The 55,410-nt window shown below is 64.9% G+C and carries 53 protein-coding genes and 1 tRNA gene (2 of these 54 running past the window's edge); 21 read left to right on the forward strand and 33 right to left on the reverse strand.

Annotation, left to right across the window (positions count from 1 at the left end):
- Positions 1-678, forward strand: partial view of a ligase-associated DNA damage response DEXH box helicase gene (locus J2X67_RS04600; RefSeq protein WP_309950945.1) — the 3' portion only. 2,073 nt of this gene lie to the left of the window's left edge; only the last 678 of its 2,751 coding nucleotides appear in the window; its start codon lies beyond the left edge, outside the window; the stop codon is at positions 676-678.
- Positions 679-693: 15 nt separating this feature from the next.
- Here J2X67_RS04600 and trxC read toward each other — a convergent pair whose 3' ends face one another.
- Positions 694-1,143 (reverse strand): thioredoxin TrxC, encoded by a 450-nt coding sequence (trxC, locus tag J2X67_RS04605; RefSeq protein ID WP_281146733.1) that lies wholly within the window; start codon positions 1,141-1,143, stop codon positions 694-696.
- A gap of 80 nt (positions 1,144-1,223) precedes the next feature.
- On the opposite strand from trxC, the gene pdeM reads away from it, so the two are divergent.
- A complete protein-coding gene (gene pdeM / locus J2X67_RS04610) occupies positions 1,224-1,907 on the forward strand; it encodes a ligase-associated DNA damage response endonuclease PdeM (RefSeq protein WP_309950947.1) in 684 nt (227 codons plus the stop codon).
- A 121-nt stretch (positions 1,908-2,028) separates the two neighbouring features.
- Here pdeM and J2X67_RS04615 read toward each other — a convergent pair whose 3' ends face one another.
- From J2X67_RS04615 to J2X67_RS04625, 3 genes are read right to left on the reverse strand one after another with little or no spacing between them, the layout of a single operon-like run.
- A complete protein-coding gene (locus J2X67_RS04615; RefSeq protein ID WP_309950949.1) occupies positions 2,029-2,547 on the reverse strand; it encodes a TPM domain-containing protein in 519 nt (172 codons plus the stop codon).
- Positions 2,548-2,549: 2 nt separating this feature from the next.
- Positions 2,550-3,494, reverse strand: coding sequence for a TPM domain-containing protein (locus J2X67_RS04620; protein WP_309950951.1), 945 nt, complete (start codon positions 3,492-3,494; stop codon positions 2,550-2,552).
- 12 nt (positions 3,495-3,506) lie between these two features.
- Positions 3,507-4,106 carry a LemA family protein gene (locus tag J2X67_RS04625; RefSeq protein WP_409050461.1) on the reverse strand — a complete coding sequence of 200 codons (600 nt, stop codon included), beginning with the start codon at positions 4,104-4,106 and terminating at the stop codon, positions 3,507-3,509.
- 46 nt (positions 4,107-4,152) lie between these two features.
- Here J2X67_RS04625 and J2X67_RS04630 point away from each other — a divergent pair, with 46 nt between their 5' ends.
- On the forward strand, positions 4,153-4,911 hold the full coding sequence (locus J2X67_RS04630; RefSeq protein WP_309950952.1) for a hypothetical protein: 759 nt from the start codon (positions 4,153-4,155) through the stop codon (positions 4,909-4,911).
- On the opposite strand, the gene J2X67_RS04635 is transcribed toward J2X67_RS04630, so the two are convergent.
- The 7 genes from J2X67_RS04635 to J2X67_RS04665 all read right to left on the reverse strand — a co-directional run bounded on the left by J2X67_RS04635 (position 4,908) and on the right by J2X67_RS04665 (position 11,791).
- On the reverse strand, positions 4,908-5,594 hold the full coding sequence (locus J2X67_RS04635) for an isochorismatase family cysteine hydrolase (protein ID WP_309950954.1): 687 nt from the start codon (positions 5,592-5,594) through the stop codon (positions 4,908-4,910). The two genes, J2X67_RS04630 and J2X67_RS04635, sit on opposite strands and share 4 nt — an antisense overlap.
- Positions 5,591-6,523 (reverse strand): ABC transporter permease, encoded by a 933-nt coding sequence (locus tag J2X67_RS04640; RefSeq protein ID WP_309950956.1) that lies wholly within the window; start codon positions 6,521-6,523, stop codon positions 5,591-5,593. Before J2X67_RS04640 ends, J2X67_RS04635 begins: the two co-directional genes overlap by 4 nt.
- Positions 6,520-7,671, reverse strand: a complete 1,152-nt coding sequence (locus tag J2X67_RS04645; protein WP_309950958.1) for an ABC transporter permease — start codon at positions 7,669-7,671, stop codon at positions 6,520-6,522. Before J2X67_RS04645 ends, J2X67_RS04640 begins: the two co-directional genes overlap by 4 nt.
- A complete protein-coding gene (locus J2X67_RS04650) occupies positions 7,664-9,196 on the reverse strand; it encodes an ABC transporter ATP-binding protein (protein ID WP_309950961.1) in 1,533 nt (510 codons plus the stop codon). The genes J2X67_RS04645 and J2X67_RS04650 overlap by 8 nt, the downstream gene beginning before the upstream one ends.
- A 29-nt stretch (positions 9,197-9,225) precedes the next feature.
- Positions 9,226-10,332: a BMP family ABC transporter substrate-binding protein gene (locus J2X67_RS04655; RefSeq protein ID WP_309950962.1), complete on the reverse strand. Its 1,107-nt coding sequence runs from the start codon at positions 10,330-10,332 to the stop codon at positions 9,226-9,228.
- Between the two features lie 65 nt (positions 10,333-10,397).
- A complete protein-coding gene (locus tag J2X67_RS04660) occupies positions 10,398-10,784 on the reverse strand; it encodes a VOC family protein (RefSeq protein ID WP_281146744.1) in 387 nt (128 codons plus the stop codon).
- 2 nt (positions 10,785-10,786) lie between these two features.
- Entirely contained in the window at positions 10,787-11,791 is a 1,005-nt protein-coding gene (locus J2X67_RS04665) for an isopenicillin N synthase family oxygenase (protein WP_281146745.1), read from the reverse strand.
- 198 nt (positions 11,792-11,989) lie between these two features.
- Here J2X67_RS04665 and rutR point away from each other — a divergent pair, with 198 nt between their 5' ends.
- On the forward strand, positions 11,990-12,745 hold the full coding sequence (gene rutR / locus J2X67_RS04670; RefSeq protein ID WP_309950965.1) for an HTH-type transcriptional regulator RutR: 756 nt from the start codon (positions 11,990-11,992) through the stop codon (positions 12,743-12,745).
- A gap of 59 nt (positions 12,746-12,804) precedes the next feature.
- Here the strand turns inward: rutR and rutF are convergent, their stop codons facing one another.
- Genes rutF through rutA form a run of 6 tightly spaced genes read right to left on the reverse strand, consistent with a single transcriptional unit; the run spans position 12,805 to position 17,100 of the window.
- On the reverse strand, positions 12,805-13,347 hold the full coding sequence (gene rutF, locus J2X67_RS04675; protein ID WP_281146747.1) for an NADH-dependent FMN reductase RutF: 543 nt from the start codon (positions 13,345-13,347) through the stop codon (positions 12,805-12,807).
- A 22-nt stretch (positions 13,348-13,369) separates the two neighbouring features.
- Entirely contained in the window at positions 13,370-13,966 is a 597-nt protein-coding gene (locus J2X67_RS04680; protein ID WP_309950967.1) for a malonic semialdehyde reductase, read from the reverse strand.
- Positions 13,963-14,763, reverse strand: a complete 801-nt coding sequence (gene rutD, locus J2X67_RS04685) for a pyrimidine utilization protein D (RefSeq protein WP_309950969.1) — start codon at positions 14,761-14,763, stop codon at positions 13,963-13,965. Before rutD ends, J2X67_RS04680 begins: the two co-directional genes overlap by 4 nt.
- 2 nt (positions 14,764-14,765) lie before the next feature.
- Positions 14,766-15,158 (reverse strand): pyrimidine utilization protein C, encoded by a 393-nt coding sequence (gene rutC, locus J2X67_RS04690; RefSeq protein WP_309950971.1) that lies wholly within the window; start codon positions 15,156-15,158, stop codon positions 14,766-14,768.
- Between the two features lie 23 nt (positions 15,159-15,181).
- Positions 15,182-15,973 (reverse strand): pyrimidine utilization protein B, encoded by a 792-nt coding sequence (gene rutB / locus J2X67_RS04695; protein ID WP_281146751.1) that lies wholly within the window; start codon positions 15,971-15,973, stop codon positions 15,182-15,184.
- A 14-nt stretch (positions 15,974-15,987) separates the two neighbouring features.
- The gene (gene rutA, locus J2X67_RS04700) at positions 15,988-17,100 is read right to left on the reverse strand and encodes a pyrimidine utilization protein A (protein ID WP_309950973.1); all 1,113 of its coding nucleotides are present in this window, start codon (positions 17,098-17,100) and stop codon (positions 15,988-15,990) included.
- 218 nt (positions 17,101-17,318) lie between these two features.
- On the opposite strand from rutA, the gene J2X67_RS04705 reads away from it, so the two are divergent.
- From J2X67_RS04705 to J2X67_RS04715, 3 genes are read left to right on the forward strand one after another with little or no spacing between them, the layout of a single operon-like run.
- The gene (locus tag J2X67_RS04705) at positions 17,319-17,771 is read left to right on the forward strand and encodes a nuclear transport factor 2 family protein (protein WP_309950975.1); all 453 of its coding nucleotides are present in this window, start codon (positions 17,319-17,321) and stop codon (positions 17,769-17,771) included.
- Positions 17,772-17,807: 36 nt separating this feature from the next.
- Complete coding sequence (locus J2X67_RS04710; RefSeq protein ID WP_309950977.1) at positions 17,808-18,788, forward strand: alpha/beta fold hydrolase; 981 nt, start codon at positions 17,808-17,810, stop codon at positions 18,786-18,788.
- Between the two features lie 35 nt (positions 18,789-18,823).
- Positions 18,824-19,372, forward strand: a complete 549-nt coding sequence (locus J2X67_RS04715; RefSeq protein WP_309950979.1) for a DUF2946 family protein — start codon at positions 18,824-18,826, stop codon at positions 19,370-19,372.
- Positions 19,373-19,452: 80 nt separating this feature from the next.
- Here the strand turns inward: J2X67_RS04715 and J2X67_RS04720 are convergent, their stop codons facing one another.
- The 4 genes from J2X67_RS04720 to J2X67_RS04735 form a co-directional block, all read right to left on the reverse strand.
- Entirely contained in the window at positions 19,453-20,064 is a 612-nt protein-coding gene (locus J2X67_RS04720; protein WP_309950981.1) for a c-type cytochrome, read from the reverse strand.
- 114 nt (positions 20,065-20,178) lie between these two features.
- On the reverse strand, positions 20,179-21,603 hold the full coding sequence (locus tag J2X67_RS04725; protein ID WP_309950983.1) for an efflux transporter outer membrane subunit: 1,425 nt from the start codon (positions 21,601-21,603) through the stop codon (positions 20,179-20,181).
- Positions 21,600-24,761 carry an efflux RND transporter permease subunit gene (locus J2X67_RS04730; RefSeq protein WP_309950985.1) on the reverse strand — a complete coding sequence of 1,054 codons (3,162 nt, stop codon included), beginning with the start codon at positions 24,759-24,761 and terminating at the stop codon, positions 21,600-21,602. The genes J2X67_RS04725 and J2X67_RS04730 overlap by 4 nt, the downstream gene beginning before the upstream one ends.
- Positions 24,762-24,779: 18 nt before the next feature.
- Positions 24,780-26,069 carry an efflux RND transporter periplasmic adaptor subunit gene (locus J2X67_RS04735; protein ID WP_309950988.1) on the reverse strand — a complete coding sequence of 430 codons (1,290 nt, stop codon included), beginning with the start codon at positions 26,067-26,069 and terminating at the stop codon, positions 24,780-24,782.
- A gap of 176 nt (positions 26,070-26,245) precedes the next feature.
- On the opposite strand from J2X67_RS04735, the gene J2X67_RS04740 reads away from it, so the two are divergent.
- Both J2X67_RS04740 and J2X67_RS04745 read left to right on the forward strand, forming a co-directional pair.
- Positions 26,246-26,914 (forward strand): TetR family transcriptional regulator, encoded by a 669-nt coding sequence (locus J2X67_RS04740; protein ID WP_281146758.1) that lies wholly within the window; start codon positions 26,246-26,248, stop codon positions 26,912-26,914.
- A 43-nt stretch (positions 26,915-26,957) separates the two neighbouring features.
- Positions 26,958-27,032: transfer RNA gene (locus J2X67_RS04745), tRNA-Arg, on the forward strand.
- Positions 27,033-27,329: 297 nt separating this feature from the next.
- On the opposite strand, the gene J2X67_RS04750 is transcribed toward J2X67_RS04745, so the two are convergent.
- Positions 27,330-28,235, reverse strand: coding sequence for a hypothetical protein (locus tag J2X67_RS04750; protein WP_309950992.1), 906 nt, complete (start codon positions 28,233-28,235; stop codon positions 27,330-27,332).
- Between the two features lie 214 nt (positions 28,236-28,449).
- Between J2X67_RS04750 and J2X67_RS04755 the strand changes: the two genes are divergently transcribed.
- The 4 genes from J2X67_RS04755 (at position 28,450) to J2X67_RS04770 (ending at position 33,938) form a co-directional block, all read left to right on the forward strand.
- A complete protein-coding gene (locus tag J2X67_RS04755; RefSeq protein ID WP_309950994.1) occupies positions 28,450-29,472 on the forward strand; it encodes a hypothetical protein in 1,023 nt (340 codons plus the stop codon).
- Between the two features lie 5 nt (positions 29,473-29,477).
- On the forward strand, positions 29,478-32,810 hold the full coding sequence (locus tag J2X67_RS04760) for an ATP-dependent helicase (protein ID WP_309950995.1): 3,333 nt from the start codon (positions 29,478-29,480) through the stop codon (positions 32,808-32,810).
- 380 nt (positions 32,811-33,190) lie between these two features.
- Positions 33,191-33,451 (forward strand): helix-turn-helix transcriptional regulator, encoded by a 261-nt coding sequence (locus J2X67_RS04765; protein WP_309950997.1) that lies wholly within the window; start codon positions 33,191-33,193, stop codon positions 33,449-33,451.
- A gap of 58 nt (positions 33,452-33,509) precedes the next feature.
- A complete protein-coding gene (locus J2X67_RS04770; protein WP_309950999.1) occupies positions 33,510-33,938 on the forward strand; it encodes a hypothetical protein in 429 nt (142 codons plus the stop codon).
- A gap of 32 nt (positions 33,939-33,970) precedes the next feature.
- Here J2X67_RS04770 and J2X67_RS04775 read toward each other — a convergent pair whose 3' ends face one another.
- Complete coding sequence (locus J2X67_RS04775) at positions 33,971-34,858, reverse strand: LysR family transcriptional regulator (RefSeq protein WP_309951000.1); 888 nt, start codon at positions 34,856-34,858, stop codon at positions 33,971-33,973.
- A gap of 109 nt (positions 34,859-34,967) precedes the next feature.
- Here J2X67_RS04775 and J2X67_RS04780 point away from each other — a divergent pair, with 109 nt between their 5' ends.
- Positions 34,968-35,600, forward strand: coding sequence for an NAD(P)H-dependent oxidoreductase (locus J2X67_RS04780; protein WP_309951002.1), 633 nt, complete (start codon positions 34,968-34,970; stop codon positions 35,598-35,600).
- A gap of 54 nt (positions 35,601-35,654) precedes the next feature.
- A complete protein-coding gene (locus J2X67_RS04785) occupies positions 35,655-36,383 on the forward strand; it encodes a glutathione S-transferase (protein WP_309951005.1) in 729 nt (242 codons plus the stop codon).
- A 2-nt stretch (positions 36,384-36,385) separates the two neighbouring features.
- Here the strand turns inward: J2X67_RS04785 and rsmI are convergent, their stop codons facing one another.
- Positions 36,386-37,345 (reverse strand): 16S rRNA (cytidine(1402)-2'-O)-methyltransferase, encoded by a 960-nt coding sequence (gene rsmI, locus J2X67_RS04790; RefSeq protein ID WP_309951007.1) that lies wholly within the window; start codon positions 37,343-37,345, stop codon positions 36,386-36,388.
- A gap of 45 nt (positions 37,346-37,390) precedes the next feature.
- Here rsmI and J2X67_RS04795 point away from each other — a divergent pair, with 45 nt between their 5' ends.
- The 3 genes from J2X67_RS04795 to J2X67_RS04805 all read left to right on the forward strand — a co-directional run bounded on the left by J2X67_RS04795 (position 37,391) and on the right by J2X67_RS04805 (position 39,257).
- Complete coding sequence (locus tag J2X67_RS04795; protein ID WP_309951009.1) at positions 37,391-37,756, forward strand: YraN family protein; 366 nt, start codon at positions 37,391-37,393, stop codon at positions 37,754-37,756.
- A 92-nt stretch (positions 37,757-37,848) separates the two neighbouring features.
- Positions 37,849-38,493, forward strand: a complete 645-nt coding sequence (locus J2X67_RS04800) for an SIS domain-containing protein (protein ID WP_309951011.1) — start codon at positions 37,849-37,851, stop codon at positions 38,491-38,493.
- Positions 38,490-39,257 carry a BON domain-containing protein gene (locus tag J2X67_RS04805; protein WP_309951013.1) on the forward strand — a complete coding sequence of 256 codons (768 nt, stop codon included), beginning with the start codon at positions 38,490-38,492 and terminating at the stop codon, positions 39,255-39,257. Before J2X67_RS04800 ends, J2X67_RS04805 begins: the two co-directional genes overlap by 4 nt.
- Positions 39,258-39,311: 54 nt before the next feature.
- Here J2X67_RS04805 and J2X67_RS04810 read toward each other — a convergent pair whose 3' ends face one another.
- The 3 genes from J2X67_RS04810 to J2X67_RS04820 all read right to left on the reverse strand — a co-directional run bounded on the left by J2X67_RS04810 (position 39,312) and on the right by J2X67_RS04820 (position 42,563).
- Positions 39,312-40,220 carry an NAD(P)-dependent oxidoreductase gene (locus J2X67_RS04810; RefSeq protein WP_309951015.1) on the reverse strand — a complete coding sequence of 303 codons (909 nt, stop codon included), beginning with the start codon at positions 40,218-40,220 and terminating at the stop codon, positions 39,312-39,314.
- A gap of 135 nt (positions 40,221-40,355) precedes the next feature.
- Positions 40,356-41,492 (reverse strand): PilT/PilU family type 4a pilus ATPase, encoded by a 1,137-nt coding sequence (locus J2X67_RS04815; protein ID WP_309951017.1) that lies wholly within the window; start codon positions 41,490-41,492, stop codon positions 40,356-40,358.
- 27 nt (positions 41,493-41,519) lie between these two features.
- The gene (locus J2X67_RS04820) at positions 41,520-42,563 is read right to left on the reverse strand and encodes a type IV pilus twitching motility protein PilT (protein ID WP_309951019.1); all 1,044 of its coding nucleotides are present in this window, start codon (positions 42,561-42,563) and stop codon (positions 41,520-41,522) included.
- A 51-nt stretch (positions 42,564-42,614) separates the two neighbouring features.
- Here J2X67_RS04820 and J2X67_RS04825 point away from each other — a divergent pair, with 51 nt between their 5' ends.
- Positions 42,615-43,316 (forward strand): YggS family pyridoxal phosphate-dependent enzyme, encoded by a 702-nt coding sequence (locus J2X67_RS04825; RefSeq protein WP_309951021.1) that lies wholly within the window; start codon positions 42,615-42,617, stop codon positions 43,314-43,316.
- Between the two features lie 6 nt (positions 43,317-43,322).
- Here the strand turns inward: J2X67_RS04825 and J2X67_RS04830 are convergent, their stop codons facing one another.
- The 6 genes from J2X67_RS04830 to J2X67_RS04855 all read right to left on the reverse strand — a co-directional run bounded on the left by J2X67_RS04830 (position 43,323) and on the right by J2X67_RS04855 (position 51,259).
- On the reverse strand, positions 43,323-45,275 hold the full coding sequence (locus J2X67_RS04830) for a hypothetical protein (RefSeq protein WP_309951023.1): 1,953 nt from the start codon (positions 45,273-45,275) through the stop codon (positions 43,323-43,325).
- Entirely contained in the window at positions 45,260-45,973 is a 714-nt protein-coding gene (locus J2X67_RS04835) for a hypothetical protein (protein WP_309951025.1), read from the reverse strand. Before J2X67_RS04835 ends, J2X67_RS04830 begins: the two co-directional genes overlap by 16 nt.
- Before the next feature lie 16 nt (positions 45,974-45,989).
- Positions 45,990-47,357, reverse strand: a complete 1,368-nt coding sequence (locus tag J2X67_RS04840) for a WD40 repeat domain-containing protein (protein WP_309951027.1) — start codon at positions 47,355-47,357, stop codon at positions 45,990-45,992.
- Between the two features lie 23 nt (positions 47,358-47,380).
- Complete coding sequence (locus tag J2X67_RS04845) at positions 47,381-48,613, reverse strand: WD40 repeat domain-containing protein (protein ID WP_309951030.1); 1,233 nt, start codon at positions 48,611-48,613, stop codon at positions 47,381-47,383.
- Positions 48,614-48,826: 213 nt separating this feature from the next.
- On the reverse strand, positions 48,827-50,614 hold the full coding sequence (locus J2X67_RS04850; RefSeq protein ID WP_309951033.1) for a type IV secretory system conjugative DNA transfer family protein: 1,788 nt from the start codon (positions 50,612-50,614) through the stop codon (positions 48,827-48,829).
- Positions 50,615-50,785: 171 nt separating this feature from the next.
- Complete coding sequence (locus tag J2X67_RS04855) at positions 50,786-51,259, reverse strand: Lrp/AsnC ligand binding domain-containing protein (RefSeq protein ID WP_309951035.1); 474 nt, start codon at positions 51,257-51,259, stop codon at positions 50,786-50,788.
- Positions 51,260-51,347: 88 nt separating this feature from the next.
- On the opposite strand from J2X67_RS04855, the gene J2X67_RS04860 reads away from it, so the two are divergent.
- Together J2X67_RS04860 and J2X67_RS04865 are read left to right on the forward strand one after the other, a co-directional pair.
- Complete coding sequence (locus tag J2X67_RS04860; protein ID WP_309951037.1) at positions 51,348-54,326, forward strand: L-glutamate gamma-semialdehyde dehydrogenase; 2,979 nt, start codon at positions 51,348-51,350, stop codon at positions 54,324-54,326.
- 159 nt (positions 54,327-54,485) lie between these two features.
- Positions 54,486-55,410, forward strand: the 5' portion of a protein-coding gene (locus J2X67_RS04865; protein WP_309951039.1) for a Glu/Leu/Phe/Val dehydrogenase. Its footprint extends 347 nt past the window's final position; 925 of the gene's 1,272 nt are visible here — the first part of the coding sequence; the start codon lies at positions 54,486-54,488; the stop codon falls past the right edge of the window.

Below are 55,410 nucleotides of genomic sequence, written 5' to 3' on the forward strand. Positions count from 1 at the left end.
GCGCGCACCTTCTCCATTGCGGTGAACGACTACGGCTTCGAACTGCTGAGCGCAGTGCCGGTCGATTGGCCCGCGCTGCTGCCGCAGGTGCTGCGCTTGCCCCAGGGCGAAGATGCGCATGCCGAACTGCTGCACGAGGTGCTGGCTTCGCTCAATGCGGGCGAACTCGCGCAGCGCCGCTTCAGAGAAATCGCGCGCGTTTCTGGCCTCATCTTCCAGGGCTACCCCGGCGAGAAACGCAGCAACCGGCAGTTGCAGGCATCGTCGTCATTGTTCTGGGAGGTGTTTCGCAAATACGACCCGGCCAACAAGCTGCTGCTGCAGGCCGAGCAGGAGCTGCTCGCGCAAGAGCTTGAAATCGGCCGGCTGCGCGCCAGCCTCGCGCGCATGGCGACCCAGCAGCTGGTGCTGAAGCCGCTCGAACGGCCAACGCCGTTTTCGTTTCCGCTCATGGTCGAGCTGTTCCGCGAAAAGCTGTCGAACGAGAACGTGGCCGACCGCATCGCGCGAATGGTCGAGCAGCTCGAAAAGGCCGCGGGCGGCATCGTCACTGCGGGCGGCATCGAGCGCGTGAAAAGCACGCTCGCGTTCGGCCAGGAAGGGCCGGGCAAGCCACCCGCGCCGCAGCGCCAGCGCAGGCCGCCTTCGCGCCGCTCGCGGCCTTTGCCGCCGTTGTGAAGTGAGCCGTCCGGCTCAGCCCGCGCCGTGCGCCTTGACCCAGCGCACGATGTCCGCCGCACCCATGGCACCGGCCTGCCGCGCCACCTCGCGGCCGCCGCGAAACAGCGCCAGCGTCGGAATGCTGCGGATGTTGAAACGCGCGCCCAGGTTGGGCACGGCTTCAGTGTCCACCTTGGCGAGCCGCACCCGCGGCTCCAGCTGGGCGGCGGCCTGTTCGTAGGCCGGCGCCATCTGGCGGCACGGGCCGCACCATGGCGCCCAGAAGTCCACCAGCACCGGAATTTCATTGCGTGCAATGTGGCGGTCGAAGGTCTTTTCGTCCGGCAGCGCGGTCGAGTGGCCGGCGAACAGCGGGCGGTGGCAACTGCCGCAGTCGGGCGCGCTGCCCAGCTGTGCCGCGCGCACGCGGTTGGTCGTGTGGCAGTGCGGGCAGACGATGTGCAGCGATGGCGTTTCGGTCATGCCGAAGAACTGGGGTCCGCGGGGGTGAATTGCAAGTGACAGCCGCCAGCGTCCGTCGTCTTTTGCGACACTTGGTGCCAGTGACTTCCCCGCAACTTTCCTCGTCGGCCCTGCCGGTCCGGTGGGCTGGCGAACTGCTTCATCTGCTGCCCGAACGCGCCATCTGGTGGCCCGACGGCCGTGTGCTGTTCATAGCCGACTTGCATATTGGCAAGGCCGCAACCTACCGTGCGTTGGGGCAGCCGGTGCCAGGCGGTACCACGCAGCAGAACCTTGCGCGGCTCGATGGGTTGATTGCTGCCCATGTGCCGCAACGCATCGTGTTTCTCGGCGACTTTCTGCATGCGGCGCAGGCGCGCACGCCGCAGGTGCTGGCCGCGCTCGCCGACTGGCGGGCCACGCACGGGCCCATCGGCATGACGCTGGTGCGAGGCAACCACGACAGCCGCGCGGGTGACCCGCCTGCGGCCCTCGACATCGAAGTGGTCGACGAGCCCTATCTGCTCGGCCCCTTTGCCTGCTGCCACCATCCGCAATCGCATGCGACGCACTTCGTGCTCGCCGGGCACCTGCATCCGGTGTGCAGGCTTTACGGCCCGGGGCGCGACAGCGTGCGGTTGCCTTGCTTCGTGAGCGACGAACGGCAGGCGGTGTTGCCGGCCTTTGGCGAGTTCACAGGCGGGTGGCTGGTGGAGCGGGCGCCCGGGCGGCGCTTCTACGCGGTGGGCGGTGAAACGGTGTGGGCGCTACCCTCACTGGACTGAGGGTTCCGCCCCTTCCCCCTCCGGGGGAAGGCTGGGATGGGGGCAAGCAGAGCGCACCCATCGCCAACGTCGCTTGCCCCCACCCCGACCCTCCCCCGGGAGGGGAGGGAGAAAAGCAAAGTCAGAGAACGACGGGCGCGTCGGGCAGCTCGTTGGTGTCGGGCTGGTCGTCCGCCAGCGGAAAGTGCTCGACCAGCAAGGCCGACATTTCTTCGAGCGCCTGCGTGATCCCGTCTTCGAAGCGCCCCTCGCGAAACGCCGCGCCCATGCGCTGCGTCATCGCGGCCCATTCGGCGGCGCTGACACGCGCGCTGATGCCGCGGTCGGCCACGATCTCTATCGCGTGCTCGGCCAGCAGCAGGTAAATGAGCACGCCGTTGTTGTGCTCGGTGTCCCACACGCGCAGCTTGCCGAACATCGTGACGGCACGTTCGCGCGCCGATGCATCCCGCCGCAGGTAGGACCAGGGCAGGCCCGCCTCGACGCAAATGCGGATCTCGCCGCTGTGGCGCCGCTCGCTTGCCGCCACGCGCGCGGCAAGGCGCTCCATGGCGGCATCGGGCAGCACGCGGCGCACATCGGCCTCGTCCATCCACTGGTGGCGCCAGATACGGCCGAGCCTGGAGAAAAGCGTTGCCATGCCTACCAGTCCCCCGAGGCGCCGCCGCCTCCGAAATCGCCGCCGCCGCCGGAGCTGAAGCCGCCGCTGTCTCCGCTGCTGCTGCCGCTGCTCCAGCCGCCGCCACCGCCTCCGCTGCTCCAGCCTCCAAAGCCGCCGCTACTACCACCCCGGCCTCGGCGCGTGGGGGCCGAGGCAGCCGCCGCCGAGAACAGCGACACCATCAGCGCCACGAAGCCCGCCAGCACCGCGATGACGATGCTGGTGGTGATGAAGAATGCAATTGCGCCAATGCCGCCGCCCATGACCACCGAGCCGAGCTTCTTGCCGACGACCGAGCGCACGATGGGCGCCGCAACGAAGACGCCGACAAACAGGAAGATCGCAAGGTTCTCCCAGTCGATGCCGTTGCCGGAGCCGGAGCTTTCGTCGCTGCCGATGGAAGGCTCGGGCAGCGCCTCGCCGTCGACAAGGCCGATGAGCCGGGCCACCGCCGCGTTCAGCCCGCCCGCAAAGTCGTTGTTGCGAAAGCGCGGCTTCATCTCCTCGTCGATGATGCGAATGGCGGCCAGGTCGGGCACCGCGCCTTCGAGCGTCTTGGCCACTTCGATGCGCATCTTGCGATCGTTCTTGGCCACGATCACCAGAATGCCGTCGCCCACGTCCTTGCGCCCGATTTTCCAGGCGTTGCCCACGCGGTTGGCATAGCTTGCAATGTCTTCAGGCTGGGTGGTGGGCACCATCAGCACCACAATCTGCGAGCCCTTGCGCTGCTCGAAGGCGGCCAGCTTGGCCTCCAGGTCGGCGCGCTCGGGTTCGGCCAGCGTTTGCGTCTGGTCGATCACCCGCGCCGTGAGCGTGGGCACCGGCAGCAGGCCTTGCGCCCATGCGGTGGCTGCAAGCCCGGTCCACCCGGCCGCCACCAGCAGCACGGCGGCCAGCACACGGCGTATCAGGGCAAGAGCCATCGATCGGGTGTCTTACTTCTTGGGAGCAGAAAAGTCGACGGTGGGCGGCGTCGAGATCTGCGCTTCGTTCTGCACCGAGAAGTTGGGCTTCGGCTCATAGCTGAAGATCTTCGCCGTGATGTTCGTCGGAAAGCTGCGCGCCAGCACGTTGTACTCCTGCACCGTCTGGATGTAGCGGTTGCGCGCCACGGTAATGCGGTTCTCGGTGCCTTCCAGCGTCACGCGCAGGTCGCGGAAAGCCTGGTTGGCCTTCAGCTCCGGGTAACGCTCTGACACCACCATCAGCCGCGACAGCGCCGACGAGAGCTCGCCCTGCGCCTGCTGGAACTTGTTGAATGCCTCGGGGTTGTTCAGCGTCTCGGGCGTCACCTGGATCGACGTTGCCTTGGCCCGCGCCTCGATCACCTTGGTGAGCGTGTCCTGCTCGAAGCTGGCCTCACCCTTTACGGTGGCCACGATGTTCGGCACGAGATCGGCACGGCGCTGGTACTGGTTGAGCACCTCGCTCCAGGCCGATTTGCTCGTCTCGTCGAGCGACTGGAACTGGTTGTAGCCGCATCCGCTCAGGGACAGGACCGCAGCAAGAATCAAGAGCCAGCGTTTCATCATCATTTGCATTACCTCCGCAGAAGAGCCGGAAGTTAGCATAGATGCCTCCATGGCCCTCGATCCCCTTCAAGCACTGCAGGCTGCCAACCGCGCGGTATTGCCCCCTGCGGCCGCAAGCGCCGGAACGCTGCTGATTGCCGGCGCAACCGGCGCCCTGGGCCAGGAGCTGCTGCGCCGGCTCGCAAGCGGCCACCGGTTTGCCCATGTGCGGGTGCTGTCGCGCGAACCCATGCGCGACGGCATGCGCGGGGTCGAAACCTGCCTCTGCCCCGACCTGCCGATTGCGCAATGGGGGCTCACCTCGGCCGATACCGCGGTCATCGCCTTCGATCCGCCCCGGCTCTACCACGGCCGCGAACGTGCGCTGTGGGTGCCGCAGCCTTCCGACCTGCCCGAGCTCTCGCGCTGGCTGCGCGCCTGCGGCGTGCAGACGCTTGCCATCGTGCAGCCGCACGACCAGGGCCGCCTGCCCGAGGCGCTCAAGCGCGGGCTCGCGAGCCTGGACGAGCAGGCCGTGGTTGCCAGCGGCTTCGAGCGCGTGATTCTCTTGCGCTCGGCACGCAAGCCGCTCAACGCCAGGCTGGCAAATCCCGCCGAACGGCTGGCCGCGTGGATGCTGTCGATCATGCGTTTCATGGTGCCGGCGAGCGAGCAGCCGGTGCGCCCCTCCAAGGTGGCCGAACTGGTCGACATGGCCCTGCGCATCGCACCCGCCGGCGTGCACGTGGCCGCGCCGGAGCTTGTGTGGCAGGCGGCGCAGGGCGACATGCAGCCTGTGCTGCGGCGCTGGCTGGGTCTTGCTGGCTAGCTTTGGCCAGTGCCGCGCCACTGGCGCAGCAGTTCGGCCGAGTCGACCACCAGCCCCAGGTGCAGCGACACCATGCTGAGCGCGGCGCTTTCCAGGTGCGCATCGGTGCCGCGCACCAGGTCGCGCAGCACGATCACGCGGTAGTTGTGGTTGTTGGCGTCGAACGCGGTGTTGAGCACGCAGCAATCGGTAAACCCGCCGTTGAGCACCACCGTTTCAATGCGCTGGTTGCGCAGCAGAAAGTCGAGGTCGGTCGGATAGAAGGCCGACAGCCGGCGCTTGCTTTCCACGCGCATGTCGCCCGGCTCCACGCGCGTAACCCACTCGGTCCAGCGCGAGCCTTCGATGGCATGCGCATCGGCATTCGGTATGGCGCCCACGTGCAGCGGAAAGGTGCGCCGCCACGCAGCCGGAATGCCGTTGATGTCATCGGCGCCGTCGGGCCGCAGCACCGACTTGACGTGCACGATGCGCACGCCCAGCGCGCGGGCATCGTCGTGAAAGCTGTCGATGGGCGCCACCACGTCGCGTGCACGCGGCGCGGGGCAGGGGCAGTCGGGGCTGTCGTCCAGGTGGCCGCGGTGCATGTCGATGGAAACCACAGCCGTGGTGGCCGGATCGAGGTAGTCCGCAAACTGCGCCGCGCCGAGTTCGCGCTCTTCGCCGTACACCCAGGCCTTCATCGCCGCTCCTCCCGAACATAGGGTTGGCCGAGCGCGCCGGGCTCGTCGTCTCCGCCGCGCCGGGCCAATGCGACCCACACCATCACGCCCAGCGTTACCGCATAGGGCGTCATCATCACGAAGTACTGCGGCAGCTGCACCCCGGCCGCCGCAAGCTGGGGAATGAGCGCCTCGATGCAGCCGAACAGCAGCGCACCCACCAGCGCCTTCCACGGCGACCAGCGCGCAAAGATCACCAGCCCCACCGCAATCCAGCCGCGCCCGCCGGTCATGCCTGCGATCCACAGCTTGGTGCTCACCACCGAGATGTAGGCACCCGCAAGGCCCACCAGCGCCGAGCCTGCGAGCACCGCGGCCAGGCGCCATGTGGTGACGCGAATGCCGGCCGCATCCGCCGCCTGCGGGTTTTCGCCCACCGCACGCAGCCGCAGCCCGGCCGAGGTGCGCGAGAAAAACCACGCCACCGCAATGAAGATGGGCAACGTGAGCCACACCATCGCGTTCTGCTCGAACAGGCGGCCAACGCCGGGCAAGAGAGACAGCGGCCACAGCGCCATCGAGCCGATGCCTTCGGTGGCGTGGTTGGTCCATTCGGCCAGCGAGCCGACAAGCGCCGTGAAGCCCTGGCAGAAGAACACCAGCGCCAGCCCCGCAATTACCTGGTTCACGCGCAGCCAGATCACCATCACCGCGAACAGCAGCGACACCGCGCTGGCCGCGAGCATGGCAAGCACCAGCGACACGCCCGGCTGCCCCAGGACGATTTGCGCACCGATGCCCGCGAGCGCACCCACCAGCATCAGCCCTTCGGCGCCCAGCGAGAGCACACCCGCCCGCTCGCTCATGATCAGCCCCAGCGCCGCGAGCGCATAAGGCACCGCGAAGTCGGGCGTGCTCGCGAGCCAGTTCAGAACAATGCTTCCGCTCACTGCGCTTGCTCCCCACCCACGCGCCGCACCCGGTGGCGAATGAAGAAATCGCTCGACGCCACGCACACCACGATGATGGCCTGGATGAGCTGCACCATCGAGAACGGCACCTGGTAGAACACCTGCAGGCTGCGGCCCGTGACGAACAGCGCCGCCACCAGCAGCGCCACCACGGTGGCCGCCAGCGGGTTGTTGCGCGCGAGAAAGGCGATGAGGATGCCCGAGAAGCCATAGCCCTGGTAGAAGGCCTGCGTGAGCCGCCCCTCCTGCCCCGAGGCCACTGCAAAGCCCGCGAGCCCGGCCATCGCTCCCGACAGCAGCACGGCGCCATAGATGGTGCGGCGCACCGGCACGCCGTTGGCATGCGCCACGCGCGGGTTGGCATCGACAAAGCGCAGGTACAGCCCGGCCCGGCTCACGCCCACCAGCCACCACGCCAGCAGCGCCACCGCGGCCGCGAGCAAGATGGCGCTGCTCACGCCGGCGCCCAGTTCGGGCAGCCGCTCGAAGGCGCGGAACTGCGGCGAATAGGGAAAGTTGTCCTTCGGGTCCTTCCAGCTGCCGTACACCAGGTGCAGCAAGAAGTTGGCTGCCATGTAGTTGAGCATCAGCGTGGAGATGATCTCGTTCACGCCGAGCCTGATCTTCAGCCACGCCGGCCCCAGCACCCAGAGCAGCCCGCAGCCGATGGCGGCCGCGAACATCAGCGGCAGGCGCAGCGGCTCGGGGCCCACCTGCCACATCGAGACGGCCGTGGCGCCGATGGCGCCCCACACCATCTGGCCTTCGAGCCCCAGGTTCCAGAAGCGCGCGCGAAACGCCAGCGAGCCGGCCAGGCCCACGAGGATCATCGGCGCGGCCTGGAACAGCACGGCGCGAAAGTTCTGGCCGTCGAAAAAGGTCTGCATCACGAACTCGTTGGCGAGCTCGTCCGCGGGAACCCCGGCGGCCACAAGAATGGCGGCAGAAATTGCCAGGCCGGCCAGCAGCGCCGCCGCAAGAATCAGCGCCTGCCGCCGCCACCCCATGTGCTGGCGGATCTCCAGCGCATAGCGCCGGCGCGCCAGCGGCTGGCGCCGCGCGCGGTGCGCGGCCTCGGGGTCGGTTTGCGCGGGCTGCGCAATGGCCGCGAGCGTTGCGTCAACCATGGTCCACCATCGCCTGTCCAATTGCCTGCCGGTCGGCCGGCTGCGCGAATTCGCCGGCAATGCGTCCGCGCGTCATCACGCCCACGCGGTCGGCCAGCTGCAGCACCTCGTCGAGGTCTTCGCTGATCAGCAGCACCGCTGCGCCGCCGTCGCGCGCCGCGCGCAGCCGCGCATGCACCTCGGCGCTCGCGCGCACGTCGAGGCCCCGGCTAGGGCTGTGCGCCAGCACCAGCGAGGGCGACTTGCCGAACTCCCGCGCGAGCACCAGCTTCTGTGCGTTGCCGCCGGAGAGCAGCGCTGCCTTCTGCGCCACCGAGCGCACCCCCAGCACATCGAAGGCGCGAACCGCCTCTTGCGTATCGGCCTGAATGCGACCGCGCCGCAGGCGCCACGCCGGGCCGTAGCGGCCGGTGTGCACGCGGCCTATGGCGTAGTTCTCGGCCACCGAAAGGCCGCCGGCCAGCGCAAGGCCGTAGCGGTCGGCCGGAATCGCGGCAATGCCTACGTTGCGGCGCTCTGGTGCACTCATGGCCTTCAGGTCGCCGTGGCCGCTGAGGTGGATCTCGCCTTCGAGCGCACCGCCCGCATCGGGCAGGCCCATGATGGCGCCGGCCAGCTCGCCCTGTCCGTTGCCGCCGACACCGGCAAGGCCGTAGATTTCGCCCGCATGCAGTTCGAGGTCGACGCCGTCGAGCACGCGGCGGCCCTCGGGCGACGGCGCCGAGCGCAAGCCGCGCACCGCGAGCCGCACAGCGCCGCGCGGCGACTTCGCCGCCTGGAAACTTTGCGTGGCAATCGATTCGCCCACCGTGAGCTTCACCAGCTCGGCGACCGATGCGGTGTCCGGCGCCAGCGTGGCCACCGTGCGGCCGCCGCGCATCACCGTTACCCGGTCGGCATACGTTTTCACGTCGGCCATCTTGTGCGTGACCAGCACCACGGCGGAGCCGCTTCGCGCAAGGCCCCGCACGGTCTGCAGAAGGCGCGCAGCCTCCTGGTCGGTAAGCACCGCGGTGGGCTCGTCGAGTATCAGGATGCGGGCGCCCGCAAGCAGCACCTTGAGAATTTCCACCCGCTGCTGCTCGGCAATCGAGAGCGAATCGACGCGCCTTGCGGGGTCGATGTCGAAGCCCAGCTCCGAGGCCTTGTTGCGGATGTCACGCGAGATCTCGCGCAGGCGTTCTCCGTGGCTTTGAAACCCGGCCGGCGGCGGCGCGGTGAGCAGAATGTTCTCTGCCACCGTGAACGGCCGCACCAGCTTGAAATGCTGGTGAACCATGCCGATGCGTTGCCTTGCCGCGTCGGCCGGGCCGGCAAAGCGCACCACGTTGTCGTCGACCAAGAGCTGGCCGGCTTCAGGTGCATAAAGCCCGGCCGCAATGTTCATCAGCGACGACTTGCCCGCGCCGTTCTCGCCCAGGAGCGCATGCACCTCGCCCCAGCGCGCGGCAAAGTGCGCGTCGGTCAGCGCCGCAAAGCCGTCGAAGCTCTTGCGGATGCCGGTGAGTTCGAGCGCGTTGGGCATGCCGGGTCGCCTTGCTTTTTTCTCTTGGGTTACTTCTGCGTGATCACGCCCTTGACGAACCAGTCCATCTTCCACAGATCGGCATCCGAAAGCACCGCGCCCTTGGCAACGCGCTCCTTGCCGTCGCGGTCGGCAAGCGGGCCGGCATAGACCTGCTTGCCCTTCATGATCGCGTCTCGCTCGGCGGTAATGGCCGCGGCCTTGTCCTTGGGCACCGCGGGGCCGAAGCCCGCAATGTCGGTGCCGCCGTCCTTCATCTCGATGAAGGCGCCGTACTGGCCCGGCTTCCAGTCACCGGCCATGATCTTCTTGAGCTCGGGCGTCAAAAAGCGGTCCCACACCCACACCGACGAGCACAGCGTGGCCTTGGGTGCAAACTGGCGCAGGTCGCGGTGGTGGCCGGTGCCGTACACGCCGCGCTCCTGCGCCACGATCTGCGGCGTGGGCGAGTCCACGTGCTGCCCGATCACGTCGGCGCCCTGGTCGATCAGCGCGGCCGCGGCGGCGCGTTCCTTCACGGGGTCGTTCCAGGCGCCGGTGTAGATCACGTTGACGGTGGCGTTCGGGTTCATCTTCTGCGCACCGAGCGCGAAGGCGTTGATGGTCCAGTTCACCACGCCGAACGGATTGGCCGCAACGAAGCCGAGCTTGCCGGTCTTGGAGGCCGCGCCCGCGGCCATGCCGCAGAGGTACTGGCTCTCGTAGGTGCGGCCGTAGAACGATTCGAGGTTGCTGCCGTTGGTGGTGCCCGAGCCATTGAGAAAAGCCACCCCCGGGTACTTGGCGGCCAGGTCCTTGAAGCTGTCGGAGTAGCCGAAGGCGGTGCCGATCACGATGTTGGCACCGCGCTGGATGAACTTCTCGGCCGCAGGCTTGATGGCCGATGCGTCTTCGGGAACGTTCTCCACAAACTGGATCTTCTGACCGATTTCCTTCTCGATCTTCACGCGCGCTTCGTCGAAGGCCTGCGTCCAGCCGCCATCGTTCTTCGGGCCGAAGTAGAGCATCGCGATCTTCGGCTTGTCCTTCAGCGTAAAGCCGTCGGCGGCTGCCGCGGGCAGCGAGACGAACGCGCCGCCGGCTGCAAGCGCCAGGGCAAGGCCGGAGGTGAAGCCGTGGGTGGGAGTGCGCAGCATGGAGCGACCTTTCGTGAGAAGCAAGCCAGGAAAAAAAGCGTTTGAAGACGGAGGTGCTGCGCGCGTCACATCATGAAGTTGATGCGAAACACGTTGCCTTCGGGGTCGAGCAGCACCGACTGGTACCAGTTGTAGTAAGTGACGTAGGGCGGCTTTACCAGCGTGGCGCCGGCCTCGAGCGCAACGGGCACCATGCGGTCCACGTCGTCCTTGCTGTCGACGTCGATGTTCAGCAAGAACTTGACGCCGCGCGTGTCGGAAAATTCGGCCAGGTGCAGCAGCTCGTAAGCATCGAGCGCGTTGAAGCCGAGGCTCGACTTGCCGGTGTCGAGCCCGCGAAAGATCGGCGAGCGGATGGCCTCGATTTCGGCAAAGCCGAACACGCGCTGGTAGAAGCCGCTGAGCGCGACCACGTCCTTGGCGAAGACGTTGACGTAGGAGAGATGCGCCATGCTCAGGCCACGGCCTTGGTGCCGCCGAACGTCGTCTGCTTCACGAACTTGGAAGTCAGGTGGTCGCCCGATGAAATGGGCGCGTACTTCGGCTGCTCGCCCGGCGCAAGGCAGCTTGGCAGGCACTCCACCATCGCGTCGTAGTTGGGCTGGTGAAAAAACACCAGCGACTGCCGGCGGTTGGTGCTGGCCACTTCGAACGGCGGATTGACCACGCGGTGCAGCGTGGACACCCACTGGTCGTTGGTCCACTGCATCATCAGGTCGGCAATGTTGACCACCAGGCCGCCTTCCACCTGCGGCACGTCGACCCACTGGCCCGCCTTGTTGAACACCTGCAGGCCCTTGTCGTCGGGGAGCACGATGGTGAGGCTCCCGTAGTCGCTGTGCGCGCCTGCGCGCAACTGGCCCGGCAGCGGCGCTTCACGCTGCGGCGGATAGCTCAGCACGCGGAACATGCTGATGTGCTTGTCGATCTTGTCGTCGAAGAACATCTCGGGCAGCGCAAGCCCAAGCGCGAAGATGCGCATCAGCGAGCGCGAGAGATCGCTCATCGCCTCGAAGTAGGCTTCATACGCTTCGCGAAAGCCGTCTATCGGCGGCCAGCTGTTGGGCTCGAAGTGCGGGCCGGCAGCGGGGCCGCGGTGGTAGTCGTCGTCGGGCACGCCCGAGGGGCCGATCGAGAACGACTCCTTCAGGTCGCCGGGCGCGGCCTCTTCCAGGCTGTACGAAAGCCCTTCTTCGCCTACTGCGCTGTAGCCGCGCACCGCGTCTTCGCGCGGCCGGTCGACCTTGCGCTTCTCGGCGAGCGGCATGTCGAAGAACTCGCGCGAGAGCTTCGACACGCGCGCGATCAGTTCGGCCGGAATGCCGTGGTTGGTAATGACCAGAAAGCCGATGCTGCGGCAGGCCTCGTCGACTTTTCTGGCGACCTGCGCCTTGCCTTCGGCCGTGCCGCCGAAGTAGGGCGCGAGATCGATGATGGGTACGGACAGCAGGGTTGTCATGTGTCGGTCCTCGTGCTTGGCATGCCTTTCGCCATGCAACGTCTGTGCCAGTTGGACCAAATGGACAAAACGCATTTGTCGCGTCAGCATGGTGCGCGCCGCGCGTGCCGGAAGGCCCGGCCGGCGCAACGCGATGCACCGCGGCCTTACAGTGGTGCGCGTTCAATGAAGAGCCTGCAAACCGAGAAGCGAGGGAAGATGCCGAAGACCAAGGCGCTGGCCGCAGCCAGCAGCACGAAGAAGACCCCGGCGAAGAGCGCTGTGAAGGGAGCTGTGAAGGGCGCCGCGAAGGGCCTGGTGCGCAAGTCCGCGAAGCCCGCGGTGCGCAGCGCCTCGGCGGTGAGCCGCAGGCTGCGCCAGATCGAAGACAAGCGCAGCGCCATCCTCGGCGCGGCGCTGGGCCTGTTCTCGCGCTTTGGATTGCACGGCACCTCGATCGACCAGGTGGCGGCGCGGGCCGATGTGTCCAAGAGCAATCTGCTCTATTACTTTGCGAACAAGGAAGAGCTGTACGTGAACGTGCTGCGCGACCTGCTCGCGCTGTGGCTGGAGCCGCTGCGCGGCTTCAGCGCCGAGCAGGACCCGGGCGAGGCCATTGGCGGCTACATCCGCCGCAAGCTCGTGGTCTCGCGCGACCGGCCCGATGCGTCGCGCCTTTTCTGCCTTGAAATGATCCAGGGCGCGCCTTTGCTGCGCGACGAGCTCGACCGCGAACTGCGCACGCTGGTGGAGCGCAAGTCGGAGGTCATACGTTCATGGGTCGCGTCCGGCAAGCTCGCACCGGTCGATCCGCATCACCTGATTTTTGCGCTCTGGGCCGTCACGCAGCACTATGCGGATTTCGGCGTGCAGGTGCAGGCGCTGACGGGGCACACGCTGGAGGATCCGGTGTTCTTCGAGCAGACGGTGGAGAACGTGCAGCGGATCGTGCTGCAGGGGATTGCGCCGAGATAGCCAAGTAGGCGGCAGTTGGACTTGCTCCCTCTCCCCAAGGGAGAGGGGAGAAGACCAGGTCAGTGCGGCGGCGCTGCTATCTCGTGATAACGCCGGTCGAAATAGATCAGGCTCTGCGCTGCCCCGCCAATGGCAATCGCCAGCGCCTCGCAGAACAGCACGTCATGCGTGCCCGCACTCGTGGCCTGCACCACGCGGCAGTCGAATGACGCCGCGGCATCTTCCAGCACCGGCGATCCCGTCGCCTTGCGCCCCCAGCGGCCCGCGGCAAAGCGCTCGTCCATCGGCGTCTTGCCGCCGAACAGGCCCGACAGTGCCTGGTGGCCCGCCGCCAGCACGTTCACGCAGAGCACGCCGTTGGCCGTGAACGCGGGGTACACCGAGGCCGACCGGTTCAGGCACACCAGCAGCATCGGCGGTTCATCGGTCACGCTGCACACGGCGGACGCGGTGAAGCCGGCGCGGCCCGCGGGCCCGTCGGTGGTGATGATGTTGACCGCCGCGCCCAGCCGCGCCATGGCGTTGCGGTAGTCGGCCTTGGGCAGCGCATGCGGAGCACCGCTTGGCATGACGTGGTTGGTGGCCATTGCGTTCAGCAGCATGGGAGAGGTTTCCGGAATGGTTTCAGGCCAGGACGCAGGCTTCTTCGAAGCCGAGCCGCGGCAAGCGGCCGAACACCTTGGCCGCATCGCCATGGCCAAGATTGATCAGGAAGTTGGTCGTCCAGTCGGTGCCTTCGAAGAACGCGGCATCCACCTTCGCCTTGTCGAAGCCCGACATCGGACCTGCATCGAGCCCCACGGCGCGCGCGGCAAGCAGCAGGTAGCCCGCCTGCAGGCTGGCGTTGCGAAAGGCGGTTTCGTGCGCGGCCTCGGGGCTGCCGGTGAACCAGCTGCGCGCATCTGTATGCGGAAACAGCGTGGGCAGCTTGTCGTAGAACTTGCGGTCCCATGCCGCAATCACGGTGACCGGCGCCGCCATGGTCTTGTCCAGGTTGCCCTTGGAAAGCGCAGGCGCAAGGCGCTGCTTGCCCTCGGGCGTGCGAACGAACACGAAGCGTGCGGGCGAGCAGTTGGCCGATGTCGGGCCCATGCGGGCGAGCGCATAGACCTGACGGAGCTGCGCATCCGTCACGGGTTCCGCGGTCCAGCCGTTGTGGCTGCGTGCTTCGGTGAAGAGAAGTGCCAGTGCGGCGTTGTCTAGGGTTGAGGTGGTGGTCATGCGGGAACGCCGGGTGCGCTGACCCGGGAAAGAAAGTCGAGCAGGCTGCGGTTGAAGGCGTCGGCCTCGGTCACGCTGTGCGCATGGCCGCCGTGCGGCATGAAGTGCAGCGTCACGTCGTGAAGGCCATCGGCCAGGTGCTGCGAGCAGGTCCACGGCACCAGCGCGTCGTCCATGGCGGCGGCCACCAGCGTCGGCGCAGTGATGTCGCCAAGATGCGCGTCGATGTCGAAGGCGCGCAGCGCGGCAATGCGCGCACGCATGTTGGCCTCGCCGGGAAAATGCGCAAACGCATGGTCGACCTCATCGGCCACGCGCTGCGCATGTTCCGCGCACCAGGCCGCGGGGTACAAGAAGATTGGCTGCGCTTCCACGTACGCGCGCGGCCCGCAGGCGCCGAGCAGCGCAAGCCGCGCATCGAAGCAGCGCGCCGAGTGCGCATTGGGCCTGGCCCACGCATTGACCAGCACCAGGCTTGCCACGCGCGAGGGCTCGTCGAGCGCCAGCTGCAGCCCTACGAGCCCTCCCAGCGCATGCCCCACCAAGTGGCAGCGCGGCGTCGATGTGGCGTCCAGAATTTGCACCACATCGCGCGCCATGTCGGCAATGGCGTAGCCCGCCTCCAGTGCGGCGGGGCTGCGGCCCGTGCCACGTTGGTCGTATGCAATCACGCGATGGCCCGCTGCAACGAGCGCGCCGATCTGCGGTTGCCAGAAGGCGGCCGAACCGCCCAGGCCCGACGACAGCAGCACCGCCTCGCCGTCGGCCGGCCCATGCACTTCGTAGTGCAGCGGCATGTTCAGGCCTTGTTGCCGACGTGGGCGATGGAGGCGATTTCGACCAGCGCTTCAGGCTTTACCAGGCCGCACTGAATGCAGTAGCGCGCCGGCTTGGTGCCCGGAAAGAACTCGGCGTACACCGCGTTCACCTTCGCGTAGTCGGCCCAGTCCTTGATCATGATCATGTTGAAGGTCACGTCGTCCATGGTGCCGCCGGCTGTTTTGATCACGTTCCGGATCGTCTCGAGCACATGGCGTGTCTGCGCGGAGGCGTCGCCCACGTGCACCACGTTATTGTCCTTGTCGAAGGGCAGCGTGCCCGACACGTAGACCACGCCGTCGGCCATGGTGCCGGGCACGAAAGGGGCGATGGGCGTGGTGGTTCCGGCGGGGATGATGGCTTGCTTGGGCATGAGGACGGGCTCCTTTAAAAAAATCAGGCAATGGCCGCTTCGGCCGGCACAGGCTGCGCGGCCGGCTCGGGTGCAAACGTGGCGCAGAACTGGTCCACGGTGGAAACCCAGCCGAAGAAGGTCTCGACGTTGTAGACCGAGGCCTTCTGTATGGCCGCGCCGCCAAGCTCGTGCGTGGCGTCTTCGAGCATCACGGCGAAGTATTCGAGGTGAAAGGCATCGCGCAGCGTCGACTCCACGCACACGTTGGTCGCAATGCCGGTGAACACCAGGTGGCGGATGCCGCGTGCGCGCAGCGTGCTGTCGAGCGTGCTGTTGAAAAAGCCGCTGTAGCGCGTCTTGGGCACCACGATGTCGCCCGGCTGCGGCTTCATTTCTGCAATGAGCTCGTAGTCCCAGCCGCCCTTGGCGAGGAACTTGCCCGCCAGCTCGGGCTTGGCGCGCATGGTCTTGAGCGCGTTCGACTTGTGCCAGTTGGGCGAGCCTGGTCCGCCGGCCTCGACGTAGGCGGCGTCCCAGCCGTTCTGCAGAAACACGACCAGCATGCCGGCCGCGCGCGCCGCGGCAATGGTGCGCGCAATGTTGGCAATGGTGCCTTGCGCGCCTGAAATATCGAAGCCCGCGGAGTCGACATAGCCGCCGATGGATGCATAGGCGTTCTGCATGTCGACCACGATCAGGGCCGAGTCGGTGGCATGCAGCGCCAGCGGTTCGGGCCGGGCGGGCAGCACCAGCGGCGCAGGTGCGCCGGGCAGGCGCGGGGCGCCGACTGGCGTGGTCGAGGTGAGGGTGGTGTTGCGTGCGGGCGTGGCCATGCTCGTCTTTCCTTTCAGGCCGCAAGGCGCTCGGGCTCGGCCTGCGAGGGCACGGGGCTTTGCACATGCGCGCGGCTCTTCATCAGCGGCTGGATGCGTTCGCCGAAGGCTTGCACGCCCTGCACAAAGTCGTCGAAAGTGAGCAGCACGCCTTCGGTGCCCGGCACCTCGGCCATCTCGTCGAGCAGGCGCGCAACCGTGGCGTAAGAGCCCACCAGCGTGCCCATGTTGATGTTGACGGCCGAGGTCGGGTCGGCCATCTGGCGCACGTTGGTGTCGGCACCCGACCTGGTGTCGGCCGCGCCCTGCTGGCCCAGCCACGCAATGGCTTCGTGGTCGGCACCGGCCTTGTAGTGCTCCCACTTGGCGCGCGCGGCTTCGTCGGTTTCGTCGGCAATCACCATCATCAGCACGTAGGTGGTCACGTGGCGGCCGGTCTTGCGCGTGGCCTCGATCAGCTTCTCGGCCGCGGGCGCAAAGGCCTTCGGCGTGTTCACGCCCTTGCCGAAGCAGAAGTTGTAGTCGGCGTATTTGGCGGAAAAGTCCATGCCCGCATCGCTCTGGCCCGCGCAGATCACCTTCATGTCGGCTTGCGGCCGGGGGCTCAGGCGGCAGTCGTCCATCTGGAAGTGCGCGCCCTTGAAGTCGGACTGGCCGGTGCCCCACAAGTCGCGCAGCACCTGGATGTATTCGGAAAGATACTGGTAGCGCGTGCCGAAAAACTGGTCGCCGGGCCACATGCCCATCTGCGAATACTCGGGCCGCTGCCAGCCGGTGACAAGGTTCAGGCCAAAGCGGCCGTTGGAGATCGAGTCGATGGTCGACGCCATGCGCGCGACAATGGCCGGCGGCATCACCAGCGAGGCCGCGGTGGCAAAGAGCTTGATCTTGGTGGTGACGGCCGCAAGCCCCGCCATGAGCGTGAACGACTCGAGGTTGTGGTCCCAGAACTCCGTCTTGCCGCCAAAACCGCGCAGCTTGATCATCGACAGCACGAAGTCGACGCCGTAGCGCTCGGCCGTGAGCGTGATCTCCTTGTTGAGTTCGAAACTCGGCTTGTACTGCGGTGCGTTTTCGGAGAGCAGCCAGCCGTTGTTGCCAATGGGAATGAAGATGCCGACGTTCATGCAGAAGCTCCAGTTGCGGTGTCGCAAAGCCCTATGCATGGCGCGTGCCAGTTGAAAAAGTCCTTTCAAATCAATGTGTTGTGTGTTTTTGAATGTTTCTTTTTGACCATTTGGTCCAAAGTGGAGCAGGCGAACTGCCCAACCTGCGGCAGCACGGTGCGCCGCAAGGCCAAACCGGTGCAGCGACCGCGTCATCGATCGCGCGGCAAAATCACCCCATGCCCAAGACCCCACTCCGCGCCGCCGCTGCCGTCGGCGGTACTGCAGACGACATCGAGGCCGCGTTCTATGAGGCGCTGCAGCGCGGCGACATCGAAGCACTGATGGCGTGCTGGGCCGACGAGGACGAGGTGTTCTGCGTGCATCCGGGCGGCCCCCGCCTGGTGGGCGCCACGGCAATCCGCGCAGCTTTCGAGCAGATGTTCGGCAACGGCGCCATTCACGCCATGCCTGCGCGCGTGCGCAAGATCGAGTCGCTGGCAAGCGCGGTGCACAACGTGCTCGAACGCATCGAGGTGCTCACCGCCGAAGGCCCGAAGCACGCCTTTGTGCTGGCCACCAACGTCTATCACAAGACCGCCGAAGGCTGGCGCATGGTGGCGCACCATGCGAGCCCCGGCAGCGCGCGGGAGCCCGTCGACTCGAACGACCCGCCGCAAATCCTGCACTGAGAAATGCCTGGCGACGTTTCTTCCCCGCACTCATCCATGGGCTACGCGGCGCCGCGCTGGCTGCCCGGCGGCAACCTGCAGACCATCTGGGCGGCGCTTTATGCGCGCCGCTTCAACGGGCCGGCGCCGGTGTACCGCCGCGAGCGCTGGAACACGCCCGACGGCGACTTCATCGACGTCGATTTTGTGGATGCGAACGTGCCGGGCCCCCGGCCGCTGCTGGTGCTGTTCCATGGGCTGGAGGGCTCGTCCCGCAGCCACTATGCAGAGGCTTTTGCCACCTTTGCGGCCGAACGCGGCATGGCCTTTGCGGTGCCGCATTTCAGGGGCTGCAGCGGCGAGCTCAACCTGGCACCCCGCGCCTACCACTCGGGTGACTACGAAGAAATCGACTGGATCTTGCGGCGCATGCGCGAGCGGCAGGCGCTCCACGGCGGCGGCCCGGTGCTGGCCGCGGGTGTTTCGCTGGGCGGCAACGCGCTGCTGCGCTGGGCCTGCGAGGCCGGCGATACGGCCCATGCCTCGGTTGCCGCCGTGGCCTCGGTGTGCGCGCCGCTCGATCTTGCAGCGGGCGGCGAGGCCATTGGCCGCGGCTTCAACCGGTTGGTCTACACGCGCATGTTCCTGGCCACCATGAAGCCCAAGGCGCTTGCCAAGCTGGCCCAATTTCCGGGGCTCTTCGACCGCGAGCGCCTGATGGCGGCGCGAGACCTCTACACCTTCGACGACGTGTTTACCGCGCCGCTGCACGGCTTTCGCAACACCGACGACTACTGGGCGCGGGGCTCGTCCAAGCCGCACCTGAGCGCGATTCGCGTGCCCGCGCTGGTTGTCAATGCGCTGAACGACCCGTTCATTCCGGCCGGCAGCCTGCCCGGCCCGGGCGAGGTGGGCCGGCACGTCACGTTGTGGCAGCCCGCGCATGGCGGGCATGTGGGTTTTCCGCTTGGCGCGCCACCGGGGCATGTGCGCGGCATGCCGGAGAGCGTCGGTAGCTGGCTCGGGCAGTTCGCCTAGGCCCGGCTGCCGCGCGGGCGCGCAAAATAGCTTTCATGGACGACATCGTTAAACAAGCGCTCGCCAAGTGGCCCAACGTGCCGCACTGCTACGGCTGGCTTGGCCTGGACGCGCGCGGCAACTGGTACATGCGCGACGACCGCACCCAGGCCCAGGGCCCTTTTCCGGCCGCAAAGGGCTCGATGCTGCGGCACGACAAGCTGATCGACTTCATTCACCGCAACTACGACCGCGACGCGGAAGGGCAGTGGTTCTTCCAGAACGGCCCCCAGCGCGTCTACGTCGAGCTTGAGGTGGCGCCTTTCGTCTGGCGCATTGCCGACGACAACGGCTTTGCCGTCACCGCCCATACCGGGCATGCCGTCGATGTTTCCGGCTGCCTGCTCGACGAGGAGGGCCATCTCTACCTGGTCGCGCCCATCGGCCTGGGGCTGGTTCATACGCAGGACGTGGGCCTGGCGGCCAATGCCATCGAGCAGGGCCTGTGGACGCCCGAACCGGTGCGCTCTGCCGACCTGCCCCAGCGCTTTGGCCATGTGCTGAGCCCCGCGGCGCGCCAGCCGGTGGCGGCTGCCAAACCCTGACCGGCGCGCCCTGCAGACGTAAAAAAAGCCGGCGCGAAGCCGGCTTTTATTTTTTGGGGCGCTGCGCCCCCAGGTTCTGCTTACTTGGCCGCGCTGGCCGGTGCGGCCGCCGAGGCGGCACCTTCGGCAGGGGCCGCGCCTGCGGCGGGGCGATCGGGCACCGGGAACTTGGCGCCGCCAGCATTGGCCAGGTAAACCACGGCACGGCCGATTTCGAGGTCTTCGAAGTCGCCGCCGCCCTGGGGAGGCATGGCTCCCTTGCCATGCAGTGCATGGTCGAGCAGCGTTTCGTAGCCCTGGCCGATGCGCGGGCCCCAGGCTGCGGCATCGCTCAGGTGGGGCGCACCGGGAATGCCGGGCGAGCCGTGGCAGGCAATGCACTGCGTCTTGAAAACCGTTTCGCCTGTGGCGAGCGCGCGGTTGGCGTCGCGGATTTCAATGGCGCCGACCTTCTTGAGCCGCTCGGCCACTTCGCGGTTGCGCGCGTCTTGCGACACGCCATAGAGCGACATGTTGTCGCCCTCTGCCGTGCCCGCGGGCTTGTTGCCCGAAACCACGTAGGCCACAAGGCCCACGATGATCAGGATGGGAGCAAGAAAGGAGAAAAATACCGCGAGCAGCAGTTGCTTCGGGTTTTTGATCGGTCCGGTGTGGGCGTCTTCTGTGGCCTGGTAGTGCGGGTCTGCGCTCATGGCGTCCTCAATAACGGGGGCTCGTCGGGGGGCTTTTTCGAATCAACCGGCGATTATAGAGAGGCCCTCCGCCCAAAGGACGGAAGGCCGGTCCGGAGCCGTCGCGCGAAAGCCTCAGCCCTTGTTCTCGCGGCCTGTCCAGCCGCCGCCCAGCGTCTTGTAGAGCGTGACCTGGTTCTGCAGCTGCAAGAGCCGCGTGGTCACTGCCGACTGCTGCGCCGTGTACAGCGAGCGCTGTGCGTCGAGCAGGTCGAGCGCGCTGGCAATGCCGTTGCGGTAGCGCATGTCCGAGAGCTTGAAGCGCACCGCTTCGGCATCGGCCTGCGCCCGCTGCGCCCGCACCTGCTCGCCCAGCGTGGCACGGCCGGCCAGGGCGTCTGCCACTTCGCGGAAGGCGGTTTGAATGGATTTTTCGTACTGCGCCACCGCAATCTCGCGCCCGGCCTTGGCCGAGTCGAGCCCCGCGATGTTGCGGCCCGCATTGAAGATGGGCAGCGTGATCTGCGGCGCAAAGGTCCAGGCCTTCGATCCGCTGTCGAACAGGCCCGAAAACTCGCTGCTCGCCGTGCCGATCGACGTGGTGAGCGACACCCGCGGAAAGAACGCCGCGCGCGCCGCGCCGATGTTGGCGTTGGCGGCAATCAGCTGCTGCTCGGCCGAGCGAATGTCCGGCCGTTCGGCCAGCAGGTCCGAAGGCAGGCCTGCGGGCACGTCGGGCATTGGCTTGATGCCGTCCAGGCCCTTGGCGCCGCCGGCCGTGGCTTCTGCAGGCACCGGCGCACCCAGCAGCAGGGCAAGTGCGTTCTCGTCCTGCTGGCGCGTGCGCAGCAACTGCGCATAAGAAGCCCGCGCGGTTTCGGCCAGCGAGTTTGCGGCCTGAAAGTCGAGCTCCGACGACACCCCGTTGTCGAAGCGCAGCTTGGTCAGGCGCACCGATTCTTCGCGCGTGCTCAGCGTCTGCCGCGTGAGCTCGAGCAGTTCGTCGTCGGCAATCAGCGTGAGCCAGCCCGTGGCCACCGCGGCAACCAGGCTGATCTGCGCGGCCTTGCGCGTTTCTTCGGTGGCAAGGTATTGCGCCAGCGCCTGGTCCTTCAGGCTGCGGATGCGGCCGAAGAAGTCGATCTCCCAGGCGGTAATGCCCAGGGCCACGCTGTACTGCGACGACACGCTGCCCGCGCTGCTGTCGATGGCCTGCAGCTGGTTGGGGCTCGAACGCGAGCCGCTGCCCGTGAGGCCCACCGCCGGAAAGAGCGCCGAACGCTCGATCTGGAACTGGGCGCGCGCCTGCTCGATGTTGAGCACCGACACACGCAGGTCGCGGTTGTTGGCCAGCGCCGTCTGGATCAGGCCGGCAAGGCGCGGATCGGTGAAGAAGTCTTGCCACGGCAGGGCGGCCGCAGCCTGGCCCGCCGGCTGCGCCGGGTCGCCCGGAAACGTGGTGGGCACCGGCGCCGCGGGGCGCTCGTAGGTTGGAATGAGCGAGCAGCCGGCCAGCAGCAGGGCTGCGGCCAGGGCGGTAGGAATGAATTTCTTAGTCATGTGTTTTTTTCCTCCGTGATGCCGGCGGCCTCTGCATGCCGCTTGTCGGCTTCATGCTGGCGCGCGCTGCCCTTGAACAGGCCGCGCACCACCACGAAGAACACCGGCACGAAGATCACGGCCAGCACCGTGCCCGTGACCATGCCGCCGAGCACACCGGTGCCAATGGCGCGCTGGCTTGCCGAGCCGGCGCCCGAGGCAATGGCCAGCGGCACCACGCCCAGGCCAAAGGCCAGCGAGGTCATGATGATCGGGCGGAACCGCAGGTGGGCCGCGGCCAGGGCCGATTCGATGATGCCCTTGCCCTGCGCCTGCAGGTCTTTTGCAAACTCGATGATCAGAATCGCGTTTTTCGCAGACAGGCCGATGATGGTGATCAGGCCCACCTGAAAGTACACGTCGTTCGAGTAGGCGCGCAGCATGGTTGCCAGCAGCACACCCAGCACGCCCAGCGGCACCACCAGAATGACCGCCAGCGGAATCGACCAGCTCTCGTACAGCGCAGCCAGGCACAGGAACACCGCCAGGATTGCGAAGCCGTACAGGATGATGGCCTGCGAACCCGCGAGCTTTTCTTCGCGTGACTGGCCCGTCCATTCAAAGCCGAAGCCTTGCGGCAGTTGGCTTGCGAGCTTTTCCATCTCGGCCATTGCGGCGCCCGTGCTGTAGCCCGGAGCCGCGTCGCCGCTGATGCGGATGGCGGGGTAGCCGTTGTAGCGCACCGTTTGCGTGGCGCCCGTAACCCACTTGGTGGTGGCAAAGGCCGAGAGCGGCACCGGCTGGCCCTGCGAGTTGCTGGCGTTCAGCTTCAGCAGGTCGTCCGGCTGCATGCGGGCCGGCGCATCGGCTTGCACCACCACGCGCTGCAGGCGGCCGCGGTTCGGAAAGTCGTTGATGTAGCTCGAACCCAGGCCCGTCGACAGCGTGGCGTTGATCGCATCGAAGGTCACGCCCAGCGCGTTGGCCTTGTCGCGGTCGATGTCGATCTGCAGCTGAGGCGCGTCTTCCAGCCCGTCAGGGCGAACCTGCGCCAGGATCTTGCTTTGGCTGGCCATGCCCAGCAGCTGGTTGCGCGCGCTGACCAGCGCCTGGTGGCCTGCGCCCGAACGGTCTTGCAAACGGAAGCTGAAGCCGCTCGCGTTGCCCAGTTCAGGAATGGGCGGCGGGCTCAGCGGGTAGATGAACGCGTCGCGAATGCCCGAGAGCGCACCAAAGGCGCGGCCCGCCAGCGCACTGGCCGAATGGGCCGGGTCTTTGCGTTCTTCCCAGTCTTTGAGCGTCACGAAGGCAAGGCCCGCATTCTGGCCCTGGCCAGAGAAGCTGAAGCCCATCACGCCGACGATGCTCTGCACTTCGGGCTGCTTCAGGATGAAGCCTTCGACCTGCTGCATGACCGACAGCGCACGCTCTTGCGTGGCGCCTGGCGGCAGCTGCACGTTCACGATGATGTTGCCCTGGTCTTCTGCCGGCAAGAACGAGCTTGGCAGCCGCATGTAGGTAAACACCACCGCGCCGATGATCACCGCATAGATGATCAGGTAGCGCGCGGCGCGCCGCAGAATGCGCGCAACGATGCCTTCGTAGCCCTTGGCCGTGCGCGAAAAGCCGCGGTTGAACCAGCCGAAGAAGCCGCTCTTCTCGTGGTGGTGGCCCGCTTCGACCGGCTTCAGCAGCGTGGCGCACAGCGCCGGCGTGAGCGACAGCGCCATGAAGGCCGAGAAGGCAATCGACGTCACCATGACCGCCGAGAACTGGCGGTAGATGTTGCCCGTGGAGCCCGCAAAAAATGCCAGCGGCACAAACACCGAGATCAGCACCACCGTCACGCCGATGATGGCGCCCGAAATCTGCCGCATGGCCTTGCGCGTTGCCTCGAGCGGCGAAAGCCCCTCTTCGCTCATGATGCGCTCGACGTTTTCGACCACCACAATGGCGTCGTCCACCACGATACCGATCACCAGCACCATGCCGAACATGGTCAGCACGTTGATCGAGAAGCCCAGCGCAAGCAGCGAGGCAAACGTGCCCAAGAGCGCAATGGGCACCACGATGGTCGGAATGATCGTGTAGCGCCAGTTCTGCAAGAACAGGAACATCACCACAAACACCAGCGCAATGGCTTCGAGCAGCGTCTTCACCACTTCGGTGATGGAGATCTGCACAAAGCGCGAGCTGTCGTACGGAATGTCCCACTTCACGCCCGGCGGAAAGAAGCGCTGCAGCTCTGCCATCTTGGCGCGAATGGCCTTGGCCGACTGCAGCGCGTTGCCGTTGGGCGTGGGCTGCACGCCCACACCCACTGCCGGCACGCCGTTAAGCCGCGCCGAGGTGGCATAAGACTGGCCGCCGAGCTCGACCCGTGCCACGTCTTGCAGCCGCACGGTCGAGCCGTCGGGGTTGGCGCGCAACACAATCTTCTTGAACTGGTCGACATTGGCCAGCTGGCCGTTGACCACCACCGTGGCCGCAATGGCCTGGCCCGGAATGTTGGGCAAGTCGCCCAGCGTGCCCGAAGACACCTGCGCGTTCTGTGCGCGAATCGCGTTGTTCACGTCGGTGGCCGACAGGTTGAAGCCCTGCAGCTTGGCCGGGTCGATCCAGATGCGCATCGCGTTTTCGGAGCCGAACAGCTGCGCCTGGCCCACGCCCACCACGCGCTGCAGTTCGGGCACCACGTTGCGCGCGGCATAGTCGCCAAGCGCCACCGGATCGAACTGCGGGTTGTCCGAAGACAGCATCACGAACATCAGAAAGTTGTTGCGCGACTTGTCCACGCGCACACCCTGCTGCGTTACCGCTGCCGGCAGGCGCGGCGTTGCGCGCGAAAGCCGGTTTTGCACGTCCACCTGCGCAAGGTCGGGGTTGGTGCCCGCCTCGAAGCTGATGGTGATGGTGCCGGTGCCGTCTGCCTGGGCCACCGATTCCATGTAGATCAGGCCCGGCGAGCCGTTCATTTCGCGTTCGACCACGGACAGCACGCTGTCTTCGAGCGTCTGGGCCGAGGCGCCGGGGTACGCCACGTTGATCACGATGGCCGGCGGTGCCACCGGCGGGTATTGCGAGATCGGCAGCTGGGTAATTGCCACGCCGCCCATCACCAGGACGAACAGGGCGATCACCCAGGCGAAGATCGGGCGGTCGATAAAGAATTTGGCCATGCGGGCGCGCTCCTGCTATTACTTCTTTTCGGCCGGCGCAGCCGCCGCACCGCTGGCTGGCGCCGCTGCGGCAGACGCCGCCGGCGCTGCCGGTTTTGCCGCGCCGTTGGGCGCCGGCTTGGTCCATGGCACTGCCTTTACCGGCGTGCCGGGCGGCATCATCTGCAGCTTCTGGAAGCCGTCGACCATTACCTGTTCGCCCGCCTTCAGGCCTTCGAGCACCACCCACTGGTTGTCCTTGGCGGCGCTGATCTTCACCGTGCGCTGGCTGATCTTGCCGTCGGCACTGACCACCGACACCGTGTCGCCCTGCTGCGTGCGCGTAACCGCCTGCTGGGGAATGGTGATTGCGTTGGTGGCCTGCGCCTGCTCGAGCTTTACGCGCACATACAGGCCGGGCAGCAGCTCGCCCTTCGGGTTGGGCACCTCGGCGCGCAGCGTGACCTGGCCCGTGGCCTGGTCCACCGTCAGGTCGGAGAACAGCAGCTTGCCCGGCAGCGTGTAGTCGGTGCCGTCTTCGAGCACCACCGTGATGCTGGCAGCCTCTTCGCCGTTGGCGCGCTTGTACTGGCCCGCAGCCAGTGCGCGGCGCAGCTTGAGCACGTCGGAGGCCGACTGCGTGAAGTTCACGTACATCGGGTTGATCTGCTGCACCACGGCCAACTCGGTTGCGTCGCCCTGGCCCACCAGTGCGCCTTCGGTTACCAGCGCGCGGCCGATGCGGCCTGCAATGGGCGAGGTTACGTCGGCGTAGCCCAGGTTGATCTTGGCGGTTTGCACGGCGGCGCGGCCCGCGGCCACATCGGCCTCGGCCGTTTTTTGCGCGGCCACTGCGTTTGCGTATTCCTGCTTGCTTACCGCGTTGGCCTCGACCAGCGGCTTGTAGCGGTCGGCCAGTGCCTTGGCCTGCACGGCGTTGGCCTCAGCCCGGGCCAGCGTGGCTTGCGCGTTTTGCGATGCCGCCACCAGCGGTGCCGGGTCGATGCGGAACAGCAGCTGGCCGGCCTTTACGTCGCTGCCTTCGCGGAACTCGCGCTTCAGCAGAATGCCCGAGGCACGGGCGCGAACCTGCGCCACCCGCGAGGCCTCCAGCCGGCCCGGCAGCTCGGTTACCAAGCCCACGTCTGTTGGCGTGGCAACCACCACTCCCACTTCAGGCGCCGGGCGGGCGCCGCCACCGCCTGCGCCGCCCGGGCCGGCGGGCGCATCGCCCTTGGAACAGGCCGCGAGCGTCAGCACCACAACGGCGGCCACGATCGCGAGGCGCGGCGAGAACGAAGATTGACGCGAAACATGCAGGAGAGGCATGCGAATCCTTTGAAGCAAAGACAGGAGATGGCCCGTTCGCACTGCGAACAGAAAACCAGCATAAACAGCCGGGCCATCGGGGAAGCCCGATAGTTTACATACATTCATGGATGTATAGTGACAGCATTGAATGGCCCCATGGTTCGGAAAGGGCTTGGCTTTACAAATCAGGAGACTTGGTGGCACGTCGTACGAAGGAAGAAGCACTGGCTACACGGAATCGGTTGCTCGATGCCGCGGAGCTGCTGTTTCAGGCGCAGGGCGTTTCGCAAACCTCGCTGCAGCAAATTGCGCAGCAGGCCGGCGCGACCCGTGGCGCAATTTATTGGCACTTCAAGGACAAGGCCGATCTGTTCAACGCCATGATGGAGCGCGTTATCTTGCCGCTGGAAGCCGGCCCCCGGGCCGCCGCGGCCGCCGGCACCGACGACCCCCTGGCCGAGATTGAAGAGGGCATGGTGCACGCCCTTACCCTCATGACCACCGACCCCCAGGTGCGCCGCGTGTTCGACGTGGCCACCCACAAGGTTGAATACACGCACGACATGGCATCGGTGCAGCAGCGCCACCTGGACGCGCGCAACGCTTGCGTGACCGATTTTGAAAAAGCCCTGCGCCTGGCCGCCCGCCGCGACCAGGTCAAGCTGCCCGTGCCCGGCCACGTGGCCGCACAGGGCCTGCACGCACTGCTGAGCGGGCTCATACAGAACTGGCTGCTCGACCCCACCGCCTTCGAGCTGGTGTCTACCGGCAGGCGCACCTTTCGCGTTTACCTGGCCGGCCTGGGTTTTGAACGGAACTCGACCGCCGGTGTCGGAAACGAAGCAGAAGAAGTCGCCGCCTGATAGGCGATAATGCGTGGCTCCGGTTCTGCCGGAACCCAGATTCCTCGCTGTATTTCAACGGATAGAATTCGGCCCTCCGAAGGCTGAGATCCAGGTTCGATTCCTGGCGGCGGGACCAAATTTTCAAAGACCGGAAGCTCCAAAAGCTTCCGGTCTTTTTGCTTTTCTCGCCTGGGCGAGCGTTATCTATCGACAGATTTGGTCTGAGGAACTCCACAGAATGCCATGGAAGTTGGAGCGCCGGTCGACGTACGAAAATCGAGGTTCGAGTCTTAGCGTCGGAACGATGACGAAGAGTCCCGACAAGCGCTTGGGTGATCGCGTTCAAGTCGGCCGCAAAGTCGGTTTCAGATTTGACTGCAGTCGCTAGACTTCACGCGACGCGTGGCAAGTCCCGACCAGGCGGGCCCTCGCGTTAGGGAAAGAGCACGTGAGCCGGCCGGTCACCGAGGTGGCGACGACTGTTATCCAGGTGCGAAGTGTCCAGCCCGTAGGTCCGCAGCAACCACCTCGATTGCCCGCCGATTTCCCCCCCAACTTCCCCGCGGCCGTGCAGGCACAGCCTGTTGCTCACGAGCAGCACGTCTCCGGGCTGGATCGCCACGGCCTGGGCTACTTCGCTGCAGGCCGTCGCAAAATTCTCCGCTGCCTTCTCTGCAGCGCCGCCAGGTTCAGTTGGCGAGACGTTTGAATGGCTGAACCGAACAATCGTGCCGATGGCAGCATCTTTGAGCACCGGTTCGTCGATGGCGGTATGTACGTCCCCGAGAATGTCGTGCATGCCTTCAAGGAAGGTCGTTTGCGACCCGATGGAAAATTGCGCCTGCTTTAGTTCGAGAATGTCTTCGGGCGACAGCTTGCCTAAGGCCTGTTGGAGCACCATCACCGTCGTCGGCACGGACTTCGGATTTCTGAGGCCGACCAGGGTAACCACGTCAGGCGACGGTGCGATTCGCGCATTGGACGCGTCGCTCTCGCCATTGAACGGAAAGCTCACGCCGTCCGTGTGCCCGCGCAGTCCCCCCTGGGACTTGCGCGCGAACCTACCTTCGCCGGGAATCGCCGTCAGGCTGACGAACAGTTCCCCGCTGTTCTCGGATCCGTACGACACGGTTTCCAGACCGAGGAAAGCTTGGGCAGCGACGGCCGCAACGCGACCCGTGTAAGTGCCGGCGGCGTCCGGAACAGGCGTGAACCAGTCTGGCGTCTCGGGCAAATGATTTGGCTCGAACACGTTGGTCAAGATCACGAACGGCGCTGACAGCACTTCCTGACGGACTGCCGCCGGATCTTCGCCAGCGGCAATGAGCATTTCTTCCACGCTGCTCGCCAGCTCGCCAGCAAGCTTTCCAGGGTCAGCGATGGAGTCTGCTCGTTGCTCAAATGGGGTCGCTAGCTCCCAAGCTGCGACGGCGGTCCTAATGGCCGCACCCAACTTCGGCGCAGTCATAAAATCTCCCCAAGGTTGATACATTATTGATATACAACTACACTTGCGTCAATGGGCTTGCTTCCCCGCAGCCAAGGAGGTGTCAATGCAAACCACGCTTAACCCAGTAGACCTCGCCCAAGCGCAAGCGCTCTTGCGCCGACTCCCAGATACATTTTCTAGCATTCTTAGAACAGTCCATTTGAAGGCGACCCCTGACGGTCATATTTGTGTTTCCTATGACACGCAAGGCTCTTCGAAGCGCGAAGTGACGGCGACATCTCCTGATGAAGCGATTCGACTGGTTCTCGTTGACTTGGCGTCGTATGTGGCTTCGTCCGCACAACAACACGAATCAATTCAGATGAGTTCCACTCTTGCCGGCGTAGAACTGTTAACGGAGACGTCTTCTTCAGAGCGCACGCTTTTCAAGGCGAAGCAACAGACCCTTGGTGCTTCATTGCCTTCCCGCCTCAAGGAACATCTCAGCGAGTTGGCCGCCACCGAGTCGACGAGCTTCGCCGACGTATGCCGGCGATTCGTTGTCTTCGGATTTGAAGATTTCGTTGCGAGGTCGCTCTACGCGAGCCCCACCTCGCTATTCGATGTGCTTTCCAACGAGTTACACGAATGGGATGACTCCAACACCGAGCAGGTAATGGTGCGCTTGGACCCAGGCCACGCCATGCGGCTGCGGTCAACCGCAAAGGAGTACGAGAAGTCTGTCTCCGAGTTGACCGTGCTGTGCGCGGCCCATGGCATTGCGATGCAAAGGCTGCTTGAGCCCCTCAAATCTCGGATTTCCAAGTGCAGGGGGCCGGCGGTTAGAAGTCTGGTTTCGAAGCTCGGACTTCAGCCTTTTGCCGTTCCTCTCGTATCGGGCATCCTCGCAGGGAGCGTACGCGCACCAAGGAAATTGCTTCCCAAACTTGCCTTAGCCTTGGAAGCGCCCGAGTCTCTGCTGCCCACTGTGTTCCGGGGTAGCTTTGACCGGAGGCTGGTACCCGCATTCAAAGCGGAGGCCGGAAAGCCCGAGCTCTCTATGGCACCTACGACTTGGACCACCGCTGTGAAGGCGTTGAGCCTTTCCCCGGAAGACGCGAAAGCTCTTCTTGAACTAGGAGTCTGATAAGCATGAGTCCCTTCCAGCGCGCTCGAAATGAAGCACTTGCAACCAGAGCGAAGCTGGACCCCCTGCATGCGCAGACCCCGATGGCGGCCAAAGACCTGCTGCAAAAAGTCGAGTCGGTCTTAAACATTGCGATTGAGCCCGTGCCGCCGACCTATCCTGACCTTGGGGGCGGGACCGCTGTTCTCCAGCGGGATCAAATGTTCATCTATGTGAGTACCGAGGTGGACAAATGGAGTGCCGAGTTCTGTGGTCTTGTCGCCCATGAGCTCGGGCACTTCTTTCTTGATGCTACGAAGCCGGCCACGACTGTCGCGCACCTGAGCGCTTTGTCGGGCAGCGCCGGCGGCCCAGCGGTTCTCAAGGTCGAAGCCTATGGCGCGCGAGAGCGGGCAGAACTCCAAGCAAATGTCTTCGCCCGCGAGTTGCTCTTACCAAGAGATGTCGCCCGGCAATTCGCATTGGCCGGGAAGGGGCCGGCAGATGCTGCCACTGAGCTTGGCTTGCCACTGGAATTCGCTAGGCAACAAATGCTCGATGGTCTTCTCCTTCCGGAGTCAACCGCGACCCCGAGCCCGCTAAGTAAACCGAGCTCCGATCAGTTAGCGGCGGCGAGAGCCGAAGAACGCGCGGCCAATGTGGTCGCAGGACCCGGTACAGGCAAGACCACGACGCTCATTCATCGAGTCAAATACTTGGTGGAAGAGAAGCATGTGCATCCGAGCCAAATTTTGGTCCTCACGTTCACCAACAAAGCGGCGCTGGAATTGGTCGAACGCCTGCGAAGCGCTGGAATTGCCGATGCTTCCGATATCTGGGCGGGCACATTCCACTCCTTCGGACTGGAGTTCCTGCGGAAGTACCACCAGCACTTCAAACTGGACTCGGACCTTCACGTGTCGGACTTGATGGGATCTATGACCAATCTGGTCAAGGCGCTGCCGCGCGTCAAGCTCGGGTACTTCCTGCGTGTTGAAGACCCGTATGACTGGCTTGGGCCCGTCAGCGACGGCATCACGAGGCTCAAGGAGGAAATGGTCTCCCCGGCTGCATACAGGGGCTTTGTAGAAAGCAATGAGGTCGAAGACGAGGAGCTACAACAAAAGCGCCTGGATGTGGCCACCCTTTTCGAGCTCCACGAGACCTTGCTCAACGAGCGCCGAGCTGTCGACTTCGTGGACCTCATCTCGAAGCCGGCGATTGCACTAAAAGGCGATAGGACGCCATTCATCGAGTTGGCCGACCGCTTCCAATACGTCCTCGTGGACGAATACCAAGACGTCACGCAGGCCATGGTCGAACTGCTTCGTCAGCTGGCCCACAAGAAGCATATTTGGGTGGTGGGCGATGTTCGGCAAGCTATTCACCATTGGCGCGGCGCTTCACTCAAAAGCCTTCAAAAGTTCGACGTCGAGTTCAAGGCGCACGCCGCCGGGACTTCAATCCAGCGCTATCCCTTGACGTTCAACCGGAGAAGTTCGCAGGAGGTCGTCGACCTCACGCAGCAGATTGGCCGTAATCACACTCTCGAGAGCACGTTGAGGCTCGATGAGGTCGTTGCGACCAATGGTGCATCGGGGCTAAAGCCGGTGGTTGTCACCTGCCGCGACGGCGATGCCCTGCTCGGAGCAGTCTTTGAACACATCAACGAATTGCAGGCCAACGGAGTACCTTTCGGTCACCAAGCGGTGCTTTGCCGCAGGTCGAGCGACGTAGAGCGTGCCGCGGAGCTTTTGGAGCAGGCGGGGCTTCCCATCATCTACATCGGAGATCTGACCGCGCGGGCCCAGGTCAAGCACATCCTCTGCCTCATCCAACTCCTCGTTGAACGCCGACCCAAGGCACTGATCGGCTTGTCGGGGATTTCGACCCTCAACATGCCGCTGGCTGACGTAGACGTTCTGCTAAAGGCTGCCGAGAACGATGTGGCCTTCCAGAGGGGGCGCTGGATTCACGCCCCACCCCCGGGCCTCAGCCCTCGCGCACTCGAGGTGGTGGTCAATCTCCGAGACCTCATCGGACAGTTTCAGCATGGCTCCAATCCCTGGGTATTCATCTGCCATCTCCTGCTGGACAAGCGCTTCGGCCTCCCGCCTACCGCTGACACTAGCGTTCGAGCCTGGGTAAGTCGCATTGCCCTCTTGCAGTTCGCCTACAGCGTGCGAAACGGCGACGGTGAGGTGAAGGAATCGAGGCTGTCACGGTATCTACTGCGACAACGGCTGCGGCAGCGAATCGGCGATGCCCAAGGTCAGCGTGAGCTTCCGCCGGAAGCGGCCGTACTCGACGGCATCCGCGTGATGACAGTTCACGGCAGCAAAGGACTGGAGTTTGAGGCCGTGCATGTGGGCTTCGTGAGTGCGGATAGCTACGGAAGCCGCGAACCCAGTTGGAGGCCAGATGGAATTCTCGACATCGTGCCGCCCGAGGCTCTCGGTAGCAGCATGGAAGAATACAAATTTGAGGAATCCGTCGAACGGAACAACCTGCTTTACGTGGCCGTCTCGAGAGCTAAGCGGTATCTGTATCTCTATCAAGACAATAAGTTTAAGAACTCGGCCGCACCCCAGCTGGACCACTATCCCAAGAAGTACCTTTCAAAGGCATACGGCGGGTCTTCGCTGACCACTGCGAAAGTGGCGACGAATGGGGCGTTTGTTGCGCCGACGGTGTTGCGCTTTGAGGATTTCTATAGCTACGCAATTTGTTCGCTCCGCTACTGGTACAGCCACGTCCTGGAGCTGCAAAGTGAGTCTGATATCGACGTGTCGCTGCGCGCCCGATGGGCAGTGATGGAGGCGCTCAAGGCGTTCTCCTCGGGTGCCTCGGGCTCGACAGAGGAGGCGCTGGGTGCAGCCTGGATGAGCCGAAAGCTGCCCACTGCGGTCGAAGACCCCTCTCTGTGGGCCGACGCGCTCTATGCGCTTGACAGAGGTGAGCGCCAGGTGGAGACCTTGCGGGAGCGAGGGGGGCGATTCGATCAGGCCTCGGCCACCATCGGCGAACTAAAGCTGCAGATGCCATGGGGTTTTCGCATTAATGGGACTTATGGCGGAACCGAGTACGCAATCCTGAGGTTCTCTCGTCGTGGCATCAGCGACTTCAAGACCATCATGAATCCGGTGCTTCGTGGGCTGGACTTACCGGGACCTACGTCGATGTCGCTTCACCATGTGCTTTCGGAGAAGATCGACCAAGTAGAGGGCTCTAAGGCAATTGAAATGACCAAGGCATACAAGGCGGCACAGCGTTTCGTCACTGGCGACAACACGCCGGTCATCGGTCACCAATGCGCCCGTTGTGATTTCCACACGATCTGTCCGTCTGCCCCCCGGTAGGTCGCGACTCACGAGCTCCGCAGATCTACACGCTCCCACGAGACGACTCGGACGGGGCTGTTTGCCCAAGCGAAGACAAAGCACATCAGTGGTGGTTCACGCATAGTACGAGGCCTGCAGTCACAGTCGAACAGCAGCAAGTGATGCATACGAGCTACTACGCCGCTGTGGCTTCAACAGAAGTATCGAACTTGTTCCAGATAGCTGCCGTACTGCTCGTGAGATCCAATCTCTGGACGGCTCGATCGGCGACTTGATCAATCATTCAAGTTGCCCTGGTTAATTTCTTTACATCGCTCTTGTTTTGGTTTTTTGAGTGTTGAATCGCAACTCGAAAAGTCGCGTTACGACTATTCCTGAATGAGCCAGACCATGGGCGCATGGCCGTTTCTCTTTATCACGCTGAATACGAAGCGCTGCGCAATCTAATGCGTAGCCTTCGGGTGACGGCCGGACTAACGCAGGCGCAGATGGCCGAAGCCTTGGGCGTGGGCCAGTCCTATGTCTCCAAGCTTGAACGTGGCGAGAACTTCGTTGACGTGCTGCTGTTTGCCCGGTGGTGTTCGGTTTGCGGGGTCAAGCCAGACATCGGGTTGGAAGGAGAACAAGCTATTGAGGGCCGTTCCCATGAAACGGAATGAAGGCAGACTCAAGCCTCTCTCTTGCCTCTCTCCAGATACGCCTTTCAACAGGGCTTTGATGGCGTGCAAAACCCTGGATGACCATCGTGCCTCCAGTGAAATTCGCGCGAGGCAGGGCGGCGTCGAGGAGACGCGGCGCAAAGAATTTCCGCGTCTATCGGTGTGGACGCTCGGCTCGGGGCTTTGGTCTTTGCGAGTCCCCAAGGAAAGCACCGCAACCGCCTCGAGCCGCACGCTCAAGTTGATGGCGATTGGCGGCAAACTGATCCGCCGCAGCTTGACGGGTGCCGAGGACGCGGAGCCACTGATCTCCGCATTCGCGCAGGGAGTGGTGCTGGGGTTCTACCGCCTTGCACAGAGCGACCTTCCCGGCGAGCTGGAAGGCGTGGGTTTTTGGCGGCATTGCGAGTTGGCTATCGTCCACCAAGCTGGCGTGGCCGGCGGCCGGCGGATTCGCGCGCAGGATGATCGAAACCCGAACCGGTAAGTTGTCACCGGTGCAGCGCCGCTCGCACGGCGCTATACCCCGGTCGCGCCCGCGCGCGACCCCCTCCACCGAAAGCAGGCCTCCCGCACCTCATCAACCAGCGCCGACAGCGCCTCAGGCGCGGTGCCGCTCCCACCGCGCTGAATCACAAACCGCGCCGGCGGCAACACCGGCAAAAAGCTCCCCGCCGCAATGGCCTTCAGCCCCGGCGACATGCCCGAGGGCGTCAGCACAGTAATGGCCAGCCCGGTAACGGCCGCTGCCGTCAACGCGCTCGAGCCCTGCGCGGTCAGCACAATCTGCCAGTTGGTCGCGCCATGGCCCGCCAGCGACGCCAGCGCGGCTTCACGAAAAGGGCAGGGCTCCGAAAGAAAGGCGAGCGGAATCGGCCCCTCGGGGTCGAGCAGCGACTTTTCTGAAAACGCCCAGACGAGCGGTTCCATCCAAAGGGTTTCGGTGTCGCTCCCGGCATCGCACACGGTGCCGACCATCAGGTCGAGCGAGCGTTCGCGCACCTGCCTGGCAAGCACGGTGCTGATGCCGCAGGTTACTTCCACATGCACGCCCGGCCTGCGGCTGCGAAAGCCCGCCAGCGCGGCAAACAGCCATTCGCTCGGAAACCCTTCAGAGCACCCTAGGCGCAGCGTGGTCGGCGCATGGCGCGGCGCCGCAAGCCTGGAGACGGCCTGCTGCTGCAGGCTGAGAATGCTCCGGGCATAGCTCAGCAGCACGCTGCCTTGCGCGGTGAGCTGCAGCGAGCGGGTGGTGCGCTCGAACACGCGGCAACCCAGCTGCTCTTCCAGCCGCTTGATCTGCGCGCTCACGGCCGATTGGGTCAGGTGCATGGCGTCGGCCGCGCGGGTCACGCTGGCGTGGTCGGCAACCGAGACAAAGGCGCGCAGCAGTTGGGAGTCCAGCATGGCGGTTCAGTGCAAATGGTTCTGAATGTCTGCAAATTATGTTGCTTGTGTGCTTTGTGCGGCGTGCCTAGCCTCGGCTCACCGCAACCAATCACCCTGCACACACGCCATGAAAGAACTGCTCTACATCGAAACGTCGCCGCGCAAGGCGCGCTCCGCCAGCACCGAAGTGGCGGGCGCGTTCATCGACGAGGTGCGGCGCATGCACCCGCAGTGCCGCCTGACCACGCTGAACCCCTGGACGATGGATTTGCCCGAGCTGTCGCAAGACATGCTCGACGCCAAGTACGCCGGCATCAACGGTGTGCCGCTCACCGCCGCGCAGCAAACGGCGTGGGACGAAGTGCGGCGCATTGCCGCGCCCTTTCACACGGCAGACCACATCGTGCTTGCGGTGCCGCTCTGGAACTTTGGCATTCCCTACAAGCTGAAGCAGCTGATCGACGTGGTCTCGCACAAAGACGTGCTTTTTCGCTTCGACGCATCGGGCCTCTCGGGCTTGCTGCAGACGCGCATGGCAACGGTGGTCTGCGCGCGGGGGCTCGACTATCCGCTGGGCAACGACGGCTCCGCGCACAAACTCGACTTTCAGCTGCCCTATATCGAGACATGGCTGCGCTTTATCGGCGTGCGCGAAGTGCGTTCGGTCATCGTCGAAAAAACGCTGATGGGGCCAGAGGTCGATGCCGATGCAAGAGCCGCCGCAAAGCGCAGGGCCGTGGAGCTTGCCGAGGGGCTCTAGGGGCGTGAGCGCGGGGCGGTTGCAGGGCCGCGCAGACTTTGACACCATGGCCGCATGACCTACCAACTTCACTACTGGCCCACCATCCAGGGCCGAGGCGAATTCGTGCGACTCGCGCTCGAGGCGGCCGGTGCCGATTACGTGGACGTGGCGCGGCTGCCGGAGTCGAAGGGCGGCGGCGAGTCTGCATTGGGCGGCCGGCTCGACGACCCGGAGATCGTGCGCCCAGCGTTCGCACCGCCGTTTCTCATCGACGGCGACATCGTCGTCGGGCAGACGGCGGCCATTCTGCTGTACCTTGGGCCGCGGCTGGGGCTTGCGGGCGTCGGCGAATCGGACGGGCTGTGGACGCACCAGCTGCAGCTCACCATTGCCGACGTGGTGGCCGAGGCGCACGACACGCACCATCCCATATCCACCGGCGCCTATTACGAAGACCAGCGCGACGCGGCTGTGCAGCGGGCGCGGGCCTTTCGCGAAGAGCGCATTCCAAAATTCTTGAACTGGTTCGAGCGGGTGCTGCAGCGCAACCCCGCGGGGCCGGCGCACCTTGTGGGCGATGTGCTCACCTACGCCGACCTGTCGCTGTTCCAGCTGGTGGATGGGCTGCGCTATGCATTCCCGAAGGCTGCTGCAAGGGCGCTGGCCGACACGCCCCGGGTCGAAAAGCTGCACGACAACGTCAAGCGCCGCCAGCGCGTGCACGACTACCTGCAAAGCCCGCGCCGCATCGCGTTCAATGAAGACGGAATCTTCAGGCGCTATGCGGAGCTGGATGGCTGAGGTTATTCGGCGTCGCCAGCCGCGTCGCCGTCGTTGCGAATGCGCAGCGCCGTTTCATACAGCGCATTGCGCGGCGCGCCGCTGATCTCGGCCGCCAGGCGCACGGCGGTTTTTACGGGCAGTTCGGCCAGCAGCAGCCGCAGCACGCGTTCTCCCTCGGCGCCGTCGTCGCCGACCACTGCCATGGGGTGCAGCACCAGCGCGAACTCGCCGCGCGTGCGGTCGCGGCCGGCTGCAAACCAGTCGGGCAGGGTGTTGGCGGGCACGGTCGCAATTTCTTCGAATTGCTTGGTGAGCTCGCGCCCCACGGTAATGGGCCGCTCGCCCAGCACCGCGAGTGCGCGCGCCAAAGCCTCGATGCGGTGCGGGGCCTCCAGCAGCACGACCGCGCGGGGTTCTTGCGCAAGCGCCTGCACGGCAGTGTCGCGCTCGCCTGCCTTGCTCGGCAGGAAGCCCGCGAACACGAAGGCGCTGCTGGCGTTGCCGTCGCCGCCGTCGGCCACCAGGCCGGCCGCACCGATGAGCGTGGTCACGCTGCTGGCGCCCGGCAGGGGCAGCACGCGCTGGCCGGCCGCGCGCACGGCCGCCACCAGCCGCGCGCCGGGGTCGCTTACGCCCGGCGTGCCGGCGTCGCTTACGTAGGCAATGCGCTCACCCTGTGCAAGCCGTGCGGCCACGGCCTGCGCGGCCTCGGCCTCGTTGTGCTGGTGCACGGCCAGCAGCTGGGCGTTGGGCCGGTCGATGCCGTAGGCGCGCAGCAGGCTTTGGGTGTGGCGCGTGTCCTCGCAGGCCACGGCGTCGACAAGCTGCAGCACATGCAGCGCGCGCAGGGTGATGTCGGCCAGGTTGCCGATGGGCGTGGCCACCACGTAGAGCGTGCCCTGCGGATAATGCTGCGCACCCGAGGCATCGCGCGCTGCCGCAAGAGCGGCGCCGAAGGTGGCGGGGGCGAGTGAAGCCAATGGGTTTCTCCGAAGAAGCAAAAAAATAGCCGGCAGGGAGCAAGCATGAAAACCATCACGACGAAGCATCGGGGCGATGCGGCGGAAGACGCCGCGCTCGACCATCTTCAAAATGCCGGCCTGGCGCTGGTTGCCCGCAATTATCGAACGCCCGGGCGCGGAGGCGGCGAGATCGACCTGATCATGCGCGATGCGCGCGACGGAACGCTGGTGTTCGTCGAGGTTCGCCAGCGCAGCACGGGCTCGCATGGCGGTGCCGGCGGCAGCATCACGGGCGTGAAGCAACGGCGCATCATCTTTGCGGCGCGGCACTACCTGAACGGGCTGCGCACGCTGCCGCCATGCCGCTTCGACGTGGTGCTGGTCGAAGAGCGCATTACCTGGCTGCAGGGGGCGTTCGACGCGGGCTAGCGTCTTTGGCGGCGGCGCGGGAACTCGACGCCCGCTGGAGGCTCCACACCGCAAACGTCTTGTTTCATTGCCCCCCGGTATCATCCCGCCCCATGCTCGAGCAACGGATTCAGCAACATTTCATCGATAGCGCCGACCTTAAATACCAGGCCGGCCCAGTCCTCAGCAAACCCATATCGCAAGCCATGCAGGCCATCCTGGCGTGCGTGACGAGCGGCGGCAAGGTGCTGGCCTGCGGTGCGGGCGTGTCGGGCCTGCTTGCCGCGCAGTTCGCGGCGCAGTTTGTGGGCCGCTTCGAACGCGAGCGGCCCGAGCTGGGCGCCATTGCGCTGCCCGGCGACAGCACCGACCCCGCGGCCGACAGCGCCAACGCAATAGACGCCGACCGTTTTGCCCGCCAGGTGCGTGCGCTTGGCCAGGCCGGCGACGTGCTGCTTGCCATCAGCGCCAGCGGGCACTCGGCGGCGGTTCTGGCCGCGGTGCTGGCTGCGCATGAGCGCGACATGACGGTGGTGGCCCTGCTCGGCAATGCCAGCATCGGCCAGCCCGCCCCGCCCGCCGCGGGCAGCACCGGCACCGGCGGCGCCATCGGCCGCGCGCTGCGCGAAACTGATGTTCAGATTGGTGTGTCGCACGAGCGTGCGGCACGCATCCACGAAGTCCACCTGCTCGCACTGCATTGCCTGTGCGACGGCGTGGATGCCCAGCTACTCGGAGAACAGGAAGCTTCCACATGACGACGACACCATTCCAACGCCTCGCCATTGCATTCGCCTCGGGAGCCGTGCTGGTTGCCGGGCTTTCCGGCTGCGTGCCGCTTGTGGTGGGCGGCGCGGCCGCAATGGGCGTGGGCATGGTGGCAACCGACCGCCGCAGCTCCGGCGCCCAACTGGACGACCAGGGCATCGAGTTGCGCGCAGCGGCCCGCGTGCGCGAGATTGCCAACGACAACATGTACGTGAGCGTGACCAGCTACAACCGCCAGGTGCTGCTGACGGGCGCCGTGGGCAACGAGGCCGACCGCCGCCGCGTCGAAGAGGTGGTGCAGCGCGTGGACAACGTGCGCACGGTGGTCAACGAGCTCACCATCGGCCAGCCCAGCACCTTCCAGGACCGCTCGAACGACGTGTTCATCAGCGGCAAGGTCAAGGCATCGCTGCTCGACGCCAAGGACATCTTCGCCAATTCGTTCAAGGTGGTTACCGAACGCGGCGTGGTCTACCTGATGGGCATTGCCACGCGCCGCGAGACCGACCGCGCAACCGAAATCACCCGCGGCATTGCCGGTGTGCAAAAGGTGGTGCGCGTGGTCGAGATCGTGAGCGAGGCCGAACTGGCCAGCCAGGCCCAGCGCGGCGGCACGGGGGCTGCGCCTGCGCCGGCACCCACTTCGGTGGCTCCGGCGCCTTCGTCGTCGTCTTCGCGCGTGCCGCTGCCGCCGATGGAGCCGCTGCCGCCGGCCGGCCAGCCGGGTGCCGTAACCACTACGCCCGTGCGCTGATCTCTGGCGAACGCCAGGCCAGGCAAACAAAAAGCCCGCTTGCGCGGGCTTTTTTTATTTGAGCCGGATGATCAGGCTGGACGTGTCCCACCGGCTGCCGCCGGCTTGCTGCACGTCGGCATAAAACTGGTCGACCAGCGCGGTAACCGGCACGCGCGAGCCGTTGCGCTTGGCCTCGTCGAGCACCAGGCCCAGGTCCTTGCGCATCCAGTCGACCGCAAAGCCATAGTCGAACTTGCCTTCGATCATGGTCTTGCCGCGGTTGTCCATTTGCCAGCTTTGCGCGGCGCCTTTGCCAATCACTTCGAGCACCGCCTTCATGTCAAGGCCGGCGCGCTGGCCGAATGCAATGGCTTCGGATAGGCCCTGCACCAGGCCGGCAATGGCAATCTGGTTGACCATTTTTGCAAGCTGGCCGGCACCGCTGGCGCCCAGCAGGGTAACGGCGCGCGCAAAGGCGTTGATGACCGGCTTGACGCGCTCGAAGCCCGCCTTGTCGCCGCCGCACATCACGGTAAGCGCGCCGTTCTGCGCGCCGGCCTGGCCGCCGGAAACCGGGGCGTCGATGAAGTGCAGGCCCAGCGCCTGCGCCGCGCTCGAAAGCTCGCGCGCCACGTCGGCCGAAGCGGTGGTGTGGTCGACAAACACGGCGCCTTTCTTCATGCTTGCGAAGGCGCCGTTGGGGCCCAGCACCACGGAGCGCAGGTCGTCGTCGTTGCCCACGCAGCTGAAGACGATGTCTGCGCCGGCAGCGGCGTCGCGCGGCGTTGCGGCGAAGCGGCCCGGCGCGCCGAATTCGGCAACCCAGGCTTCGGCCTTTGCGGGCGTGCGGTTGTACACGGTAACGTTGTGGCCGGCCTTGGCCAGGTGGCCGGCCATCGGCCCGCCCATGACGCCAAGGCCCAGAAAGGCCACCGTCTGCGCGGGGGTGGATTCGTAGGTTCGGGTGTTGATGCTGCTCATGGGCAAGAGCTTAAAGCCAATGAGCGGCCTTCGTCTCGCAGCGGATTCACCCAGCGCACCCGCGGAACCGGCTTTGCCGGGCCGCTGGGTGCGCCCCCCAGTGGGGGGAGGCGCCGAAGGCGCTTCGGGGGGCGTCTAAACAATCGCGAAATGCTCCGTGCCGGCCGAAAGATCGGAGCTGCGCGCGCGCTGGCTGTTGAGCTTGATCTGCAGCCGCAGGTCGTTGGCCGAGTCGGCGTTGCGAATCGCGTCTTCAAAGGTGATCGAGTGGCTTTCGAACAGGTCGAACAGCGCCTGGTCGAAGGTCTGCATGCCGAGGTTCCGGCTCTTCTTCATGATCTCCTTGATCTCGCCCACTTCGCCCTTGAAGATCAGGTCCGAGACGAGCGGCGTGTTCAGCAGCACTTCGACTGCGGCAACGCGGCCCAAGCCGTCTTCGGTAGGAATCAGGCGCTGCGAAACCAGCGAACGCAGGTTCAGCGACAAGTCCATCAGCAGCTGTGCGCGGCGTTCTTCGGGAAAGAAGTTGATGATCCGGTCGAGCGCCTGGTTGGCGCTGTTGGCGTGCAGCGTGGCCATGCAAAGGTGGCCGGTTTCGGCAAAAGCCACGGCATGCTCCATGGTTTCGCGGTCGCGAATTTCGCCCATCAAGATCACGTCGGGCGCCTGGCGCAGCGTGTTCTTGAGCGCAGCCTCCCAGCTGTCGGTATCAATGCCCACTTCGCGCTGGGTTACCACGCAGTTCTTGTGCGGGTGCACAAACTCCACCGGGTCTTCCACCGTAACGATGTGGCCGTAGGAGTTTTCGTTGCGCCAGTCGATCATGGCCGCAAGCGTGGTCGACTTGCCCGAGCCCGTGGCGCCCACCATGATGGTGAGGCCGCGCTTGGTCATCGACACGTCCTTCAGCACCTGCGGCATGCCCAGGCCGTCAATGGTCGGCAGCTTGGCCGGAATGGTCCGCAGCACCATGCCCACCTTGCCCTGCTGCACGAACGCGTTCACGCGAAAGCGGCCAATGCCGGTTGGCGAAATGGCAAAGTTGCACTCCTTGGTGCGCTCGAACTCGGCCGTTTGCCGGTCGTTCATGACCGAGCGCGTGAGCGCCAGCGTGTGCTGCGCGCCCAACGCCTGCTGCGACACCTTGGTTACCTTGCCATCGACCTTGATGGCGGGCGGAAAGTCCGCGGTTATGAACAAGTCGCTGCCGTTGCGGCTCACCATGAGCTTGAGCAGGTCGTTGATGAACTGGCTGGCTTGATCGCGTTCCATGATGTCGGTGCTCCGAAGGGCTGTGGATCAGCCTGGGAAATTCTCGGGGATCTTGGCCTTGCCGCGTGCTTCCGCAGCCGAAATGGCATTGCGGCGCACGAGGTCGGTCAGGTTCTGGTCCAGCGTCTGCATGCCGGAGCCCTGGCCGGTCTGGATGGCCGAATACATCTGCGCCACCTTGGCTTCGCGAATCAAATTGCGAATGGCCGGCGTGCCCAGCATGATCTCGTGCGCCGCCACGCGGCCCTGGCCGTCCTTGGTCTTGCACAGCGTCTGCGAAATAACGGCCTGCAGCGACTCCGACAGCATGGCGCGGATCATTTCCTTTTCCTCGCCCGGGAACACGTCGATGATCCGGTCGATGGTCTTGGCGGCCGACGAGGTGTGCAGCGTGCCGAACACCAGGTGGCCCGTTTCGGCCGCGGTCATTGCCAGGCGAATGGTTTCCAGGTCGCGCAACTCGCCCACCAGAATGGCGTCCGGGTCTTCGCGCAGGGCAGAGCGCAGGGCGTTCGAAAACGACAGCGTCATCGGCCCGACTTCGCGCTGGTTGATGAGGCACTTTTTCGATTCGTGCACGAATTCGATCGGGTCTTCCACCGTGAGGATGTGGCCGTATTCGTTTTCGTTCAGGTAGTTGACCATGGCGGCCAGCGTGGTCGACTTGCCCGAGCCCGTGGGCCCGGTTACCAGCACCAGGCCGCGCGGCTTGAGCGCCAGGTCCGCGAAAATCTTGGGCGCGTTGAGCTGCTCCAGCGTCAGGATCTTCGAAGGAATGGTCCGGAACACCGCAGCCGCGCCGCGTGCCTGGTTGAAGGCGTTCACACGAAAGCGGGCAAGGCCGTCGATCTCGAAGGAGAAGTCGACCTCCAGAAACTCTTCATAGTGCTTGCGGTGGGTGTCGCTCATGATGTCGTACACCATCGCGTGCACCGCCTTGTGGTCGAGTGCATCGACGTTGATGCGCCGCACGTCGCCGTGCACGCGAATCATGGGGGGCAGGCCGGCCGACAAATGCAGGTCGGAGGCTTTGTTCTTGACGCTGAATGCCAGCAGTTGGGTAATGTCCACGGGGCTCCTCGGCTCGAGTTCGGTGACGTTTTGATACGATTTTGGACGATTATGACGATGATTGGCGACGACCTCCAGCAAGTAAAGAACCGGATCGCAAAGGCCTGCGCCGCCGAGGGGCGCAACCCGGCCGAAGTCCGGCTGCTGGCGGTGTCCAAGACCTTCGGTCCGAAGGCCGTGCGCGAGGCCCACGGGGCAGGCCAGCGGGCCTTTGGCGAGAACTATGTGCAAGAGGGGCTGGACAAGATCGAGGCGCTTTCAGATCTGCGTGCGGAGCTCGAGTGGCACTGCATCGGCCCTCTGCAAAGCAACAAGACAAGGCCCGTGGCCGAGCATTTCGACTGGGTGCACAGCATCGACCGGCTCAAGATTGCCGAGCGCCTTTCGGCGCAGCGGCCGGCACATTTGCCGCCGCTCCAGGTGTGCCTGCAGGTGAATGTGGACGGCGGCGCCAACAAGTCTGGCGTGCCTCCGGAAGAGGCTTTGCCGCTTGCGCGCGCTGTGGCGGCTTTGCCACATTTGCAGCTGCGCGGGCTCATGGCCATTCCCGAACCGGCGGCCGATTACACGGCCCAGCGCGAACTGTGCGTGCGCGCGCGTGCGGTTTACGAAGCCATCAGCGCCGAGGGCATCGAGGTCGACACGCTTTCGCTGGGCATGAGCGCCGACCTGGAGGCGGCCGTCAGCGCGGGTAGCACGATGGTTCGCATTGGTACGGCCATCTTCGGCGGGCGGCCGCAAAAACCTGCCTGACGATCCTCATGGGCCGCCCATCACCGGCCCCTGCTGCTGGTTGGCTTGCGCTGCGTTCTGTGCCCGAATCTCGCTCATTATTTGCCCCCGCTGCTGGTCGGTTTGCTGGATGTGCTGATCGCTCTGCTGAACGCTGGGTGCGGGCTGGCTGATGTCCATCTGTGCTGGCACGGCAAAGAGCGAGCGGGAGGCGAAGACCACCGACTTGTCGCCAATATAAATACCCGACAGGTCTTTCTCCGTAATGCTCGACCGGTGGCAGGCGGCCGTGCCTTGGGCCAGGCGTTCTTCGGAGGTGCCCTTCGGAAGGAGGTCTTTGAGGGTGCTGTACAGCGCATTTTGCGGATGACCCGGGTCGCTGAAATCGCGCAGCAACGGGCGGCTCTTGTCAGCCGCGGCAATGATGGCCGTTGCGGATATCGGATACCTCTCATCGCGTCGCTCCAGGCCGTCTGGCCTGCGCTGCTCGGCCATGCGCGCCGCCTGCAGCCGCATCGCGGCCAATTCGGCCTGCGCCGCAGCCGCCCGGGCTTGCGCTGCGGCCGTCTCGGCTTGCGCCGCCGCAATGGCTGCGGCAGCGGGTTGGGCCATCGGCTGCGAAGCCGGGGGCCTGGCGGCGCGCTCCCCGGCGGCGTCTTGACGGTTTGGCACATGCTCTCCTCGGCTTGGGGCCAATGCCTGCTCCTGCACGGGTTCCTGCACGCGTTCCGGCGTACGCTTCACCGAAGGCTGCAGCGTCCTTTGAGGACTCGGTTCATTCCCGAACCGATCCCTGTCCTGCGCCAGCGCAATCTCCAGGTCACGCATCAGGGTCTGCTCCTGCGCCTGGTGCACCCGGTACAACGGGCCGCCTTTGGCCCGGTGGATTTCATCGAGCTTGCCCACCGGCTGCAACGAGCCCGCAGAAATCTGCTCGGGCTCGTCCCGGCGCTTGTGCGCCTCGGCAAAGCTCATGCCGCCCGGCGTGGGCACGATGCGCGATTCATGCGTGGTGATCTGGGCAATGGATTCCTTCTGCGCAGGAGCCTGTGCAGGCGCAGGGACCACCTCAGCCTGCGGCATCTGCGCCGCGCCTTGTTCGTTGACCGGCCTACCGACGGCGTCGAAGTAGCGCTCGTTTCCGACGCGCCCGCCGTTCCGGTCAAGTTCATAGATGACGGTGCGCGGCTCGCCCACCACCTCTTGCCCGCTGTTGATGGTCACGGTGCGGTGACCGGTTTCCGCGTTGTGCATCACCCACGCGCGGCTGCCGTCCTCGCCCACGAAGTCGAAGCTTGCCGCGCCATTGGCGTGGGTCTGGATGCTGACGGTGGTGTAGGTGGCAAGGCCGCTTCCCGCCTCTACCACCACAGGTGCGAGAGCCGGATCTCCCGAAGTGGGCGCGTCAGTACCCCTCGAAGCAACAGGGCGCATCTGGTAGTCGGCCACGCTTTGTGCCGCGCTCCCCTTCAGGATCATGCGCCCCGCGGCGTCCATGCCCGAGGCGAAGACGCTCGATGTGCCGGCCTGGAATTGATCGTCCACTCGTTGGCCGGAGATGCGCGCCTCCATGATGGCGCCGGTCGCCTCGTCGCGCCAGGTGGTGACCTGCACGGCGGGTTGCCGGGTTTCCGCCGTGCTGCCGGCGCCGGCTACCGTGGCCGTTCCGGTGTTTTCGTAATACGTGCCGTCGACGGCATAGCCTGCGGGGCTCAGGCCGCGCATGACGTTCCACTGGCCCAGCCCGATGCCTTGCTGAACGACCTGGATGGTTTCGGCGGGCGTGAGGTTCGCCTGCCAGCCCAATGCCTTGACGGCCCGCGCGGGGCTGTCGATGTAGTTGGCGGCAGCGCTGGCGGCGGCGTCGGCTGCCGGTTCCGTGAAGGCCTCGGCACCCTTGCCGATGAGCTTGTCCGCCATCCAGGCGGCGCCTTCGCCGAGGACCTTGCCGCCCAATTTGCCGGTCAGCGATTCGGCCATGGCCATCGCGCCCTGGGTGCCGATATCGCCAGCCCGCCGGCCAGCTGGGCGTTGCCGGTGTTCACTGCGGCGACGACGCCACCGGGCTTCCAGGGTGTGAGGCCGACGCGCAGGCTGCCGATGCCGGGGTCGCCGTTGGCGGGGTTGGGCGTGCGGACATCGAGCACGCCCGTGTCGGTGGTGCCGTCGGACGTCCAGTGGCCGGTCCAGGCGTTCAGGGTGACGGTGCTGCCGATGTTGACTGAGGTGTTGGAACTGTTTCGCAGTTCATAGGAGGCTGCGGAGAAGGCGAGGCCGACAGCACCTTCGGCGGCGAAGCTGACCGTGGCGTTGGGGTAGGGACTTTCGTCGTTGCCAGTCAGATGCTGAACCAGCATCACGGTCTGATTTACAGGAACGGCCGGCTCGCCGAACCCGCCCGCCTGCGGGCCACGGGTGATGCGCACAGTGTCCGAGAAGATGTTGGGGTCTTCAATCTCTTTTTGGGTCACCAGATCCAGGCGTGGCATTGCCCTTGGTGAGCCGGTGATGATCAGTTCGTTCGTGGTGGGGTGGAAGAAGGCTTGGTAATTGATGCGGGCCTGATACTGGCTTGCCGGCAATACAAGCCGGCCAGGTGAAACAGCGACAAAGCCCGGCGGCGGAGATGGCGAGCGGGCGAGCCCAAGCATCTGGGCAGTGGTAAGTGTGGATGACATAGCTGACTCCCTATTCCTATTTCTTCGACGTACTCAGTGCTGAGCTGTTCAGCTGATAAAAATGAACGCGGCGACCCTCGGCAACGCCAAACGTGAGGCTGGGCTGATGGACGGAAATGCGAAAAATGTCCGGGAATCCGGGCAGGTGTTCTATCGCTCGTTTTTCGGGCAGGCTCCACAAGTACAAGTCGCCTGAAAGACCGAACATCAGGTCGGTTTCTGCAACGGAAACAAGCTCGCCCGCATTGCCGCGCGGGATGTTGGGTGGCGGATGCAGCATGTCCACTTTCATGCTTCGCTGGTTGAGCCAGAGCCATTCGGGCGGGTTCTCGATCTCGCTGAGCGCCGCAAAGTCCGTGCGCGCATCCCAAACCCGAATGGGTGACATGCCGAAGGACACGAGCTTGCTGCCATCTGCGCTGTAGGCCACGCCGTTGAGAGGAGTGGGGCTGAACAGGACCTTCTTGATTGCATTGCGCTCAAGATCGGCAATGACAATGGCCGTTGCGCCCGTCCAGTTCGTCAAGCCAAACTTCTCTGCATCGCGAAAAAATTGCAGTGCGCCCAAAGAAACCTCATTGCGCATCGGGTTGCAACTCATCGTTTCGTAGGAGCGCCCAACTTCTGGCTGGTCGCGAAACGGATGTGCAAGATCGAGTTCGCTTTCGAGCGCTCCGGATGGCAAGCTGTACACCGCCACGCCTGTCGCACGCAGTACGGCCAATGTGCTGCCGTTTGCCATCACGCACATAGCCCTTGACGTAGCACCGATGCGCCTTGTTCCCGGGCCCTTGATCTGGGCCACTTCCCTCCGCTGGACAACGTCCCACACCCGCGCGAGCACATAGCGATCCTTGTCATTTCGCGCTGCGATCTCCGCGGCCTCGTCGATGCTTTCTGAAACCTTGAGTTCTCCGTGCTTGACGTCCTGATAGTCCTGGACAATCAGATACTTTCCATCCGGGCTGAACAGCAGATCCTGCCCCGAATGATTCCCCACCCAGCGCTTACTTGGCACCGAGAACACCGCCTTCTTCGTGTGCACATCCCACAGTTCCACCACATCGCGCATGAAGTAGCCCACCGCCAGCAGTCGGCCATCGGGATGCCACGCCAGGGACTGGACGGTGTAGGGGAGTTCCAGCACGCCCGTTTCTTCCATCACTGGCTTGGCTCGCACGTTGCAGCCATTCAGGAGGAGAAGCGCCAACACCACCATGCCGGCGAAAAAGGTTTTAGTCGTCATGCGGCAGCGCCCTAGTTCTTCGCCGACGAGGACCAGCGGCAAGGGCCATCGAGTTCCAGACACGGCAACAAAGCCCGGCGGTGGCGATGGCGAGCGGGTGAGCTCCAGCAGTTGCGCGGTCGTGAGTGTGGTCGACATTGATTTTTCTACTCCCTGGTGCGTCACTTGCGCAGAGCGCTCAGTGCGCTGCGATTCAACTTGTAGATATGAATGAGCCGGTCATCCACGACAGCGAAGGTATCGCTGGCCTGATGCGCCGCAATGCGCATAACGTCCGGAAAAGCTGGCAGATGAGCGATAGCGTGCGTCTCGGTCAAGCTCCACAGGTACAAATCGCCTGAAAGACCGAACATCAGGTCGGTGCCGGCAACCGGAACCAGCTTGCCCGCATTGCCCCGGGGAATGTTGGGTGGCGGATGCAACATGTCCACCTTCATGCCTCGCTGGTTCAGCCAGAGCCACTCGGGCGGGTTTTCGATCTCGCCCAGCGCCGCGAAGTCCCTGCTCGCATCCCACACCCGAATGGGCGACATGCCGAAGGAAACGAGCTTGCTGCCGTCCGCGCTGTAGGCCACGCCGTTCAGGGGCGTGGCGCTGAACAGGACTTTCTTGATGGCTTTGCGCTCCAGATCGACCACCACGATCGGCGTCGCGCCGCTGTTCAAAGGGAAACCGAATTCCGGAGCCTTCTTCATCAACGGGCCGCCATCCAACGCGACCTCATCTCTTGCCGTATTGCAAGCCATTTTTTCGAAGCTGCGATTGAAGTTCGGCTTGTCCGAAAACGGAAATCTCAGGCCGCTCTCATCGAGAATTTTTCCGGTGGCTGGCTCATAGGTCACCACCGCTGTATTGCGAAGTAGCGCCAATTTCAGAGGCTTGGAGTTAAGCCAGCACATGCCTTTGTGCATTCCCCCGTACAACGACGATCCAGGGCCCTTGATCTGCGCGACCTCCCGATGCTTCTCGATATCCCAAACCCGCGCGAGGACGTACCGATCCGTGTCCTTCTGCGCGGGCAGTTCCGCTGGATCCTCATAGTTCTTCGGGAACCTCGGCTCACCATTCTTCGTGTCCAGGAAGTCCTGAACGACCAGATATTTGCCATCGGGGCTGAACAGCACTTCTTGACCCGATTGATTGGCCGGCCTGCGCCTGCTTGGCACCGAGAACACCGGCTCCTTCGTCTGCACATCCCACACTTCCACCACATCGCGCATGAAGTAGCCCACCGCCAGCAGTCGGCCATTGGGATGCCACGCCAACGACTGGACGGTGTGGGGGAGTTCCAGCACTCCCGTTTCTTCCATCACTGGCGTAGCGCGCGCGCTGCAACCGTTCAGAAAGAAGAGAACCAGCACCGCGATACCGGCGAAAAAGGTCTTGATGGTCATGGAGCCCCCGCTACTTCTTCGCTCGCGATGTCCAGCGGCAAGGGCCATTGATCTGCCGGAACGGCCACAAGGCCGGGCGGTGCTGATGGCGACCGGGTGAGCCCCAGCAGTTGGGCAGTGGCGCGTGTCGACGACATGATTTCTTGCTAGTCCCTGTTGTGTGTCATTTGTGCAGGGCGTTCAGCGCGCCGCGATGCAAGTGCACTATCTTGTTCATCCACCCTGTTCGAGAACATGCCCTCCTTGTTCCGTTGCGTGGACAGGCACCTTGAATCGAGTCTCCGAAGTCGTTGCCTTGATCTGCGCCGGCGCCATGCTCGCCCGCTCCTTGAAAACCTTGTCCTTGAAGAACCAGTTCTTGTTCGCCCGGATGGGCTTGCAGCCTTCATAGAAGATCAATTCCTCGTCGGCGGGCAGCTCCTTGATCTCCTGCGGCAGAAACAGGGCCCTGCGCTCTTCGGTGTAGTTGGTCGAGACCTGGTTGGAGCCGCCGCCTCGGCTGGTGCTGCGGTGCTCCTTGCGGATGGTCTTGTAGCCGAGCATTTCGCTGTATTCGGCCGCGTCGCTTTGCTCGCGTGGCGCAAACACGATCTGGGCGCCATGGTTGGTGATGAAGTTCTGTGCGTCGTTGTCGCCGTAGGCCGAGCGCAGCTGCGCGCGGCTTTGCACGATGCACAGGTCGCGCACCCCGTAGCTGGCCGAGATCGAGATGCGCTTGGCCCACACATCCACTCGTCCCATGGCGGTGAATTCGTCCATCAGCATGAGCATCTGGTATTTCAGCTCCGGCTCGTCACCCAGTTGCTTGGTGAGGTTGTTGCCGATCACGCTGCTGAAGAAGATGTTCAGCAACTTGCCGCTCTCATCGAGCTTGTTGGTCGGTATATCGACGTACAGCGTGGTCGGATGTTTGCGGATGGCGGTGATGTCGAAGTCGGTGGCGTTGGTGGCAGCGGCCAGCACCGGACTGAGGAACTGCTGCAGTGGCGCCTGCATGGTGGCAATCACCGATGAGAAGGTTTGCTCGGCCAGTCCAGCGAGGTTGCCAAAGACAGTGCGTGTTTGCGGGCTGATGAAGCCCGACTGCTGCGGGTCGTTCAATATCTTCTTGAGCATTGCCAAGGTGCCCTGGCCTTCGGCGCCGCTGGACAGGTGCAGGATGCGTTCAAGGCTGGGGAAGTTCTCGTTGGCGTTGGGGTCCTGGGCGCGCCCGAGGACCCGGCTCCAGTTGTCCCACGCTTCGAACATGTAGGAGGCGAAGGCGGTGAAAGCGGCGCGGCTCTGGCTGGTCCAGAAAGGGTCTTTGCCAGGCTCGTCCGGGTAAAGAATGGCGGCGATGGTCTGGATTTCGCCGATGCGCTTGCCCGCATCCATACCCACCAGCAGGGTGAACGCGTTGAAGCGATGGGTCTTTCCCTGATCGTCATAGGGTGCCCACACATAGATGGTGTGACCCTGCGACTCGCGCCAGCCGCTGGTCGCCTTGCGCAGCTCGCCTTTGAGGTCGAGCACGACCATCGAGTGCAAATACGACAACAGCACCGGGATGGCAATGCTGGTGGTCTTGCCTGAACGGGTCGGGCTGACCGTGATGACGTGCTGAGCACCGCCCAGCCACAGATACTGGCCTTTGTACTTGCCGATGAGGATGCTTTGCGGGGTCTGCTTGAGCAGCCCTGCTTGCTTGAGATCGGAAAGCTCGGCAAAGCTGGCATCGCCATGCAGCGATTCGGCCTTGGCCCGAAAGAGCGGAATGAGCAATGCGGCCCAGCCCAACAGCGGTACGCCGAAGCCTATGGCGCCGCTGAGCTTGATCTTGGTAGCGTAGGGTGCGTACTGAGGCAGGTCTGCCGCCTGGATGTATTGCCACCACGTGTTCCAGTTGAGCGGCGCGTCTCGAAGATCGAGGATGAGCAGAACAAGGTAATTGGAGAAGAACCAGCCACCGGCCAAGACCCCCAGAAGTGTTACCAACGCGATAAGTACCTTGCTTGTGCTCATATCCTGAGTCATCTCCCCTTTAATAAGGAAAGACTTATACAAGCCGGGGCAACCTCAGCAGGTCGTGCAATGGGCGGTCGAACCTAAGACTGCGGCCCTGTTGCCAACTTCTTCATGGAAAACACGATTGACTGAGTGGCCGCCGCTACCCTTTGCTCGTGTCTTCGCGCGCTATATGCTCAACGGCAAGCGCGCGCTGCTCTTCACTTCTTCCATCACGGCGTAGGTGCGCGTCTCTCGCACGCCGGGCAGTTGCCACAGCACCGTGCCCGCAAAGTCGCGGTAGGCGGCCATGTCGGCCATGCGGGTCTTGAGCAGGTAGTCGAACCCGCCCGCAACCATGTGGCACTCCATGATTTCGTCGCGCACCTGCACGGCCGCCTTGAACTGGTCGAACACGTTGGCGGTGGTGCGGTCGAGCAATATTTCGACGAATACCGTCAGGCCGCGCCCGAGCTTGTGCGGGTCGAGCCGCGCCTCGTAGCCCTGAATGAAGCCGTCGCGTGTGAGCCGCTGCACCCGTGCCAGCACCGCGGTGGGCGAAAGCGCCACCGCCTCGGCCAATTTGAGGTTGGTAATGCGTCCGTCTTCCTGAAGAATCTTCAGCAGCCGGAGATCGATTCGGTCCAGGTCCAGGTCGGGCATTGGTGAATTATCCGGTTCGTGTATTGTTTTTTGGCAAAAGATTCGGCCTATATCCAAAGACCATAGGGGATAGAACCAAGGAACTGCCATGCACCTGCCCACCCCTTACCGCCCTGAAGCGGACGTCGTATCGCACCGGCTCGCCTCGCTCGAAGGTGCGCTCGATTGGGCCGCGGCGGCCAGCGCCGCCAGGCCTTGGGTGGAGGCGGTGCGCCGCCATCCGCCACCGTTCTGGGCCATGGAAAGCCTGCTACGCGAATACCCCATTTCGAGCGCCGAGGGCCTGGCGCTCATGCGGCTCGCAGAGGCACTGCTTCGCGTGCCCGACGCCGCCACCGCCGTTGCGCTCACGGCCGACCAGCTGGGCCGTGCCGATTTCGACGGCTCCGCCGATTCGACGCTGTCGCGCCTGTCTTCGGCCGCCATTGCAATGTCGAAAAAGTTCTTGCCCGAAGGCGACCACCCGCCCGGCCTGATGGCCAAGCTCGGCGCGCGCACGGTGGTGGCGGCCACGCTGCGCGCGGTGCAACTGCTGGGCCGCCAGTTTGTGCTGGGCCAGACCATTGCAGAGGCCATGAGCGAAGCCCGCTCGGCGCACCGCAAGCAAGATGCGCTGCGCTTCAGCTACGACATGCTGGGCGAGGGCGCGCGCACCGACGCCGATGCGCTGCGCTACCTGCAGAGCTACACGCATGCCATCAATGCCATTGCCGCCGGGGCCGACGCGGCGCGCGCGCCCGAGCACAACGATGGAATTTCAATCAAGCTGAGCGCGCTGCACCCGCGCTACGAATATGCGCAGGCCGAGCGCGTGATGCGCGAGCTGGTGCCGCGTGTGTGGCAGCTTTGCGAGCTGGCGGCGGCTGCCAACCTCAACCTCACCATCGACGCCGAAGAGGTCGACCGGCTGGAACTTTCGCTCGATGTGTTCGAGGCGCTGGCCGCGCGCGTGGCCGCCGAGCAACCGCAGTGGCGCGGCTTTGGCCTTGCGCTGCAGGCCTATCAGACGCGCGCGCTCGAACTGATCGGGCACGTCACTTCGGTGGCGCGCAAACATGGCCTGCGGCTGATGTGCCGCCTGGTGAAGGGCGCCTACTGGGACGCCGAGATCAAGCGCGCGCAGGAGCTCGGCCTGCCGCACTACCCGGTCTTTACGCACAAGCACCACAGCGACATCAGCTACCTGGCCTGCGCACGCGCGCTGCTCTCGGCGCCCGATGCGATCTATCCGCAATTTGCCACCCACAACGCCGGCACTATCGCGGCCATCCTGCAAATGGCCGAGGCGGCACAAGCACCTTTCGAGCTGCAGCGCCTGCATGGCATGGGCGAGGGCGTCTACCGCGAGGTGATGAAGAGCACCGCCGCACCGGTGCGCGTGTATGCCCCGGTGGGCCAGCACAAGGACCTGCTCGCCTACCTCGTGCGGCGCCTGCTCGAGAACGGCGCCAATTCATCGTTCGTGAACCAGTTGGGCGACGAAGACGTGGATATCGGCGAGCTGCTCATGTCCCCGCTCTGGCTCGAACCGACGAACCCCGCCTTGCCGCTGCCGCCGGCGCTCTTCGGCCCCGCGCCTGCGAGGCGCAACAGCGAGGGTGTGGACCTTGCCGTCGAGTCGATGCGCGCGCCGCTGCTTGCGGCGCTGGATGCCACCGCCGTACCCCGGGTCGAAGAGTTCGACCCTGCCAGCGCAGCAAAAGCCGTTGCCGCCAGCGCAGCCAGCTTTCGCCAATGGCGCAAGACGCCGGTCGAGGCCCGCGTCGCCATGCTGCGCCAGGCCGCCGATGCGCTCCAGCGCGAATTGCCGCGTTTCTGCGCGCTGCTGGTGAAAGAGGCGTTCAAGACCTGGGGCGATGCGGTGGCTGAAGTGCGCGAGGCCATCGACTTTCTGCGCTACTACGCGGACGAAGCGGAACGCATCATGCAACCCGTGGCGCTGCCCGGCCCCACGGGCGAGAGCAACGAGTTGCGGCTGACTGCGCGCGGTCCGTGGGTGTGCATCAGCCCATGGAATTTTCCGCTCGCGATCTTCATGGGCCAGGTGGCGGCCGCGCTTGCCACGGGCAACACGGTGCTGGCCAAGCCGGCCGAGCAGACGCCCGCCGTCGCGCTCGAAGCCGTCAAGCTGCTGCATGCCGCGGGCGTACCGGCCGATGCGCTGCAACTGCTGCACGGCCCGGGTGAAACGGTGGGCGCCGCGTTGGTGGGCGCACCGGGCGTTGCAGGGGTGGTGTTTACCGGCTCGACGCAGGTGGCGCGCATCATTCACCGCGCGCTGGCTGCAAAAGACGGCCCCATCGTGCCGCTGATTGCGGAGACAGGAGGCATCAACGCGATGCTGGTCGATTCGAGCGCGCTACCTGAACAGGTGGTCGATGCGGTAGTGCAGAGTGCGTTCCGTTCGGCTGGGCAGCGCTGCTCGGCATTGCGGCTGCTGGTGCTCCACGACGGCATTGCCGGCGCGGTGATCGAGATGATCCGCGGCGCGGCCGGGGAGTTGGTGGCCGGCGACCCGGCGCTGCTTGCTACTGACGTAGGCCCGGTGATCGACAGTGAAGCGGCCGACAACATCCGGCGCCACCTGCGGCGGCTGGATTCGGAGGCGAAGCCTCTTCTCGCTCCGGCTGCTTCTTCAGCGCCGGCGGAGGGCAACCTTATCGCGCCGCAAGCCTACGAGGTGCCTTCCATCGAAAGCGTGACCAGCGAGATCTTCGGCCCGGTGTTGCAGATTGCGCGCTGGGGCCACGGCACGCTGGCCGACCCCGCGGAGGTGATCGAGCGCATCAACGCGCTGGGCTACGGCCTCACCCTCGGCATTCAGACGCGCATCGATTCGCGCGCCCAGGCGTTGGCCTCGCGCGCGCACGTGGGCAACATCTACATCAACCGCAACATCATCGGCGCAGTGGTCGGCGTGCAGCCTTTCGGCGGCGAGGGCCTGAGCGGCACCGGGCCCAAGGCCGGCGGCCCGCACTACCTGTACCGCTTCTGCGCCGAGCAGACGGTCACGGTCAACACCACGGCAGCCGGGGGCAACGCCGCGCTGCTGAGCGCCGTGGCGTAGCGCAGGGGAAAGAGCGTCTTTGTTTTCGCATGGCTGGCACAAACGCGCGCTTGGTCAAACCTCTCTTGCATAACCGCCTTCGCGGCGCGCATAAGCCATGGCGCACCGGGCGCGAGAGGTCTATTGTTGCGGCCATCTGTTCAAACCAAGGGTTCTCTCATGAGTGAAAAGCTCTCCTTCGTCAGTCCGACCGCCAATAGCCCCTGGGGCACCTACCTCTCGCAGGTCGACCGCGTGGTGCCGTACCTCGGCCCCCTGGCGCGCTGGGTCGAAACGCTCAAGCGCCCCAAGCGTGCGCTGATCGTCGACGTTCCGATCGAAATGGACGACGGCACCATCGCCCACTTCGAGGGTTACCGCGTGCAGCACAACATGAGCCGCGGCCCGGGCAAGGGCGGCGTGCGCTTTCACCCCGACGTCACGCTCGAAGAAGTAATGGCCCTGTCGGCCTGGATGACCATCAAGACCGCCGCGGTCAACCTGCCGTACGGCGGTGCCAAGGGCGGCATCCGCGTCGACCCGAAGAAGCTTTCGCTGCAAGAACTCGAAAAAATCACCCGCCGCTACACCAGCGAGATCGGCATCATCATCGGCCCGCACACCGACATTCCCGCGCCCGACGTCAACACCAACGGCCAGATCATGGCGTGGATGATGGACACGTATTCGATGAATGTGGGCGGCACCGCCACGGGCGTGGTCACCGGCAAGCCGCTGCACCTGGGCGGCTCGCTGGGCCGCGTCAAGGCCACCGGGCGCGGCGTGTTCGTTACCGGCCGCGAGGCGGCCCGCCGCCTGGGCATGGACCTGCGCGGTGCGCGCATTGCGGTGCAGGGCTTCGGCAACGTGGGCTCGGTTGCGGCCGAACTCTTTGCCGAAGCGGGCGCCAAGATCGTTGCGGTGCAGGACCACACCGGCACCATCGTCAACACCAACGGCCTCGACCTGGCAAAGCTCATTCCCATTGCCAACAAGGAAGGCGTGGTTGCCTTCAAGGGCGGCGACGTGGTGCCGAACGAAGCCTTCTGGGACACGGCGTGCGACATCCTGATTCCGGCCGCGCTCGAAGGGCAGATCACGGCCG

Source organism: Variovorax sp. 3319 (genome assembly GCF_031456585.1).
Classification (GTDB): Bacteria; Pseudomonadota; Gammaproteobacteria; order Burkholderiales; family Burkholderiaceae_C; genus Variovorax; species Variovorax paradoxus_P.

Bases quoted from the DNA above. Each gene is read 5' to 3' on its own strand.
- J2X67_RS04705 (WP_309950975.1), top strand. From the start codon at position 17,319: ATGCCCAAGACCCCACTCCGCGCCGCCGCTGCCGTCGGCGGTACTGCA.
- J2X67_RS04720 (WP_309950981.1), bottom strand. From the start codon at position 20,064: ATGAGCGCAGACCCGCACTACCAGGCCACAGAAGACGCCCACACCGGA.
- rutC (WP_309950971.1), bottom strand. From the start codon at position 15,158: ATGCCCAAGCAAGCCATCATCCCCGCCGGAACCACCACGCCCATCGCC.
- J2X67_RS04775 (WP_309951000.1), bottom strand. From the start codon at position 34,858: ATGCTGGACTCCCAACTGCTGCGCGCCTTTGTCTCGGTTGCCGACCAC.
- rutF (WP_281146747.1), bottom strand. From the start codon at position 13,347: ATGCTGCTGAACGCAATGGCCACCAACCACGTCATGCCAAGCGGTGCT.
- J2X67_RS04735 (WP_309950988.1), bottom strand. From the start codon at position 26,069: ATGCCTCTCCTGCATGTTTCGCGTCAATCTTCGTTCTCGCCGCGCCTC.
- rutA (WP_309950973.1), bottom strand. From the start codon at position 17,100: ATGAACGTCGGCATCTTCATTCCCATTGGCAACAACGGCTGGCTGCTC.
- J2X67_RS04630 (WP_309950952.1), top strand. From the start codon at position 4,153: ATGGCCCTCGATCCCCTTCAAGCACTGCAGGCTGCCAACCGCGCGGTA.
- J2X67_RS04780 (WP_309951002.1), top strand. From the start codon at position 34,968: ATGAAAGAACTGCTCTACATCGAAACGTCGCCGCGCAAGGCGCGCTCC.
- J2X67_RS04655 (WP_309950962.1), bottom strand. From the start codon at position 10,332: ATGCTGCGCACTCCCACCCACGGCTTCACCTCCGGCCTTGCCCTGGCG.
- J2X67_RS04805 (WP_309951013.1), top strand. From the start codon at position 38,490: ATGACGACGACACCATTCCAACGCCTCGCCATTGCATTCGCCTCGGGA.
- J2X67_RS04760 (WP_309950995.1), top strand. From the start codon at position 29,478: ATGAGTCCCTTCCAGCGCGCTCGAAATGAAGCACTTGCAACCAGAGCG.
- J2X67_RS04825 (WP_309951021.1), top strand. From the start codon at position 42,615: ATGACGATGATTGGCGACGACCTCCAGCAAGTAAAGAACCGGATCGCA.
- J2X67_RS04795 (WP_309951009.1), top strand. From the start codon at position 37,391: ATGAAAACCATCACGACGAAGCATCGGGGCGATGCGGCGGAAGACGCC.
- J2X67_RS04765 (WP_309950997.1), top strand. From the start codon at position 33,191: ATGGCCGTTTCTCTTTATCACGCTGAATACGAAGCGCTGCGCAATCTA.
- J2X67_RS04725 (WP_309950983.1), bottom strand. From the start codon at position 21,603: ATGACTAAGAAATTCATTCCTACCGCCCTGGCCGCAGCCCTGCTGCTG.
- J2X67_RS04710 (WP_309950977.1), top strand. From the start codon at position 17,808: ATGGGCTACGCGGCGCCGCGCTGGCTGCCCGGCGGCAACCTGCAGACC.
- J2X67_RS04785 (WP_309951005.1), top strand. From the start codon at position 35,655: ATGACCTACCAACTTCACTACTGGCCCACCATCCAGGGCCGAGGCGAA.
- J2X67_RS04835 (WP_309951025.1), bottom strand. From the start codon at position 45,973: ATGTCATCCACACTTACCACTGCCCAGATGCTTGGGCTCGCCCGCTCG.
- J2X67_RS04625 (WP_409050461.1), bottom strand. From the start codon at position 4,106: ATGATGATGAAACGCTGGCTCTTGATTCTTGCTGCGGTCCTGTCCCTG.
- J2X67_RS04850 (WP_309951033.1), bottom strand. From the start codon at position 50,614: ATGAGCACAAGCAAGGTACTTATCGCGTTGGTAACACTTCTGGGGGTC.
- rutD (WP_309950969.1), bottom strand. From the start codon at position 14,763: ATGCCGCTGCACTACGAAGTGCATGGGCCGGCCGACGGCGAGGCGGTG.
- J2X67_RS04860 (WP_309951037.1), top strand. From the start codon at position 51,348: ATGCACCTGCCCACCCCTTACCGCCCTGAAGCGGACGTCGTATCGCAC.
- J2X67_RS04615 (WP_309950949.1), bottom strand. From the start codon at position 2,547: ATGGCAACGCTTTTCTCCAGGCTCGGCCGTATCTGGCGCCACCAGTGG.
- J2X67_RS04620 (WP_309950951.1), bottom strand. From the start codon at position 3,494: ATGGCTCTTGCCCTGATACGCCGTGTGCTGGCCGCCGTGCTGCTGGTG.
- J2X67_RS04855 (WP_309951035.1), bottom strand. From the start codon at position 51,259: ATGCCCGACCTGGACCTGGACCGAATCGATCTCCGGCTGCTGAAGATT.
- J2X67_RS04815 (WP_309951017.1), bottom strand. From the start codon at position 41,492: ATGGAACGCGATCAAGCCAGCCAGTTCATCAACGACCTGCTCAAGCTC.
- J2X67_RS04730 (WP_309950985.1), bottom strand. From the start codon at position 24,761: ATGGCCAAATTCTTTATCGACCGCCCGATCTTCGCCTGGGTGATCGCC.
- J2X67_RS04755 (WP_309950994.1), top strand. From the start codon at position 28,450: ATGCAAACCACGCTTAACCCAGTAGACCTCGCCCAAGCGCAAGCGCTC.
- J2X67_RS04680 (WP_309950967.1), bottom strand. From the start codon at position 13,966: ATGACCACCACCTCAACCCTAGACAACGCCGCACTGGCACTTCTCTTC.
- J2X67_RS04830 (WP_309951023.1), bottom strand. From the start codon at position 45,275: ATGGCCGAATCGCTGACCGGCAAATTGGGCGGCAAGGTCCTCGGCGAA.
- J2X67_RS04635 (WP_309950954.1), bottom strand. From the start codon at position 5,594: ATGAAGGCCTGGGTGTACGGCGAAGAGCGCGAACTCGGCGCGGCGCAG.
- J2X67_RS04665 (WP_281146745.1), bottom strand. From the start codon at position 11,791: ATGACAACCCTGCTGTCCGTACCCATCATCGATCTCGCGCCCTACTTC.
- J2X67_RS04770 (WP_309950999.1), top strand. From the start codon at position 33,510: ATGGCGTGCAAAACCCTGGATGACCATCGTGCCTCCAGTGAAATTCGC.
- J2X67_RS04650 (WP_309950961.1), bottom strand. From the start codon at position 9,196: ATGCCCAACGCGCTCGAACTCACCGGCATCCGCAAGAGCTTCGACGGC.
- J2X67_RS04715 (WP_309950979.1), top strand. From the start codon at position 18,824: ATGGACGACATCGTTAAACAAGCGCTCGCCAAGTGGCCCAACGTGCCG.
- rutB (WP_281146751.1), bottom strand. From the start codon at position 15,973: ATGGCCACGCCCGCACGCAACACCACCCTCACCTCGACCACGCCAGTC.
- J2X67_RS04810 (WP_309951015.1), bottom strand. From the start codon at position 40,220: ATGAGCAGCATCAACACCCGAACCTACGAATCCACCCCCGCGCAGACG.
- J2X67_RS04645 (WP_309950958.1), bottom strand. From the start codon at position 7,671: ATGGTTGACGCAACGCTCGCGGCCATTGCGCAGCCCGCGCAAACCGAC.
- rutR (WP_309950965.1), top strand. From the start codon at position 11,990: ATGCCGAAGACCAAGGCGCTGGCCGCAGCCAGCAGCACGAAGAAGACC.
- J2X67_RS04840 (WP_309951027.1), bottom strand. From the start codon at position 47,357: ATGTCGACCACACTCACGACCGCGCAACTGCTGGAGCTCACCCGCTCG.
- J2X67_RS04660 (WP_281146744.1), bottom strand. From the start codon at position 10,784: ATGGCGCATCTCTCCTACGTCAACGTCTTCGCCAAGGACGTGGTCGCG.
- J2X67_RS04800 (WP_309951011.1), top strand. From the start codon at position 37,849: ATGCTCGAGCAACGGATTCAGCAACATTTCATCGATAGCGCCGACCTT.
- trxC (WP_281146733.1), bottom strand. From the start codon at position 1,143: ATGACCGAAACGCCATCGCTGCACATCGTCTGCCCGCACTGCCACACG.
- J2X67_RS04845 (WP_309951030.1), bottom strand. From the start codon at position 48,613: ATGACCATCAAGACCTTTTTCGCCGGTATCGCGGTGCTGGTTCTCTTC.